The organism is Acinetobacter sp. ANC 4204 (assembly GCF_002135205.1).
Lineage (GTDB): Bacteria > Pseudomonadota > Gammaproteobacteria > Pseudomonadales > Moraxellaceae > Acinetobacter.
The window spans coordinates 1-57,671 of record NZ_NEFZ01000005.1; the positions used below are offsets into that span (position 1 = coordinate 1).

The following is a 57,671-nucleotide window of genomic DNA, read 5'->3' on the forward strand; positions in this document are numbered from 1 at the left end:
TAGACTGGTATTTTGCTGATCCTTATAGCGCTTGGCAACGAGGCACGAATGAAAATACAAATGGTTTAATCAGACAATACATTAAAAAAGGCAGTAATTTAAATGCCTATACGGATGAATATATCTCAGAAATCACTCAACGTTTGAATCATCGCCCAAGAAAAAGACTCAGCTTTAAAAGTCCGAGTCAGGTATTATGGCAACAACATGGTGTTGCACTTCAAATGCTAATCTAAGTATAAAAAAACCGCTCTTTTGAGCGGTCTTTTGTTCCTGTGAAACCTACTTCACATCAAAACGGTCTGCATTCATTACTTTCACCCAAGCGGCAACAAAGTCTTTTACAAACTTCTCTTTGTTATCATCTTGCGCATAAACTTCCGCATATGAACGTAAAATCGAGTTCGAACCAAAGACTAAGTCTACACGTGTTGCCGTCCATTTGGTTGCCCCTGTCGCACGCTCCACGATTTCATAACGGTTTTTACCCACAGGTTTCCAGTTGTATTTCATGTCGGTTAAGTTCACAAAGAAATCATTACTCAGTACCCCTACGCGATCTGTCAACACACCTTCTGGTGTACCTGCATAGTTCGTACCAAGTACACGCATACCACCAACCAATACCGCCATTTCAGGTGCAGTCAAACCGAGTAATTGTGCACGGTCTAACAGCATTTCTTCAGGTTGTACGCTGTAATCTTCTTTGACCCAGTTACGGAAACCATCATGCTTAGGCAATAAGTCTTCAAAAGAATACACATCAGTTTGCTCTTGAGTCGCATCGCCCCGTCCGGCAAGGAACGGAACTGTGATATTCACACCCGCAGCGTGTGCCGCTTTTTCAACGGCTGCTGTGCCACCCAGTACAATTAAATCCGCAATACTGACTTTTTTCGCAAGACCTGCCTGAATTTCTTTAAGTTTCGCCAAAACTTTGGCTAAACGCTCAGGCTCATTGCCCACCCAGTCTTTTTGTGGTGCAAGACGGATACGGGCGCCATTGGCACCACCACGGTAGTCTGAACCACGGAAAGTACGCGCACTGTCCCAAGCAGTATTGATCAATTCAACCGAAGTTAAACCACTATTCAGCAGTTTCGCTTTTAACTCTTCTATTTCAGCTTCAGACAAAACATAATCGACCGATGGAATTGGGTCTTGCCAAATCAGGTCTTCGCTCGGAACATCTGCACCTAAGTAGCGGGATTTTGGTCCCATATCACGGTGCGTCAGCTTATACCAAGCACGCGCAAACACTTCTGCCAAATAAGCTGGGTCTTTATAGAACCGCTCTGAGATTTTGCGGTATTCAGGGTCTATTTTTAATGCCATATCAGCATCAGTCATCATTGGGTTACGGCGTACATTTGGGTTATGCGCATCAACAGGTTTGTCTTCCTCTTTGATGTTAATCGGCTCCCATTGTTTCGCACCCGCAGGACTGGTGGTTTTTTCCCATTCATAAGTGAACAGCAGATAGAAAAACTCGTTATCCCATTTGGTCGGGTGTGTGGTCCAAGCCCCTTCTAAACCACTGACCATGGTGTTCGCACCATTGCCTGTGCCTTCGGAGTTATGCCAACCAAGACCTTGAAACTCCACGTCAGCGCTTTCGACATCTGCCCCTAAGTTTTCAGCTTTACCATTCCCGTGGGCTTTCCCTACGGTATGACCACCCGCAGTCAATGCCACGGTTTCTTCATCATCCATTCCCATACGGTCAAAAGTGACACGCATGTCTTGTGCAGTACGGAGGGGATCTTGAACGCCATCAACCCCTTCTGGATTGACGTAGATCAAACCCATTTGTACCGCAGCCAATGGATTTTCAAGCGATTTACGGTCTTGGTCATTGGCATAACGGTTTGCTGTTGGTGCCAGCCATTGGCGCTCTTCGCCCCAGTAAATATCTTTTTCAGGTGCCCAAATATCTAGACGACCACCACCGAAACCAAAGGTTTTCAGACCTGCTTCTTCATAAGCTACGGTCCCTGCGAGAACGATTAAATCGCCCCATGAAATTTTATTGCCATATTTACGTTTGACTGGCCAGAGTAAGCGACGGCCTTTATCGGTGTTGACGTTATCAGGCCAACTGTTGAGGGGGGCAAAACGTTGGTTACCAGTGTTGGCACCGCCACGTCCATCTTGTTTACGGTAAGAACCCGCCAAGTGCCATGCGGTACGGACAAACATCCCAATGTAGCTACCATAGTCAGATGGCCACCATTCTTGGCTGCTGTTGATGAGTTCACGTAGGTCTTGTTTCACCGCTTCTAGATCTAATGATTTGAATGCAGTTGCATAGTCAAAATCAGGATCCATCGGGTTGGTTTTTTTATCGTGTTGCGACAGGATGTCTAGATTGAGCGCATTGGGCCACCAATCAGAATTATTGGTGCTGGCTAAACTCGTTTGTCCACCGTCTTTCTGGTGAAATGGACAACCTGATGCTTGCATATTCTGTGTCATGTCGAGCTCCAAATTTGATCATCAAATTATGATTATCATGAACCGTTTAAAGTATTTATTACTGTTCTAACATAGCCCTTTTTTATGACAATCTAAAGCGAGTTTTACGAATAAAAACAATCGGATTATTCCATGTAAATATTTAAGAAAGAAAGATTTTTAACTTTTCAACAAGATAGAAGTCGACGAAAAAACAACAGCAAGAAAAGCTCTTAATGCGTGGTTAATGGACATTTTCAATTGAGTTTATCGTTTAAAACTTAGACGATTCCTACCAGCAATCAGTGCGGCTCAGGCTGAGTAAAAATCAAACAATAAAAAAGGCATACTTTCGGTTTTTAGATTTTTTTTGAAAGATATTTTAGTGATGTCGTTATGGTCTCGGTGATGACTGTTTTTGCCCCAGCCACCACCTGATCTTACACATAAAGCGCCCATTACACGCTTAAACGTCGACCTTCTCTTAAGCAGACAAACGGATTCATCAACTTCGAACTATTTTTCATCGCCACTTTCAAATCCATCTCAGGTTGCTCACGGCTTTCATCAGTCAGCTGAAAGGTGCGATAGTGAATGGCCATTGAGCATTTGGCATGCAGGTCTTTATGTGCTTGAAAGGCATCTTGTGGATTCATATGCATATAGCGCATGAGCTCACGCGGTTCATACGCCCCGATAGGCAGTAACGCAATTCGTGGTGCACCAAAACGTTGATGCAACTCTTTAAAGTGCGGTGAATAACCCGTATCCCCAGCAAAATAAGCATAGTCAGCACCACAGTGAATACTAAACCCGCCCCATAGCGCACGGTTTTGATCACGCAGTCCACGTCCAGAACCATGCTGTGCTGGGGTATAGACCAGTTTCAAATCATGCAAGCGTGCTGACTGCCACCAATCCATTTCCAACACTTGTAAATGCTTGGGTAAATACCATCCATTGCCCAAACCCGTATAAATGGGCATGGCGAAACGTTCATACAACCAGTTCAGACTGGCAACATCCATATGGTCATAGTGGTTGTGGCTCAAAAGTACCGCATGGATGGTCGGTAAATCTTCCAAGGCAATGCCAGCAGGCATAACACGGCGTGGACCTCGCCCTTGCTTCGGACTGACATGTTCCGCCCACACAGGATCGGTCAATAAATTATAGGGTCCTATCTGGAGCAATACCGTGGCATGCCCCACAAACCAAACCTGCCAATCATTTAAATCGGCATGAGGCCGATCTTGCGGCAGGCTTTTTTTATCGGCATGAAAATGTGCATATTCTTGTGCCAAATCCACATTCCATGTCGAGGATTTACGCTTAATCAACCATTTCAGCAAGTCGCCTCGGCTACGGCCCTCAGGTCGACGAACCGAATTGACAAAGCGAGTCCCGTTATAATGGTCGGAGTGTAGAAACTGAAATTCGGGCTGCCGCCATGTATGAGACATGGTATTTTCAGTCGGAATTTGATAATGGAGTTCAGTTGATTTTGGCTTCATTTAACGTCGTTATCTTTATTGCAATACACCAGTAACAGGACCAGTTTTGAAAACTGACCTCTACCTTAACCTATTCCAAGCGTCCTTGCATTCGCTCTAACCACACTTTTTTTGATTGTGGCTTAACAAAGAGTGCCACAATTTCAGGATGATTTTGTTTAATTTTTGCTTCAATTCGATTGACACAGGCTTCTATCTCATCGGTAGTCAGGTGATCTTCAAACTCCACACTCAATGAGGCCAAAACCTGTTTGGCACCCATTTGCTCGGTCAACAAGCCGTTGGCTGACAGCACACCTTCATCATCTTGGGCAATTTTTAAGATGTTTTGCCGTACATGCAGGTCAGCGGTCTCACCGAGCAGCAAACCTTTAGTTTCTCGTGCCAGTAGAAAAGCAGATACCGCCAGAACCAGCCCAATCAGAATGGACGCCACGCCATCCAGTTCAGGCAGATCTAAACGATGTGCCAAATAAATACCAAAAAAGGCAATCAACAGTCCAATCAATGCAGCAGAGTCTTCAAACAAAACGGTAAACGTGGTGGGATCTTTACTGCGTCGAAAAGCCTCAAAATAACCTTGCTGACCTTTCGCTTTACGAAACACTTTCAGGGCAACACACCATGACGCCCCCTCACTTACAAATGCAAAACCAAGTACAACATAATTGATGATCGGATTTAAAATCGGTTCAGGGTGTAAAATGTGCATGATCCCATTATACATAGAGACCAATGCCCCTAAGGCAAACACCATAAGAGATACAATGAAGGCCCAAAAATACAGCTCTCGCCCATAGCCAAAAGGATGATTAAAATTGGCAGGTTTATTCGACTTTTTTAGCCCATATAACAATAAAATTTCGTTTAAGGTATCTACAACAGAGTGAATCGCTTCACTCAACATGGCAGAACTATTGGTCAGATAAGCTGCTATAAACTTCACCAAGGCAATCGCTAAATTACCTATGAGTGCGGCATAAACCACCAGTTTATTTGAATCTGCCATATCGACTTTTAGCCCAAGCTGTATTCTATTTATGTTTTTATCATATCGAAATTTAGTGGCGCATAGCGCAGGTTTTTGTAGTTCATAAATAATAAACAGACCTAAGCAAACCTTGGTCTGTTTAAATACACCCATTTAAGTGCAAAGCTTTAACGCTCAGGCAATTTTACGTAAATCCTGCAACACGTCTAAATGTTTTTCTGCATCAAAGATGACTTGTTTGCCAATCATTTTTTTCAAATGTCGCATGTCTTTGGCTGCATTCACTGTAATTCCCCCCACGATAACACCATCGGTCACTCCAAACAGAACAAACGAAGAGGCTGCACGGAGTTCAGGTCGAATTTCGCCACGAACAATCCACTCTGCTGCGGCCATATCACCAACAAACTGATAGTTAATATCGAGCTGATCCGTCCAAAACCATGCAGGATTTGCTTTTGGATGCTCTACACTCATCACGTGACGGGCAAAAATTCCAGCCTGTAAATTGGCATTTTCCCATGTTTCCACACGACGGTACTGACCATCAGCACGAAGTTGGGTCGCGACATCACCCGCAGCATAAATATCTGGATGTGAAGTTTGGCAGTGTTCATTCACTTGAATGGCACTATCAACCGCTAAACCAGCATCGACTGCCAGTTGTGCATTCGGGACAATCCCAATACCATAAATCACGGCATCTGCACGTAACTGTTCCCCTGTTGCAAGAGTGATTACCACGGTTTCACCATCTAAATGATAGTGATTAATGGTGCTATTCAAGCGCACATCGACACCCGCAAGACGTTGTTGCGCCAATAAAAACTCACTCAAAATCTGCGGGGATGAACGCCCCATCACCATCGGCCCCATTTCAATCACCGTCACTTGACAGTCTTTAAAGCGCGCAGAGGAAGCCAGTTCTAATCCAATGACCCCTCCACCAATCAAGACAATTCGCTGTCCAGCTTGTAGCACAGGCACCAGTGCTTGAGAGTCTTCCAAATTACGTAAGGTATAAATGCGTTGACCTAAAGCATCGAAATTCGGCAAGCGACGTGCTGCACCGCCAGTCGCAAGCAACAGTTTGTCATAAGCAATCACATCACCCTTTTGCAATTCAACAGTTTTTTCCTCAGGGTTGATTTTCACCACGCCATTGCCACAGATATGCGTGACACCTAAAGTCGCCAATTTCTCTTCTGATAAAATCTCAACCTTGGTTTCTTCGGGCTTTAAAATCACATCTTTGGATAAAGGTGGACGTTCATAAGGCAAATGAACTTCATCCCCAATCAGGATAATATTGCCCTCATACTTGTTACCGCGGAGTTCTAAAATCGCACTCGCACCCGCCTGTCCCGCACCAACGATGACAATGGTTTCAATATTGCTCATTTGATTCACCCTTTTAACTCTGCCGAGACAATACCAAAGCCCGCAATCCACTCGCTGATGTCTTCATAACAATGCGTCGTCATCTCGTATTCACCGAGTTCATGTAAGGCTGCAAATGCCGCCATCCAAGAACGGACTTCCTGACCACCCCGCCCACCATCACGGCGAATGTCTGCTTCAGTCATGGCTTCAATTGTAGCGAAGTCTGCTTTGCCCAATATTTCAAGCAATGCACGATCCCATTCTGGATTGAGTGGCACGGCAACAGATTGATCACCTGCTGCCAGTTTCTGCCCCACGGCAATAATTTTGGCTTGACGATGATTCCGTGATTCTTCACTTGGATTACGTCCACAAATCAAAAACTCTTCCACTTCTGGCGGTACAGCACCCATTTGTGGTGTCGGAGGATCATGTGAAAGTCCACCTGTTCCTAAAATTAAAACCCTTTCATTTTCAAGATTTAAAGACTGAATAAATTGTCCAACAGCACGCCCCAAAGCAATGGTTCGCTTGGTGGTTGGCATCGGTGCCGCTGCACCATTGACAAAAATAGGAATGGTTGGATAACGGTCTAGCTGTCCACCACACAGAAAATGTAAAGGCTGCGTCACGCCGTGATCGGCTTGCATTCGGTAGGAATAGGCAACATCCACACCTTCATCGAGTACACGACGCACCAAAGCAATCGCAGTATCTTCAGGCACATTGATTTTGTCGTTATCTTTACCGTAGTCCCAATCACCTGCCGCAGTTGCACGAATACCCACACAAAAACTTGGCATCAAATCATAGAAAAAACCATTAAAATGGTCTGGGCCAAAAGTAATGATGAGGGTTGGATCATACCCTTTGACTTCTGCCGCAAGCTGGGCAAAAGTCTCACGTACGATCTGTTCTTTACGCTGTTCTTGCGGTGAAGCAAATTCCATTAAGGGACTGTGCGATGCACAAATGAGTTTAACGGCCATGTGTGACTCCAAAATAGAAACCGTCGCTTAATGACTGTGTTTCCTTAATATATGCAAAGATCTCAATATAAAGACTGGGTCAAAATTAAGCGTTGAAATGATGAAGCGGAGTCTTTCCAATAAAGCATCAACTTCCGGACTAACCTTCGGTTCGACCTACTTTTCTTTTGGGAAAAGTAGGTCGAACCATTGTCATTCGCAAAACTCGGCAACAACCATCACGACATTGACAGGTCGCAGAAACATTTCGTTTTAGCTTTAGTCCTGCCTCAAACAATTGCGAATGACTTTTCCGCGTACCCAAAATTTTTGAAATACTCATCAACCCTAATTGAGTTTAGATTCGAGATTTCTTTACGTTTAAAAGCTCCAAAGATCTCTAGATGATGAGCAGTTCAGTGAATCAATCACTCATCAAAGAACCCTGCACGGGGTTGGCGTAAACCACGGATGCCTAAACCGCATTCAGCATTGATCAAAACACCCGTCAGTGGACGGTTGTTCTGACGCGATGCCAATAGAACGTATGAACCTGTCATCTCTTCAGGTTCAGGCAAGAAATTTAGTGGCATACCACGAGCAATCTTTTCAGGGTCACGTGCATCGAGTAGCCCCAAATTTTCTTGACCCAAAGATGCCGCCCCTTTGATATTGACATTCATACCTGACGGCGCCACCGCATTCACTCGTACTTTAGGCGCAAGTTCATAGGCCAATTCTTTCATCACCCCCACACCTGCATGCTTAGAAGCTGTATATACAGGGCCTCCGCCTGCCGAGTACAAGGCTGAATTAGACAAAGTAAATATGATCGACCCTTCAGAAGCTATCAATGCCTCCAGTGCGGCCTTTGCCCCCAAGATGAGCGATTTGGTATTAATGCCCATAATTTCATCAAAGGCTCTATCTAACTGTTCACCTGACGTATTGACGATATCGGCATAATGATCCCAAATCCCAGCATTACCGACAAAACAATCCAATTTGCCAAAACGCTCAAGCGTGGCATTCACGGCACGGACATTGTCTTCATAGCAAGCCACATCACCCGCAATCGCAAGAATGCGATCACCGAAATGTGCCTGTAATGCCTCCACTTTGGCTTGTGAACGCTGTAACACAGCCACCTGTGCGCCTTCTGCTAAAAAGCGCTCGACCAATGCCCAGCCCAGACCAGAACCGCCCCCCGTAATCAGGGCAACTTCACCTTGTAACCAGCCCATGCTTATGCTCCCGCCATCTCGACAAACAATTGTCCATCTTCCACAATCACAGGAAAGGTTTGAATAGGATCGGTTGCAGGCAGGCATAAAGCCTGACCTGTTTTTAGGCAGAAACGAGCAGAATGTAATGGACATTCCACTGTGCCGTCCTCTTCCAAATAACCTTCGGACATGGAAGCATTGCCATGTGAACAGCGGTCATTCATAGCAAAGAACTCTCCACCATTGTTGAAGACTGCCAGTGCTTCAATCCCATTCACACCGCAGTCCACTTTCAATGCCTCGCCTTCGTCTAACTCATCGACTTGGCACACAAAAATCTTATTCATTAGAAGAACACACTCAGGTTATGGGAGTTGTAAGTCACTTGGTCTAGGGTGATTTTACGATTGAAAATCTGGAAACCTTGCTTGGTATCCACTTTACGAAGTTTGTCATGACGCTTCCCGCAGTAGAGGGTGACATCTTTTTCTTTCTGGGTACGGTAGAGTAAATACGTCACGTAAACATCATACTCACCGTCGACTTCAGTCGCTTCAACGATCACATTGGACACCATGTGTGTGGTACGAGACGGTGGCTCTTCAGCCCATGCCATCCCTGTTTCCAAACGCGCGACACGACGTTCTAACAAATCTTTAGAGTCGTTAAACACCCACGTGGTTGGCGGCTCAACCGAACGACGACGGTCACGGGTTTGCGCATTCGGTGTCGTGCGTAAGGTATAGGCAATATCATCTGCCAAGACATCCAACCACTCACGGAATTTCCAGTCGTCGAGCAATTTTGCTTCACGGTAAAGGAACTGACTGATCTGATGTTGAAGTTCTAAATTGATCTGACTCATTTCATCAACTCCTTCTCATAGTCTTCCGCGGCTTTTTCGACTTCTTCCCATGTTTCATGAATCAGTAAATCTGCCCAACGGCGGTATAAGCCACGTGCTGCGGTTTCGGAGAAAATATAGTTGGTAATGCCTGGAATGCCATCTTCACGAACTTTCTCATTGCCCAAGCCCATTTCCATAATCAACGGGTTGTTACGTGCTTTATAGCCACGAAGTACTTTTTGGATTTCAATCCAGTTTTCCGAGTCATCTTGCTCAAGGAAACCCGCAGGGCCAAAAGCACGCGTTGCAGAACGCTCAAAAGCTTCTTTCACTCCTTGCGATGCTTCAGCATCGGCAATGCAGAATGCCCAGACTTCAGTTTTGTTTGGACCGCGCGGATGCCAGACTCGAAGCGTTGCCGTTCCATTTAACCACGACATGGTCGGGAACATGGTGTTATGCCCCGCAAGACGTAATGCACGTACTTCACCCAAACGCTCTTTCACTTCCTCAAAGGTTTCACGGAAGTAGTTCGCTACTTCACCATCCACCCAGACGTTGGCATCGGGCTTTTCGGTAAAGAAGAAGCCTGAGCCATGACCACGTGAACCATACTGAATGGCATCTTTGGCAGTTTCCCAGACTGGACGCGCGGTTTGTGCCACACCGAGTTTTTTAGAAGAGTCGTCATCGGGTTTAGCGCCCAAAACTTGAATCGCAGAGGCATGGGAGAACAAGGCATGGTACTGATCTGAGGCAAACTGTTCTGCCGCAAATTTCCAGTTACACTCGATTTCCCACTTGTGTACCCCACCAATGATTTCAGTCCCACCTGAACGACGATCGACCACGCCATCTAAATACCAAGCGATATCCCCCATATATTCAATCAGGTCTGGAGTCGATTCATCCCAGCAGCCAAAAATAAGCCCCTTATAAGACTCTACGCGGTTGACTTGAACCAAGCCCCACTGTTCTTTGCAGGCACCTTGTGGGAAAGCACGATCTTCAAGTGGAATATCTTTCAGTGAGCCATCTACCCCATAAGACCAGCCATGATATGGACAGGTAAAAGCGCGAGTATTGCCACAGTCTGCAAAGCTGACCCGCATAGAACGATGTCGACATTGGTTTAGAAATGCTTTAATTGAGCCATCTTTTTGACGTGCCACAATAATTGGGTCTTCACCCATGTAAGTATTGAAAAAATCACCTGATTTTGGAATTTGGCTTTCATGACATAGAAATAGCCATGTACGCCCAAACACGCGTTCCAGTTCTAATTCGTATAAATCTGGGTCTGTATAGATGGATGGCGAGATACGTCCATTTTGTGCATCGACCAAAGCGTCGATTTCACGCACATCAATTTTTCCACTCATGAAAAGCTCTCCTGCGACCAATACACGGCACAACGTAAATAGACTCAACTTTTGAGGCATCATGATTTTTTAGACAGCTTTAGTGAAATATTTTTTTTGTTTTAATTAATACGTTTTAGCAATTATTAGAAAAGTTATTTCTTATATTAAAATCTCCGCATTCATCTCAAGACCATTTATTTTATAAATACTTGAATCATCTTCACGGCATAGTTGTTTATAGATTATACTTTGTTGTAGTCGTGGTAAGACATTTTTTGGATTACTCAGTGGGTTATTTATATGGAACTTAGACACCTTCGCTATTTCATCACCGTTGCTGAAGAACTGAACTTCAGTAAGGCGGCATTGAAACTTTATACCGCTCAACCTTCACTCAGTCAGCAAATCAAAGACCTCGAAGAAGATGTCGGCGTACAGTTGCTGTATCGAACCAAGCGAAAAGTTGAACTCACGGAAGAAGGTGCTGTTTTTCTAGAACAGGCACGCCTGACTCTAGCTCAAGCGGACAAAGCGGTCGCTATGGCACGTCAAGTGTCACAAGCCAAACAGCAAATGCTGCGCATAGGTTTCGTGCCAGTTGCGGAAATGAAAATATTCCCTTATGTGTTGCCAAATCTGCGTGTACAAAACCCCGACTTAAAAATTGAGTTACTCAGTATGAACAATACTGAGCAGATGCGTTTGTTGAAAAAAGGTGAGCTGGACATTACCTTTACCCGACATAACTTTCATAATGATGAACTTGAGAGCCAATTTGTTCTACGTGAGCCACTCATCTTCCTGCTTCCCAAAGATCACCCTTTAGCAAAATATGAACGCATTCCTGTTAAGGCTTTAAATGGTATTGATTTTATCATTCCCGCAGCCGAACAGTCACAAACCCTGCACCAGACTATTTTAGAATTTGCCAAAAATAATAGTATTGAATTCAATATTGTTCAAAAGGCCGATAATATTCTATTTAATATCAACTCAATTGGGATGGGTCTCGGTTGCACTATTTTACCTGGCTATGTTGCACCCTTAACCATGAGCAATACCGTGATTCGTCCGCTTGAGGTTGAACTCCCTTACTTAGATTTATATGTAAGCTATCGTAAAAACACCACATCACTGGCTGTAAATAAATTTCTAGAATTACTGACTCGGGTGTTTTATTTGAACATTAACCGTGAATAAATCCCCAATGAGTTCAAATTAATCCTCAAATACGAGACACCACTATTTTCTGAATAAATGGCGGTGTACCTTTTTCATGAAAAAGTACCCTGAACTACAAGCGTATCTAGAGTATTTCAGTTTTAAACCAGACTTATCAGCTCTCGACTTTTGTTGTCTCTACTTTTTAAAGGAAGATTAACGAATAAAAATCAGAATTTTTGTAAGGTTTTACCTACAACTTAAGTCTAAACATAAGCATATACTGAGCTAGCTATTGCGATTTTTGCTGCACTAAAAAATAAAATAGAAAAGGAGAAAATCATGCCGATGCCTACTTTACAGCGTTTAAAAACGGCCATGCAGTTTCGCCCCTTCTTTTTCATTAGTTTTTTGGTTACGGCTATTTTTTATGCTCTGCTCAATACCCTGACTGACTGGTCTTGGTCTACCAATTTATTGATCAGTTGGAACATTGCCGTCTCAAGTTATTTGCTCAAAACCATGACAACGCTTTGGTCTGTTGACCATCGACACATTCTTCAACATGCACAGCAACAAGATGCCAGTAAATGGATTATTCTACTGTTGGTGATCATGACATTAGTTATGTGTTTGATTGCAATTGTGTTGGAGTTAACTCATCTTCCCAATGACCCAGCTATCAAATATGGTCACTTGGCTCTGTCCTTACTGACCATTATAAGTGCATGGCTCTTTATACATACTGTGTTTGCCATTCATTATGCGCATGACTATTATCTCGCTATTGCGGATCAACAAGATGCTGGCTTGGACTTTCCAAAAACGGCACAGCCGACTTATCCTGACTTCTTATACTTTAGTTATGTGATTGGCACTTCAGCGCAAACTGCGGACGTTTCGATTACTTCCCGTTCCATGCGTATTCTCAATATTCTGCACATTATTTTGGCCTATGGTTTTAACACCTCGATTTTGGCCATTAGCATCAATGTAGCGGCAGGCTTTATTACACTCTAAGTTTAATGCTTCTTCTTTGAAATTTCGGACATAAAAAAAGGATGGTTCAACCATCCTTTTTCAATTCAATCGCTTATTTCACACCACGTGCACTTAAATAATCTTTAATCACCGTATTAAATTCTTCAGCTTTTTCCACCTGTGACCAATGTCCACACTGACTGAAAATGTGGGCATCCGCAAATGGAACCGTATTTAAAATATCCCATGTACGAGATACAGGAATCACCACATCCTGAACACCATGAATCAGCAATACAGGCACTTGGATATCCTTCATTTTTTCAAAATCGAGTGGGAACTCAAAACGATCACGGTCACGTGCGCCTACCACATCCATTAAACGGTCTGAGGCATAGTCATTCTTGGCTGCTTCATAACGAACTTTGACCAACTCATCGGTAATTAAGCGCTTATCCACCACAAACATCGACAAAGTATTTTTGATGCCTTCTTCGGTCAAAACAGGATTAGCATGGGCTTTCAGCGCAGCAGTTTGTTTGGCTCCGCCTGTCCCCATCGACACAATACCCAAGACACGTTCTGGATAATCGAGCACCATTTGAAAAGCTAACCACCCACCCAGTGAATTGCCCACCAACCAAGTTTTTTCAATGCCTAAAGCATCCAGTGTACGCACTGCATGATCGACCCATGCGCGAATGCCATAAGCCGTACCATCAGCCACCACTGTTTGACCATAGCCAATTGAGTCAATAGCAATACAACGGGCTTGCTCCGCAATCTGTGGTAAATTTAACCACCAGTTCGCTGCTGCCGAAACACCTGTTCCAGAGCCGTGTAAAAATAAAATTGGTGTACCCTCACCCACTTCATGATAATGGGTTAACTCACTTTCCGCTGTTTCAATCCATTTATCTTCCAAGCCAAAGAATGGGTCGGTGGTGTAATTGGGGATTTGGACCGTGCTCATACTTACTCCTCGTACAGCCTAAGACCCGTCTGATGTTCTGTGTTCAGGACAGGTCAATTCATTCATTTCGACAGTTTTACTGTTCCATCTTACCTGTTCAAAACGACTCTACTGATACTTGTTTTCGATCAGACACTACAAAAAAACGATTATTTAAATAAATGTTTTACAACAATATTTTTATTAAATCAGAAAATTTTTTTATTATTTGAAGGTGATTCAACAAAGAGCGACTTGTGCCCAAATCGCCCGCTTTCAGTTCAATACTTAAAATTTATAGCTATAAGTCGTAGCAACACGATATTCTTTTAAATCGCTTTTCCAATCATAGTCTGTGTCAATATACATGGCTTGAATCCCTAGACCTTTGAATTTGCCTTCAGGTACGGTGTAATTCACAATCAGATTCAATTCTTGTTCGTCCTGATCGGTTTTACCGCCTGCTGTCGCATCAAAACCAGCAAAATAAATTGCATTGGCATTCAAACCTTTTAACCCCAATTCAGCAAAGTCATAGCCATAAGAGATATTCCATGATTTCTCTTTGGCATTGGTAAAGGTTGCCACGGACCAATTCACCAGGTATGGCTGTGGTACCCATCCTGCCAAGGTTGGGAAGCTGTTATCGCCAAACATTTGTTGATAGCCCAAACCTACACTGTGTGACCCATGACTGAATTTAGCGCCCATCGACAAGGCTTGGTTGTCAATTTCGCCATACAACTTATCGCCTGACTCAGAATTATCAAAATAACGAACATGGCTGGTCAGCTTCGTATTCGTCCCCAGCGTGGTGTTATAATTGATTCCTGCATAATGCTGTTGATAAATGTCTTTGACATCGGCATACCAATAGCTTGCTCCAAACTCTGGATTAAACTGATGATCAATCCCCGCGATGTACATACCATCCGCTGTTTTAGCAGTATTTGGATTATTGTTCGGAAATAAACTTAAGTCCTGAAACTGATTGTCATAACGTGCATTAATCCCATCAATATACGCCAAACTTAGTTTGGTATCTTTCAGCTCTTTAGACTCCAACCATGCCCCGCGATAGGTGGTCAGCAGCTGACGTGATGGATCAAATACTAAAACTGGGGAAACAGGTAGCAGCTCACCGACTTTTAGTTCCGTTTGCGATACTTTGGCTTTTAAAGTGGCACCGACTTTGCCAAAATCACGGGCTTGTTCCTGTCCATTATGTGGAAGTACCCAATCGGCATTTTTATCACGCCCATTTAAACGAAAAGCATGTTGTACCAAAACATCCGCACCGACTTGCAATGCACCAATTTGAGCATAACCAGATTTGGCATCTAAGCTGATGGCCTGCGACCAACTGCCCCAATTATTTTGTGGCAGGGTTTCATACTGGCGGTCTAAATAAAAATTTCTGAATTTTAACTGGACTTGACTATCGTCGATAAAGTCTGCATTCGTTGCAGTTGTACCTAATGCCGCAGCTGCGACACAGATGGCTGTCCATAAAGTTTGACGACGCATGAGATATATTCCAATAATCACATTAAGCTATAACGTCATCATGCGGAACTCATTGAACAGAAAAAATCCGACCACAGTCTTAAGAAAATGCCACATCACCGACTATAAATACCAAGCTGGACACCGCTCTTTTTTCATTTAGATAAAATTACAATAACTCACTTTTAACCTAATTTCGCAAGTTATGATGAAAGATGGAGCCTTTCCAACCTTTCTCGTTTTAAACCACTTTCTTTTCTAAATAGTTTGAATAATTTAAGTGTTTTTTTGTTTAAGTTTTTCGAGTCAGTTTTTTTATTTCAGCGTAACGTTATAAGAAAAAGCGCTCATATCACAGAAATTTTCTATATGTGCATGATGAAGTTGAATAACGTTAAAATTTTATGCATGTGTATTCAAGATTGATCATCCGCAAAACCTGTTCACTGGGTGCACTTAAATACTACGATTGCAAAAATAGCCTATTTCAAATATCACGCAGGTTGCTGATGAGGTTTCGTGGCTCGAATAATTTCTAAATTTAAAAAACAAAAAAGCGCTCCGAAGGACTAATACTAATCAGTTAAGGAGTTTCATCGTAAACTCCTTAATCTTTTGGGCTATTCACAGCGGAGTCTTACCGTTTTTAAATCGAATTTTTGGAGCTCGTTTTGTTCTTTTGTTTCGCCAAAAGAACCAAAAACATTTGTCATCCGCAAAACCTGTTCACTTTCTACATTTAAATAATTTTGTTGCAAAAACAGTCTACTTCAAAGGCCAGATAGGTTGCGGATGACGCTTCCACGTATCCAATAATATCGCAAGTTTTAAAAAGAAAATGCCCGTCAATTTCTTAATTGACGGGCATTCCTATTTAGATGTTTTTACTCATTCAAGATCAGATTAAACCAAAGCAGCCTTCGCTTTCGACATGGTCAAAGCCAAATCTTCAATCATGTCTTCCTGACCACCGACCGTACCACGACGGCCTAATTCCAATAAAATCTCACGCGCTGACACACCATATTTGGCTTCTGCACGCTTTGCAAAGAGTAAGAACGATGAATACACCCCTGCATAACCCAAAGTCGCCGCATCACGGTCCGCTCGAATTGGGTTCAACATCATTGGAATCACCAAATCCTCTGCCACATCCTGTACTTTAAACAGATCCACGCCTGTTTCTAAGCCCATACGGTTAGCGACCGCAATAAACAATTCCAATGGTGTATTGCCCGCGCCAGCACCTAAACCCGCAGACGCCAAGTCGACACGAATTGCACCTGCATCAACCGCAGCAACCGTATTTGCCACCCCCATACCCAAGTTATGATGCCCATGGAAACCCAGTTCAATACTGCTGTCCAATTCTTGACGCAGTAAACCGACACGGTCTGTGACATCTTGTGGCAGCATATAACCTGCTGAATCAGTCACATAAATACAGTTCGCGCCATAAGACACCATCTTTTTCGCTTCTTCAAGCAGTTGAGCAGGCGATGCCATGTGTGCCAACATCAAGAAACCCACAGTATCCATACCCAGCTGACGTGCCGCAGTAATATGCTGCTCTGAACAATCGGCTTCGGTACAGTGGGTTGCTACACGAATGGTAGAAACACCAATTTCATGCGCCATTTTTAAATGATCGACTGTACCAATGCCGGGTAACAGCAAGGCTGACACTTTGGCATTTTTCATACGCGGAACAACAGCAGATAAGTATTCTTCATCCGTTGCCGCAGCGAAACCGTAGTTCACTGATGAACCGCCTAAGCCATCGCCATGCGTCACTTCAATCAGCGGTACACCTGCATCATCCAATGCAGTGGAAATTGCAATCATTTGCTCAACAGTGGTTTGATGGCGCTGTGGATGCATACCATCACGCAAAGTCATATCATGCACAATAATCTTAGACATGGGTTGCTCCTTATACTTCAGCCATAGCCAATAAACGTTCCGCAAACATTTCCGCAGTGCGCGCAGCTGCCGCAGTCATAATGTCCAAATTCCCTGCGTACTTTGGCAAGAAATCACCCAAGCCTTCTACTTCAAGGAATATCGAAACGCGGTTGCCATCAAATACTGGACCATTCACCAGTTTATAACCGGGTACATATTTCTGAACTTCAGTAATCATGGCCTGAACAGATGCCGTAATGGCCACTTGATCAGGTTCACCTTCAACTAAACAATGCACCGTATCGCGCATCATGAGTGGTGGCTCGGCTGGGTTGATAATGATGATGGCTTTACCTTGTTTTGCACCGCCGACTTTCTCAATCGCGCCAGCCGTGGTACGGGTAAATTCATCAATGTTTTTACGTGTACCCGGGCCAACCGACTTGGTCGAAACGGTCGCAATAATTTCCCCATAACTCACCGCTTGTACGCGAGAAATGGCAGCCACCATAGGAATGGTCGCTTGTCCACCACAGGTCACCATGTTCACATTCGGCAACTCACCTGCATCCAAGAGTTCTTGAAGGTTGACAGGTGGCACACAAAACGGACCAATCGCAGCAGGTGTCAGGTCAATCATCTGCACACCTAATTCGTTCAACTTACGGCTATTTTCCGCATGCACATAAGCCGAGGTCGCATCAAAGGCAATTTGAATTTCATCCGCAACTACATGTGGCAGTAATCCGTCTACACCTTCTGCTGTGGTTTTTAGACCCATATTCGCTGCGCGGGTTAAACCTTCTGAACTTGGGTCAATCCCGACCATCCATACTGGCTCAAGGAATTCGCTACGCTGCAACTTATACAATAAATCTGTTCCGATATTTCCCGGACCGATTAATGCACATTTAATCTTTTTCATGCATCTACTCTCTCAAAAATCCAATTTATTCCGCAGCAAACGCAGCGACTACTGAACCAAAGCCTTCAATTTCAACTTTAAATTCATCCCCTGCTTGGGCAATCACCATTGGCCCCAAAGCACCCGTTAAAATAATGTCACCAGCCAGCAATGGACGACCACGACGTACCATCTCATCGGCAAGCCAAACCGCAGCATTTAAAGGATTGGCTAAACAGGCTTTACCAATGCCTTGCGAAACTACCTCATCGCCACGGGTCATGGTCATTTTGCAGTTGACTAAGTCAAGCTGATCCAATTTCACGGGGCGTGAACCCAAAACAAATGCCGCAGAAGACGCATTGTCTGCCACGGTATCAATCAATGAAATTTTCCAGTTCTCAATGCGACTATCCACCACTTCAATTGCAGGCAAGGCATAGGCTGTGGCACTAATAATGTCTGCATAGCTATGTTTTTCTTGAGTTAAGTCTTTGTTAATCACTAACGCGATTTCTGCTTCTACTTTAGGCTGAATCAATAAACCTGCAGGAATGGCTTCACCATCGCCATAAGCCATATCGGCAAACAGCATGCCGAAATCGGGCTGATCAACCCCTAGTTGCGCCTGCACGACTTTAGAGGTCAAACCAATTTTACGTCCTACCAAGCGACGCCCTTCTTGTAAGGCACGTTGGGTATTCACTTCCTGAACCGCATACGCAATATCGACATCTGCCTGTTCCGCACCTAATTGCGGACGTATAGGTGCAATCGCAGTTTTTGATAATTCGGCATTGCGTAAAGCCTGCGCAACAGATTCAACAACAGCAGAATTCGACATCTAGCTTTCCTTAAACTGCAAAATAGAGACAAAATACTGTTTTATCGAGCAAGGGAAAGACAGAGATGTTCAAAATGAAGCGAGCATATACTTGAAGAAGAACCTGATGGCTTATCCCTAAGACCACTCAAAACGAGTATGTTTTAGACCACTCAAGCATCGGAAAATTGCGGGTTTTACGCCAATACTTATTTTATTTTTTACAATAGTTAGAACCTATAAATCTTTTCTATTTTAGCCATCAAAATAAACAGCATAGAAAAATCAAAACGGAAAACGACAAAATCACCCATAATTTCACTATGTATATTTCAATCAAATTTTTTCATCTACGACTAAAAAACGATACGTGAGAAACCTATTTGAAGAAATCTATAATTAGAAAAACCTCTTATCAAAGAGGTTTTTCTAGTTAAATGATTTTATGCTGCAAATAAAGCAGGATTGTTCTTGAAACTTTCACGTTGTTGAATAGCCAATACATAGCGCTCAATTGCTGGATGTGGCTTTAATAAATTCATTTTTAATTGCCACATGATCATTGCTCCTAAACTGATATCGGCTGCCGTAAACTGCGAACCGCATAGATACGGGCTGGCTTGCTCCAAGCCTTGAATCAACGCTTGATACGTATCCTGATAATCGCCATACCCCATAAACATCTTCTGTTCTGGCGAAACTAGTACTTTTAAATGTTGATTGTCGGAGGCTGCTGCAAACGGGCCTGCACCAAAAAACAACCAACGATAATATAAACCTCTTTTCGGATCATCCAGTGCGGGAGCCAAACCTTTTTCAGAAAATTGATCTGCTAGATATGCACAAATGGCATCCAACTCGTAAATCACCACATCACCATCTACCAAAACAGGCACTTTACCAAAAGGGTTGAGTTTTAAAAATTCGGCTGATTTCATTTCTGCGCCATAGGCAACTTCTATACGCTCGAGCTCAATCCCCAAATCAAGAATAAGCCAGTCCACCACAACGCCACGAGATTGCGTATTGGTATATAAAGTTAAAGCCATTGTTCTATCCTCTGTGTTTATTGTTTTTTTAGAATAGAACTGAGTTGTGTCAGTTTTTGTCAGCAGTGTTTGCCGATTGTCCTGAATTTGAAAATTCTTTTTGACACCATTGTTCAAATAAATGGCGTTTAAATTGGGGATAAATTTGCTCTGTGAATATGAGTGTTTGAATCCGATCTAAACGAAAGTTTCTAAAGTCTTCTCGCAATTCACACCATGCAGCCAACAACATTTTGTCGTTAAAATACCCCAATGCAAAAGGCCATAATTGCCTATGCGAAATCTGTTTATGCTCATCAACATAATCAATCTGAATTTTAGTCTGTAAGCGAATTGCAACACGAACTTGTTCCACAATGGTTTGATCAACCTCAATCCATGAATGAATTGATTTTAGATAAGTATCATTTAAAAATTCTTGTTTTCTTTGTGGCAATACTGCTTTTAATTTACTTAATACTGAATGTGAAGCCTGCTGTAATGCATGATCAGGGATGGATTTAGCCCATTGTAATGCCAGATACATCGCTTCAATTTCTGACTCATCTAAACTCATTGGCGGCAGGAGAAAGTTTTCTTTCAATTGAAATCCTAAACCTGCACTTCCCTCAATATTGACCCCTTGATCACGTAAACTTTCGATATCCCGATACACACTTCGCACACTGATTTGCAAGTGCTCAGCCAAACATTGGGCTGTAACAGGATAACGCTGTTCCCGCAGATGCTGTAACAAATGAAGTAATCGAATAGAACGACTCATAGCGTATTTCTTGTTCTTCAAAATTAAGTTTAGGCATATATCCTTATACGCCTTGAAAAATGGTCAACTTTGCTTACGCCACATCGAAAGCCTTCAACTGCTGTCTTAAAAAATGATCCAAACTGGCTACATCATCTACAATCGTCAAAGGCTGATATTGTCTTAAGGTTTCAGGTGTATGCACACCATAGCTCACCCCAATTCTCGGCATAGCAATATTACGTGCCATCTCCAAGTCATAACTGGTATCACCGACCATAATCGCGCGTTCAGCGGACACACCCGTTTCAGTTAAGATTTCTTCTAACATCAAAGGATGTGGTTTGGACTTGGTTTCACTGGCAGCACGGGTTGCCACAAATAACGATTGACTCTGAGTCTGTGCCAACACTCGGTCTAAGCCTTTACGGCTTTTACCCGTTGCCACCGCCAACAATAACCCCGCTTCACGTAAGCCATTCAGCATGTCTGCAACACCATCAAACCAGACATCAGTTTTTGAGTTCGCTACATAATGTTCTGCATAGCATTGCAAAATTTCAGTATGTAACTCAGGCACTTGAGGGAATAAACGCTGTGCAACCTCTGGCAAGCCTAAACCGATAATGCTTTTGGCATCTTCACGGGTGAGCGGTTGTGAAAATTGCTGTGCTGCAAATTGTAAACTCGCCACAATCTGCCCCACTGAATCAAATAATGTGCCATCCCAATCAAAGATAATCAGTTCTACAGGTTTATTCATGCTGGGGTTCCAATATTTACTTTTATGAAAACAATTTACACAATGCATTTGCTAACGATGGCAACAGAAGTGTCGCCGTTGAGCTGATTTGCACTTCGCTTTACCACAGTATTTAAAGCGTGTTCAGGATGTTCTATCAGCTCAACAAAAGACTGTTGCTACTTTTCATCTTTGAAAATTAAAGATGACCAATACAACATCATTTTAAATTAATCACAACCAACAAAAGCCATGTCTTTACCAATGCTCCTACAATGAAGTGGAAAAGGCTTAATCCTTCTTCTGTGCTCTTAACTGCGCCACAATACTCTGCATATCTTCAGGCAACGGCGCTTCAATCGTCTCATAACCAGGGATGTCTAAACGCATCGCATGTAAACATAAACGACGTGGTTTCGGTCCCTTGTATTCTGTTTCATGACCATATTTATCATCCCCAACCAATGGATGACCGATACTTAAACCATGCACACGAATTTGATGGGTACGCCCTGAAAGTGGCGAGGCATAGACTAAGGTTGCATGCATAAAGCGCTCAGCCACATTCCACTGCGTCTTAGACTCTTTACCTTCACTCGATACACGTACACGACGCTCGCCATTAGACAACTCATAGCGGTGCAAAGGCGCATCAATTAACTGCTTGTCTAAACTCACCACACCTTTGACGACAGCGGCGTAAGTTTTCTTAATTTTGTGTTCACGTAGCATGTCCTGTAAGCTTTTTAATACACTACGCTTTTTAGAAATCATCACCAAACCTGAGGTATCACGGTCAATACGATGAATCAGTTCTAAATATTTTTTACCTGTTGCCGCACGTAAGCCTTCAATCAGACCATAGGCCACACCACTGCCGCCATGTACAGCAATTCCGGATGGCTTATTGACGACCATCAAGCCTTCATCTTCATACACCACACGGCTCAGCAAACTCTGTGCGACTTTGTCAGAAACAGGCGCCGCATTTTCATCTTTTTGTTCATAGCGAATCGGGGCCACACGAATTTGGTCCCCAATCGACAGTTTAGTTTCTGCTTTTATACGCTTTTTATTGACCCGAACCTGACCTTCACGAATCAGACGATAAATACGACTTTTAGGCACACCTTTTAAACGGCTAAATAAAAAATTATCAATCCGTTGCCCTGCTTGATGCTCGTCCACTTCAAACCACGTCACGTTTTGCCATTGTTGGGTAGAATTCATACAGTTACTGCGACCTAAAAAATACGGAATTTGGATAAAAAATGACCACTTAGGCTATGCTTTACACAAGAAAGACTAGCTTAGCCCATAGGCAGATGGTACAAGGTTTGATATAGTCAGCGCACGGATACCACCATAAGTGAGTTAAAAGCTTAATCATTTCAATTTTAAATTGGATAATTAAGAAAAACTCAACTCAGCTTGGAACGGTCCCAAAAGAATTATGCCGACGCCGAAGGCTTATTATATCGGCAAAACTGCAAACTGTTAGGTTTAATTGTGCATCTGCACATAAATCAGTTTGCCCCAAAAAAATATGTGACCAACCTCAAGTTGGTTTTTAAACGTAAACTGATACACATCAGATTAGTCGCTCCCTGATCTCGTATTCAGGCCACAGCGTTGATGCATATGGATCTGTACAGTTGTAAAGATACGATGATAATTCCGTATCAAGACACCCTATCCAAAAAGAAGGGTTGCTCTTCGAGCAAATGTGACAGTGAAAGTTACTTACATCCAATGCACCGCTTGTCCGCCAGTGAAACGCGCAGGAGACTTTAATCGTTTAAAGATTGAAGCCGTATTGCCATCATCAATATGTGAATCAAAACCGAAGCCGATCAAAAAGGCAGGTAATAAAACTCAGACCACAATCGGTTTATTTGAGATCTGAGCAAAATTGGTCCGTGATGTTTGATGTTCGCTACGTGTTTTAGCGATAATTTGTTGTGTATCACTATTAGGTGTTACACCCATGAAACGTATGTTGATTAATGCAACACATGCCGAAGAAATTCGCGTTGCACTTGTCACTGGGCAGCGTCTTTACGATTTTGACTTAGAGAATCGTACCCGTGAACAAAAAAAATCTAATATCTATAAAGGTCACGTGACTCGCGTTGAACCTTCTTTAGAAGCTGTGTTTGTCGAATATGGTGCAGGACGTCAAGGCTTCTTGTCTATGCGCGAAATCGCAAACTCATATTATCAAGCAGACCCACGCCAAACTTCAAACATTCGCGAATTGATTACTGAAGGCACAGAGCTTTTGGTTCAAGTTGAGAAAGAAGAACGTGGCAACAAAGGGGCTGCCCTTTCTACCTTCATCTCTTTAGCGGGTCGCTATTTGGTACTCATGCCAAACAATCCAAAAGGTGGTGGTATTAGTCGTCAAATTTCAGGTTCTGTGCGTGACGAACTGAAAGAAATGTTGGCTTCACTCAATGTTCCACGTGGTATGAGCGTAATTGTTCGTACCGCAGGGATTGGGCGTTCTCAAGAAGAACTACAGCTTGACCTACAACACTTACTCGATCTTTGGGCACAAATCCAAAACACAGCAAGTTCTGGTCCATCACCAATGTTGGTTCATCAGGAAGCGGGCGTGGTGACACGTGCGATTCGTGATTATTTACGTGATGATGTTGCTGAAATCTTAATTGACTCAGAACAAGCCTATAACGAAGCGTATAACTTCGTGAAAGCAGTGATGCCTCGTCAAATCGACAAGTTAAAAACCTATACCTTGAATGAACCGTTATTTGCTCATTTTGGTATCGAAAGCCAAATTCAAACAGCTTATGAACGTGAAGTGAAGTTGCCTTCTGGTGGTTCAATCGTGATTGACCAAACAGAAGCTTTGGTTTCTATTGATATTAACTCTGCAAAATCAACCCGTGGTAGTGACGTTGAAGATACAGCGCTCAATACCAATCTTGAAGCAGCAGAAGAAATTGCACGTCAACTGCGTTTACGCGACATTGGTGGTTTAGTTGTCATCGACTTTATCGACATGACCAAAGACCGCAACCAACGTATGGTTGAGGCGAAACTTCGCGAAGCAACACAAAGCGACCGTGCCCGTATCCAATTCGGTCAATTGTCTCGTTTTGGCTTGATGGAAATGAGCCGTCAACGTCTACGCCCTTCGCTTGAAGAAGCAACAGGTTATGTCTGCCCGCGCTGTCATGGCACAGGTATGGTTCGTGATCTACGTTCACTTTCACTTTCGATCATGCGTAAAGTCGAAGAAATTGCACTACGTGAACGTCATGGCGAAGTTCAAGTTGAAGTGCCTGTTGAAATTGCAGCCTTCTTATTGAATGAAAAGCGTCACACTCTAGTTTACCTAGAGCAAACCTCTGGTGTTCGTGTGACCGTGCTTCCACACCCACACTTAGAAACACCACATTACGAAATTTCGTATAACCCTGAAGGCTTTGCACCAACCAGTTATGAACGTACAGAAGCAACGCGTTCAAGCGAAAAAGAGTTGGGCTACGAGTCATCAGAATGGCATTTGGATGGTGCAGATCACGCACATCAACACGCCGCTCCAGCAGTGCCTGCACAACAAGAAAAAGGCAATAAAAAGCAACGTAATAATAACCCGCAACAAACAGCTCAACCTGCTCCAGCACCGTCTGTAGCATCAAGCAGCCCATGTGCTTGGTTAGAAAACTTGTTTGTACAAAAACAAGCTGCAACTGTTGATCAATCACGCTCTGCAAACAATGCTGCTGCGGCCATTGAACAAATGGTCAATGGTGGTGCGGTCAGTCGCGGCCAATTTGGTCAAGTTGCCGTCCCAACAGTAACAACACCAAGCAATAACGCGTACATGACTTCTGCTCCTGTACATGCAAAATCTGAACACCGTGAAGAGAAGCATGTCGAGAAAGAGGAACGCGGTACACGCCACAATAAAAAGCGTTCTAAACATAAAGAGCCACGCGAGCAAAATGCACAACATGAAAACCAAGTTCATGAAGAAATTGTGCAAGTGCCACGTCAAGAGCAACAACGTCAAGATCGTTATGAACAACGTTCTGAGCGTAACGAGCAACAACGCCAAGACCGTGACCGTCCTGAGCGTAGTGAACAGCAACGCCAAGAACCGCGTGAAAACAAGCGTTCATCACGTCGCCAACACGGTGAACAACAGCAAAGTAATGATGTTCAAAATGAACAACAAAATACAATGCCACGTCGTGACCGTCGCAACCAACCACGTCCAGAGCGTCCAAATCGCCACCGCGACCCAAGCGTCCTGAACGAGCAAGCGGTTGAAACAGCGCCAGTGGTCGCTCAAGAACCTCAACTCAAAGTTGAGCTGATTGAAGCACCTCGTCAAGAGATGATCACAACAGCACATGTGGTCAATGTCGATCAAGCGCAAAGTGAAATCGTGGCGTTAACACCAGCTCAAACGACAACTGAAACCAAGCCTCAGCAAACTGCTGTTGTGAAAGCAGAGGTTGATCTAAAAGCAGAGACGGTTGAACCAGCAAAAGCACCTGAGGTTGTAGAAGCTCCAGCTGAACACCACGCAGAGCAGAAACCACGTGAAAGCGTAAAACGTGCCAGCAATGATCCACGTCAACGCCGTCGCCAACAACGCGCTGCCCAGGCACAGCAAGCTGAAGCACCGAAACTCACACCTTCACAGGTACCAACGTTAGGACAGTACACCATCAGCAGCTTGATTCGTCATGTCTATGGTGAAGACTGTTCAGTGTTGATTGAGCAATTTGGCTTAATTCCAACCTTCAACCGTGCCCTTCAGAAATTTACTGAAGAGTATGCTGCAACGTTAAGCAAAACAGCTTCAACGCCTGCTGTAGAAGCTGAGAAAAAACCTGTCACACGTGATGTTGAAGTTGCCAAAGCACAACCTGAAGCAGAACCTGTTGCAGTCTTGGACTTAACACCACCAAAGCCTGAGTCAGAAAAGCGTGTTGCAAATGACCCTCGCGAGCGTCGTCGTTTAGCAAAACTTGCTGCTGAACAAGCCTTGGATCAAGTGAAACAAGCACGTGAAACTGCACCTGTTGCTGATGTGACCGCTCCTGAAGAAACTGTTGCAGTTGCGCAAGTGGAGGCACCTGAAGCTCAAGTCGAAGAAACTCCCGTAGTTGAAACGACTCAGGAAAGCCCTGTTGAAGCTGAGGCTCAATCTGAAAACACAGTTGTGACAGCAGTCGCTGAAACAGCTGAGGCCGAACCTAAAGCGCCAGTAGTTGAAGAAGCACCAGTTGTAGCACCAACTAAAGCGCCAAAAGCTGCGAAAATAACTGAAGATACAGCAGAGAAAGCTGAAACTTCAGCAGAAGCTGACGAATCAGATAAGTCTGATAAAGACAAGCCAGTTCGTCCGCGTCGTCCACGTGGGCGTCCACCGAAAAAGGCCAGTCCAACTGAGTCGTAATTCGCCTTAGAGCTGTAAATTTTAAAAACCTAGTCATGCCAGTGGCTAGGTTTTTTTGTTATTTTTGTCGGATTAGGTTGATTGCACTAGACTGAAAAGATTAAAAGAACAAGTGTATAAACTGAGCACTACTCAAACGCATTGGATTGCATAAAATAATTAGGATTCATATGAGCCAACACCCATCTCATGACCTCATTGGTATCACCGACGTTGCAGCAAAACTTCCCCAATTCATCAGTAAAGTCCCCAACTTACTCAGTGGATTAAAGCAAGCATATTTACGTACGCCGAACACCCCGACAGGACTGGGCATTGCTTTTGAAAAAGCAGTGAAACGTAATCCATTAGGTCTAGCTTTAGTTTTTGAAGATCAAAAATTTAGTTACCAAGCGCTGAATGAATGGGCAAATCAGATTGGACACTACTATTTATCTATTGGGGCAAAAAAAGGCGATGTCATCACTGTGATGATTGAAAACCGCCCTGAACTAGTGGCAACCGTAATTGCCCTAGCAAAAATTGGAGTGACCACTGCTCTTGTAAATACCTCGCAAGTCGGCAAAGTTTTGGCCCATAGCATTAATCTGGTGAACCCAATTGCCGTCATCGTAGGTGAGGAATGCCGTGCGGTGGTTGATGAAATCCGCCAAGATTTAAATGTTCCGACCGATCGCTTCTACTGGTTTGCCGACCAAGAAACACAAAAAGAAGCAGCTCATGCCCCAAAAGGTTTTAGTAACCTTGCTGAAAAAATTGATACCTTCGCCAAATTTAATACACCAACCACGAACAGTGTCATAGGTAAAGACGGCTTATTTTATATTTATACTTCGGGCACAACTGGCCTACCTAAAGCGGTTATTTTCACACATAGTCGCTGGACATTGGCTTATGGTACTTATGGTCACGTGCTTAACCTTGGCCCAGATGATGTCATGTATGTCACCTTGCCGCTGTATCATGCGACAGGCATTGTGGTGTGTTGGTGCGGTGTAATTGCAGGGGCTGGAACCTTGGCTTTGCGTCGTAAATATTCCACCTCTGCATTTTGGAAAGACGTACAAAAGTTTGATGCTTCAGCAATTGGCTATGTCGGTGAGCTGTGTCGCTACCTCATGGATGCACCGCCATCTGAGCTAGAAAAAGGCCATCGTGTTACTAAAATGATCGGTAATGGTATGCGCCCCAATATTTGGGATAAATTCAAGCAACGCTTTGGTATTGAAGAAATTTTAGAACTTTATGCCTCAAGCGAAGGTAATGTCGGCTTTAGCAATGTTTTTAACTTTGACAATACTGTCGGTTTCTCACCAACTCCTTATGCCATTATTCAGTTTGATAAAGAGAAAAATGCACCGATACATGATGATGAAGGCCACTGCATCAAAGTCAAAAAAGGGGAAGTAGGCTTACTGATTGGAAAAATTACCCGTCGCTCCCCTTTCGATGGCTATACTGACCCTGAAAAAAATAAATCGGTAATTTTAAAAGGCGTTTTCAAGTCTGGAGATGCCTATTTCAACACTGGTGACTTGGTCCGTGATATTGGCTTCCGCCATGCTCAATTTGTAGATCGCTTAGGTGATACTTTCCGCTGGAAAGGTGAAAATGTGTCTACAACTGAAGTAGAAAACATGGTTTGCGAATATGACAAAATTACAGAAGCAGTCGTCTACGGTGTTGAAATACCGAACACCAACGGTCGTGCGGGGATGGCTGCAATTACGCTAACAGACGGGGCTGAACTCAATACGCAAGACTTAGCGCAAATGTTTGCCACATTTAAAAAATGTCTTCCAGCTTATGCTGTACCCGTCTTTTTACGCATACAAAAACAGGTCGAAACGACAGGTACATTTAAATACCAAAAAAGTAAACTCAAAGAGCAGGCTTTTGACCCAGCCAAAACCAGCGAACGCTTATTGGTTTTACTTCCAAACAGCAGTGCATATACAGATATCACACAGGAAGTCTTTGATAATATTCAAGCCTACCAGTATCGGTTCTAAGTTCAAATTGTTTGTTTTTTAACTTGATAATCGCAAATTTGTTGTATTTATAATCAAACATCAACAAGTTTGCGATTTTTTACTTGCGCTAGATGCATATCTTGCTACAATACGCTCCATCAAATGATATGGGTCGTTAGCTCAGCTGGTAGAGCAGCGGACTTTTAATCCGTTGGTCCCGCGTTCGAATCGCGGACGACCCACCACTTCTTTGATACCCTTGATGGGTCGTTAGCTCAGCTGGTAGAGCAGCGGACTTTTAATCCGTTGGTCCCGCGTTCGAATCGCGGACGACCCACCATCTTTTTGTAAAATCTGGTTTTACAAACCTGCTCAGGTTCGAATGCTTTAAAATCCTTTTTTAAACTTTCAGCGAATATTTCTTCGTACACCTTGCTCAGGGTCGTTAGCTCAGCTGGTAGAGCAGCGGACTTTTAATCCGTTGGTCCCGCGTTCGAATCGCGGACGACCCACCATTTATCTAAATCCTTTCTTATAATTCTTCAATAGTGCTTCATATATTCAGCATTATCTTCAAAGAACAATCTCTCCTTTTACGATATATCTCAGTATCAACAAAGACTCTGCTTTAGCAAATAAATGACCATAGAATACAATATCTTAGTTATTTGGCTCACGTTTTAAAGTATATGCCCGCTCTAACTTTGGAAAACCACGTGCATACAACTTTTGGTTATTTTCATCTAAATTATTACTTTTATTCAAATCCATCTGTAGAGTCTGTGCATCAATCACTCGATAATAGAAATTCAGGCCTTCCTTACGATGCACAATCAGCTCGGTCCGTTCTTTGTCCATGGTCCACGTATCACGGCGATAATTTAAGTGTGTAAAACCTGGCCGTTGTTTTTCAGAAAAAACCTTCCCTAAACGAACAATACTGCGGTGTACAGTACCATCGGGCAAAAAATTCAGAATAAAATCAGCTTTCCCTGTTTCACATGGGAAAAAATAGCCATCACATTGAATTTGTGTACGATAACGGCCGATAAACTGCTGCTCACGAATGTCAAGCTTACGCGGTGCATAATCTGAGTCATCCTGCATGGTGGCGCGTCCAGCGACTTCCGTCAGCTTTTTACCGGAATGTTCATTCTTAGCAGGTGTATCTTTCATGCTGGTAGGCTCATGTTGCTGTGATGCCTCGGAATGCCCATTATCACAACCAAATAGCGATACACCAATAAGCCCCACCACGATTCCTCGTCGTAATATAGCCATTACCCCTTGATGTTCTGGTTTTAAGTTCATTCCACACTCACCACATCAACGTGATTTATTTCCATACAAATCATGAGTTTCTATTCCAACCATTCACTATACTTAACACTTAATTCGTTTTCATGGCTAAAGCTGAATACATAAGCGCGGGACATTTTAATCCGTATAAAACCCAAGCTTTTCGTAAGTTACATAACTTTACTTTTTAATTGCCTCCAGCACCTTTAAAAACGTATTTGTGTCACCATTTTTAAAGTATGAGTTCATCAAGTAACTCACATTTTATATTTTAAGGAGACCTAGATGGCCAATGTTGGTTTATATCGCTCTAACCGCTCAAACATGATTGCTGGTGTGATGGGTGGTATTGCTGAACGTTTTGGTTGGAACGCAAATTTACTTCGTATTGTTTTCATCACCATTTCACTATTGAGTGCCGCATTCCCTGGAATTTTGGTTTATCTCATCCTTTGGTTAGTGATGCCGAAACAAAAAGACTATATTGAGCACTCTCCACAGGCTCAAGCTGGTTATCACAATACAATGCGTACCGTTAACCCAGATCATCGCAACCCATAAACGCTGTCTTTCGTCTCAAAAAAGTTTCTTTTTATGCTACGACATCTTCCCCCAAAGTGTCGTAGCTTTTTTTTGCCTACAACATTCACACGACTTAGCGATGCTGCAATTGGCGGTATAAGGCTGCAATCATATCTGCTCGGCTAATAATACCAACCAAGACTTTGTTTTCAACCACAGGGATATAGTTAAAAGAACGCTCAACAAAGTAAGGAATTAAATCTTGCAGTGCTTGATCTGGCTGTACGGTCACCACTTGACGACTCATAATATGCTTCACCTGATCTTGCCAAGATGTACGTAAGTCTGTCGCCTTCTGGAACCACTCCACGACCTCATATAAAGCCAAGGTACCGCATAAATGTCCTGCACGATTCAACACTGGCAAACTCATTAAATTAATCTGTTTAAATTTATCTAGAGCAACCTGAATATCTTCATCATCGTATAAGCACAGTACATCCTTACTCATAATGTCCTGACAACGTAAGTCTATCTGAAAACGCGTATCCGCTTGAGCTTGGGCCTTTAAAATCAATTTTTGTAAATCATATTCACTAATGTCGAGTAACTGTGTTTCTTTCGCTAAAACGCGATGAATATCCTCGGGTTGGATCGTCACTTTCTGAGTTGGTGTTGGATCTTTGGAGCGCCGATTAAGCTGGGTCGCAACTTGCGGATATTGACGCCCAATTAAACGATTAAAGACAACTGCAATGCACAGCAATACCCCAGAATTAAGCAATACAGGATAAGCAATAAAATAATATCCTAACTGATGTACTACATCTCCCCCCAAAACAGCAGTGATTGCTACAGCACCACTTGGCGGATGTAATGAGTCTGTCGTCATCATTAAAAAAATAGATAATGCAACAGCAATACTAAATGCTTCCGTTAAATTGGGAATATAGAGTGCGCAACTGACCCCAATAATACCCGCAATAATATTGCCAACAACCATATTCCAAGGCTGAGCCAAAGGACTGGCAGGCACAGCAAAAAGCAGTACAGAAGATGCTCCCATCGGTGCGATATACCATGCATTAATTCCCCCCAACACCCACCAACTGATAAGCGAAGACAAGGCTAAACCCAATAATGCACCCAGACCACAGAGCATTCTTTCCTTTAGCGGTAACACTTTAAAATTCGGTTTTAAGGTATTTAACCATTCAAGTTGCATATGAAACACAGCCACCCTTCTATTTTTTCGCACTCAACTGGTGCAAAATTATACGTGGTCTCACCAATAAGATGCATCTATTTTACATCTTATTTTTATGAGTAATTCTGCTGAATTCTTTAGTGAACGTATTGCTGTAACTGCACAACCCGGTCAGCATCACTTCATTATAACAACACCGATAAATACCATTAGATTGAAATAATGAAAGTCAGCTTTGTCCTCAATATCATGTGTATTCTCATTGTTTCTCTTTTTGTATATTGATGCCTTATTTAGACTACTTTCAAGCATTGCAATAACACACCCTCATGTGCTATTTCATAACGTAATAGTTTGCTACTTTAAGTGCCAATCTAACTATAAAATCATAATCAGGCCAACATGAAATCCATTACTAAAAAGCTCTTTCAACCACTACAACAAACGAAAAAGGGAATAACAGCAAATTTATTCCTCGCCCCCATTGGTGGACTACCAGCTACTTGTATGGCTACATTGATTATTGCAATCATGAGTGGTCAGGTGACCAACGCCAAAATTTTGCTGTATCTATTTATGATGATTCTTCCTGCTTTTTTATTCTATTTATGTTTTTTCTATACCCCCTATCTTCTGCTCTTTTTAGTATTACAGCATTTTCATAAATTCAATCTCTTCAATATAGGGTTGGCAACGCTATTCGGCTTCCTCAGCTTTTATTACATTTCTTATCCCCATCGTTTTTTAGATGTATTTACCCTAACAGTGTTAGTCTTATTTTTCATTTTACCCACAGCTGTTTTTTTTGTTTTCCTCAGCTTAAAAAGCCATAAACAAATCATGGAGGAAAAAAGTAACCTTCGCCAAAAACCTAAAGATAATCACTAAAATTACTATTCTGTATTTTGCACAGAAACTTTGCCACTCCCACCTAAAATCCTTATACTTAGAACCAATTTTTTCTTATATTTATAATGGATGCTGCATGAGTCGCGCCATATCGCATATTGATACATTCCAAGGCTTAATTCTTGCCTTACAAAACTACTGGGCTGAACAAGGTTGTGTGATTTTACAACCTTACGATATGGAAATGGGTGCAGGGACATTCCACACTGCAACATTCTTACGCGCACTTGGGCCTGAAACTTGGAACGCAGCATACGTTCAACCCTCACGTCGCCCTAAAGATGGTCGTTATGGCGAAAACCCAAACCGTTTACAACACTATTACCAGTTCCAAGTAGTACTGAAACCCAACCCAGACAATATCCAGCAACTGTATCTAGACTCATTAAAAGCCATTGGTATTGATACCCTGACCCACGACATCCGTTTTGTCGAAGACAACTGGGAATCTCCAACGCTCGGTGCATGGGGCTTAGGTTGGGAAGTTTGGCTCAACGGTATGGAAGTGACTCAGTTTACCTACTTCCAACAAGTCGGTGGTGTTGAATGCTACCCAGTGACGGGTGAAATCACTTACGGTCTTGAACGTTTAGCAATGTACCTACAAGGTGTCGATTCCGTTTACGATCTGGTTTGGACCAAAGGTCAATTCGGTACTGTGACTTATGGCGATGTATTCCATCAAAATGAAGTTGAGCAATCGACCTATAACTTTGAATATGCCAACGTTGAAAAAATGTTTGAATTATTCGATTTCTATGAAGCAGAGGCAACTCGCTTAATGGAAGCTGAACTTCCACTTCCTGCCTATGAACAAGTGATTAAAGCGTCACACAGCTTTAACTTACTCGATGCACGCGGTGCGATTTCTGTAACTGAGCGTCAACGTTATATTTTACGTGTACGTACTTTGGCGCGCTCTATTGCGCAAAGTTATGTGGCGGCTCGTGCCAAACTTGGTTTCCCAATGGCAGAACCACATTTACGTGATGAAGTTTTAGCTCAATTGAAAGCTCAGGTTGAAGCGGAAGCGGCTCAAGCAGAAAAATCAGCGGAGAACAAATAATGTCTAAACATACCGTTTTATTTGAACTTGGCTGTGAAGAACTTCCCCCAAAAAGCTTAAAAACTTTACGTGATGCATTGCAAGCTGAAACCATCAAAGGCTTAAAAGATGCAGGCTTGGCTTTTGATTCTATCGAAGCCTATGCAGCACCGCGCCGTTTGGCATTGAAAATTATCAATGTCGATGCTGCGCAAGCAGATACGCAAAAACGCTTTGATGGTCCTGCTGTACAAGCAGCTTATGATGCCGAAGGTAAGCCAACCAAAGCACTTGAAGGCTTTATGCGTGGTCAAGGCATTACTGCGGATCAAGTTTCAACTTTCCAAGCAGGTAAAGTTGAAAAAGTTTGCTACTTAAAAGATGTCAAAGGCCAAAGTCTTGACGTTTTACTGCCACAAATTTTACAAACTGCACTGGATAATCTTCCAATTGCAAAACGTATGCGTTCTGCGGCAAGCCGTACTGAATTCGTTCGTCCTGTAAAATGGGTGGTATTACTAAAAGATAACGATGTGGTTGATGCAACAATTCAAGATCACAAAGCAGCGAATGTGACTTATGGTCATCGTTTCCATGCGCCTGAAGCGATTACTTTAGCCAATGCTGATGCTTACTTAGATGCACTTCGTGCGGCAAAAGTTGTGGCGAATTTTGAAGAGCGTCAAGCGATCATAGATCAACAAGTTAAAGCGCTTGCGGATGAAGTCAATGCGATTGCGATTGTGCCTGCGGACCTTCGTGACGAAGTAACGGCATTGGTTGAATGGCCTGTTGCGCTTCGTGCAAGCTTTGAAGAGCGTTTCCTTGCTGTGCCTCAAGAAGCGCTGATTACCACCATGCAAGACAATCAGAAGTATTTCTGTTTGGTGAATAGCGATAACAAATTACAGCCTTATTTCATCACCGTTTCAAATATTGAGTCTAAAGATCCGACTCAAATTATTGAAGGAAATGAGAAAGTTGTACGCCCTCGTTTGTCTGATGCTGAATTCTTCTTCTTACAAGACCAAAAGCAACCGCTTGCATCTCGTAAAGAAAAACTCGCCAATATGGTTTTCCAAGCACAGTTAGGTACGTTATGGAATAAATCTGAACGTATTGCTAAATTGGCTGTGGCTTTATCTGCAATCACAGGGGCAAATCCTGCCGATGCTGAAAAAGCAGCACTTCTTGCAAAGTGTGATTTAACTTCTGAATTGGTGGGAGAATTCCCAGAGCTTCAAGGGATTGCGGGCACTTATTATGCGCGTATTGAAGGCGAGAATGATGAAGTTGCTGAAGCTTTAGGTGAGCAATATTTACCTAAATTTGCTGGTGATGTTTTACCACAAACTAAAACAGGTACTACGATTGCCCTTGCGGATCGTTTAGATACGCTGACAGGTATTTTCGGTATTGGTCAAGCACCTACAGGTTCGAAAGACCCGTTTGCACTGCGTCGTTCTGCGATTGGTATTTTGCGTTTAGTGACTGAAAACAATCTTGATGTTTCAATTGAAGAACTCATCAAGTTGGCTTTGGCAGCTTATGGCAATGTATTGAAAGACCATGACAAGACTTTAGCGGATGCGGTTGCATTCCTTGAAGGTCGTTACCGTGCAAAATATGAAGACCAAGGCGTTGCTGTTGATGTGATCCAAGCAGTTCAAGCACTTTCTCCAAAATCACCTCTTGATTTTGATAAGCGTGTGACTGCGGTGAACCATTTCCGTAGTTTGCCTGAAGCAGCTGCTTTGGCTGCTGCGAATAAGCGTGTTGCCAATATTTTAGCGAAAGAAGCCACACCGACTGGTGAAATTGTTGAATCTAAATTGATTGAAGATGCTGAAAAAGCACTTTGTGCAGAGATTCAAGCAATTCTGCCTGTGGTTCAACCGCTTTTGGCTGCGAAAGACTACACAGAAGCACTTTCTAAATTAGCTGCACTTCGTGCGCCAATTGATGCTTTCTTTGATGGCGTTATGGTGATGGCAGATGATAGCGACTTGAAAGCAAACCGTTTACGTTTACTGGCTCAGTTACGTAACTTGTTTACCAGTGTTGCAGATATTTCGGTGTTGCAGCACTAAGCTGAATGATTGAAATAAAATTTAAACCCTGCTAGAAATAGCGGGGTTTTACTTATTTAGATCAAACATGAAAATAGAAAAACGAAAACTTACATATTTTATTAATGGTACAAAATTTATTGATTTGGATTGTCTAGGCTATGCAGTACAGCAAAAACTTTTTAACAGCTCATCCTATCAATATTTATTAAAATCACATAAAAAGAAAGGAGATAAAGCTAATCTTATTTCTCTAAAGGTTTTTCAAGAGATTTTAAGAAAACACTCTAAGAAACAACCATGCTGGTGTTTATCAGGTTTAAATTTTATTGATTGTCATTTCAATAAAGAAAAAAAAGTAAAAATGACACATAATGAAATTTATAACTTAATGAAGAGTAATTTTTCATATCGCGGATGCCTCCATAAAAATGTTTCCAATTGCTCAGATTTAATTATCAAGGCTCATTCCATTTCCAAAAAAGGCTCGTTAGAATACATTAGCGTCGATCAACATGTGTATGGTATGAAATTTGACTTTAATGGATTTAATTTTTCAAAAATAGGTATAAGAAACGCTTCAACATTTACTGGTTTTTGCAAAAAACATGATGAAATTCTATTCTCTTCATTTGAAAAAAATGATTTTCAAAAAACTTCTAAACAGCTATTTGATCTTTCTTACCGCGCTATTTGCATTGAATATCATTCAATGCAATCCATAGTAAATCTACTAACTTTATTAAAAAAGAATATTGATAATTCACTAGATACTCAAACACAAATAAGTCGTCAAATTGGCATTAACAGCCAAATATTTTTTTATGAACTCGGAATAAAATATAGCAACTACTATAAAGAAAAAATGGAAATACTTTATAAAAATGCATCACATGAAGACCTACTAGAACATTATATTTTTGAACTATCTGATGGTTATCCTAAATTTCAGAGTAGCAGTTGTTTTAATCCAAATTTTGATTTAGACGGCAATATACTTCAAAATTTAGATGACCCACATACCCGATCAAAAAATCTATTTGTAAATTGCCTAACTTTTAACAACCGTGGTTATCTGATTTTAAGTTGGTTTTATGAAAATCATGACTTTGGGGAGAAAATAATTAACTCAATAATTAATGATCCAGAGAAAATTGAAGATAAACTTTTTACACTCATATTCTTATATGTACATAACACTTTTGCTTCCCCTAAATGGTATGAAGAATTAACTGATGACCAAGTAGAAAAAATAAAATTATTGCAAGATTTCTGGATTGAAACTGATAATTTTAATTCAAATATGATTTGCTCCAACTTTGATTCGATAAAAGTAGAACAACATTATTTATTCAGAAAAAATCCAACTGACTAGTGATATAAGTCACTCTAGCCAACCCCTCCCCAATTCCCTATACTCAACTTAACAACTCGCAACAAGAACGAACCTTATGAAATTAAAAACTGTACTTTTCGCTACTTTTGCTACCCTTTCTATTACAGCATGTACATCTCAACCAACGATTCCACAGTTGACAGCGGGTGTATTACAAGAAGTCCAAGACATTGAAGTCTATCCAGACACAACCAATAACAAAGCAAAACTGACCAAATTTGAAGACAAATGTGTCATCGAATTTACGGGCAACCTCAAAGCAGGCAAAGTCGTAGAACAGTGGGCGTTCCGTGACTACACCCTCATCACAGGTGGTTCAGCAACCTTTGCACTCGATGGTACAAGCACAGCAACCAAATTTGAATTACACGATGCAGAAGTACAGAAAAACTTCCTCGCACTACGTAATCACTTTGCAAAAGAAGCCCTAGCGCAATGTAACTAAGCAAATCGTCATCACTGGTACAACATCAGTGATGACTACTCTCAAAAATCTATTGCATCGTGTCTTTTTACTTCAATATCAGTCTCTATATTCTTTACATTTAAAACAACGACTACGCATAAATTTACATAATTTTAATCAATTAACCGAACAACACAATTTTCAGCCCAGTGTTCATGCGCTGTTGCCGCATTGTGCGACTTTCATATCAAACGCTATTTTTGAGCTCATTTCTGTCTATGATGACTGCTGTTCTGAACTCCTCATCGGGTTCTGTCATAAGAGGTAGAAAATCAAAGATGAAAGTTTTAACAAAAACACTCACCGCTTCGGCTTTAACCACTGCACTTTTAGCCTCCACTTCCCTATTTGCAAATACCACAGCCAATACATCGGCCAATGTTCAAGTTCAAACCTCGCAGCCAAGCGTATTGCAAAACTTAAAACATGATGTCAAACATGCCGCGCATGCAACAGGTGAAACGGTTGAACAAGGTGTCGACAAAACCAAAGCATTCAGCAAAGAAAAATGGCAAGACACCAAAGAATTTTCAGCCGAAAAATCTGCTGTCGTAAAAGATAAGGCTGGTGACGTTAAACAGTCTGTTGAGCACAACACCAAAAAAAGTGGTCACTATATAGCGGATAAAGCGAAACAAGGCCAACAAGCGACCAAACAAAAATGGCAGGAAACTAAGCAGGCTGTCAGTGGTCAACCCAAACGTGCTGACTTAAATGGGCAAGCTCAGCTCCAAGTAGACACGCCTGTCGCTAAAGCCAAAGTCGGTTCATCTGCGGATGCTGCCGTTGGCGCGCAGTAAAAGTTAAACTCCTCCAGAGTTGAGAGAGCCCACATGCTGGGCTCTTTTTTCGCTATAGACATTTGCACACTACGCTTATTTACAACCAAGCACATGAAATTCACACAAAGAGGCTTTATGCTAAAACGCTGATTTATGCACGATAGCCCAAGAGGTACACTGCTCTATGAACATGATGAAAACAACACTCTTCTGCACTCTTTTAATGACAACAGCAGGTGTATGGGCACAAACAGAAACCACTACTCAGCAAGCACAAAAGCCTATTACACCTTATGGTAAAAACCCCAACATCTTTCACGTTTGGGCTTATAAAACTCAAGAAGGTGTGATTAACACGGCGGAAAAAGTCGGTACTGCAACAGAAAAAGGCATCCAAAAAATTCGCCCTTCTGCACACAAAGCCTTGGACAGCGCAAAAACCATCACCAACAACACCGCAGAACAAGCCAAAGAAACAGGACAACAAGTTACCCAAAATGTGAATAAAAAGTTGCATGAAACCAAGCAAGTGATCACTGGTCAAACGGATCAACCCGCTCCCATTTACCAAGGCAGCTTGAGTCAACCTTCATCTGCACCCGTAGATGCTCCTGCGGTTCAAGCGCCTTCAGTCTCATCTCCACAACCTGTCACACCTCAAACAGTAAATGAACCTACGATTATCCAAGCACCATCTTCCTTTACACCTGCTCAAGCAGAAGAAGAAATTAAAGTGACTAAGCTTTAATGAAAAAAAAGCCCATCAGTTGATGGGCTTTTGACTAAAAAACAAAAAAACTTTTGAAGTTATTGAGCTTAGGCTCTAGCATCGACCTATAAAAGCCACATAATCATAAAAATTTTCATGAAAATAATCATTGGCATCATTATTGGAATATTTTTAGTACTTATAGCGTTATTTACTTATTCTAAAATTCCTACGCCACAACACGCTGCAACGTTGAATCTTTTACAACAGTATCTAATATTGCCACAGTACAGTCATGAGGCTGAGGGACGTAAGCTTCAATCTATTGAAATGATTGAGGATGAAGAATATAAATCAACTGAAGGGAATGAAGCCTCACTGTATCAACTTAAAGATCAGTGTAAGCTGACACTCGAAATTTATGGTGAATCATTCCAAAGCCAACGCAGTTTTTACTTTCATCAAAATAAAATTCTACGAGCATTTGAAACACATTGGACCTATCCCAATGGGGGATTTTATGCTGAAGAGGGAAAGGCTCAAGCGTTTGCACGCCAACAAAGTTATTTTATGCTCATGAATCCTGAAAATAGCGATACAAAGCGTACTTTGACTCACCTGCAACAATATTTCGATCCTAAATTTATTAAAAATTGTTAAATTTCTAATATTTAAAAAATAGGATTAAAGCTAAACTTAAAAAGAACTACAACGAAGAAGCCGTCACCTGACGGGCTTTTTCGTTGTCATCATTTGATTTAATTCACCCGACGGATTGGCTGTCCGGCTTGAAAAGCTTGAGCATTTTCCACCAACTGCTGCACCATGCGCTGGCGCGCATCAACACTGCCCCACGCACTGTGTGGCGTGATGATTAAATTCGACAGACCAGCATCTAATAAAACATTGCCCTCTTTCGGTGGCTCAACGGTTAGTACATCAGTAGCAGCGCCCGTAATTTCACCCTGTTTTAATGCGTCTGCCAAAGCTGCTTCATTGACAATTCCACCCCGTGCACAATTAATTAAAAAGGCACTTTTTTTCATTTTTTTGAAAGCTTGAGCATCAATAAGGTTAAGCGTGTCATCGGTTAATGGACAATGCAGACTGATAAAATCTGATTGCGCTAGCAAATCATCAAAGCTCACTCGTGTTGAGTCAGCATGTGGACGGTTCGGCAAATTGCCCACCAGAACCCGCATGCCGAAGGCTTCAGCGAGTTTAGCCACCGCCTGCCCCAATTCCCCATACCCTAAAATACCCAAGGTCTTACTGGAAAGTTCAATAATTGGATAATCCAGTAGGCAAAACTGCGAAGCTTTATTCCATTCGCCCTGTTGCACTGCACGGTCGTATTGCAAGCATGAGGTTGCAAGATTGAGCATCAACATTAAAGTGTGCTGTGCCACTGCTGCCGTACCATAACCCTGACAATTACACACCACAACACCTTGTGCTTTGGCTTGCTGCAAATCAATGTTATTGCTGCCTGTGGCAGAGATTAAAATCAACTTTAACTGAGGGCATTGTTTTAAGGTATCGGCATCCACCATCACTTTGTTGCTAATAATCACATCTACGTCTTGCACACGCGCAACAAGCGTCTCAGCATCGGTACTTGGGTAGAGGATCAGTTCATCAAAAACAGCATGCAGTGCTTGAAAGTCCAAATCATTTTTATCTAAGGATGCATAATCTAAAAATACGGCTTTCATTACTCACGTCCTGTTGTTCTGCATAATGATAGAGCACTTATTTAAACCAACTCAACCCCATTTTTCAATGTAAACACTGCCCTAACCACCTAAAAAAAGCCACCACACACAGAAAAAAGCCCGCTATTTAACGGGCTTATTACGATGAATACGAATAGAAATACTGATCTGTTTAATCACATAAAACGTCAGGATCAGCAGAAGAACCAAGCCACCACCGAATGTCAGATAGGCGGGGTCTAAACTTTGTGCCAGTACGCTTTGGGATGTTGAAATAAACAATAATGTTATAAATACAGCCGACCAATGTCTTTGCATTGCTTCCACCCTATTTGATCTTTATCCGTATTGTTTAAAATATAAACAATAGTTTCATATTAAACCAAATAGGACGGAAAACAAGAGCTTGGCTTTAGACCAAAGCCCTATATGAATAAATCACATGAGCACATCATAGAAACACATCTGATTCAGTATCGCTTGAGACTAAAAACTGCGCTGTTTCTGGAATATCCTCGACCAAATCAAAGCCACCATATTCATCACAGCTAAAGTTAAACTGCTTATAGCTAATCAGATAATAATCACTGTATTTTTTCATTAACAATGGATGCATTCCAGCGCTTAATTCGGCTTGTTCATGTACCAATTTCATGATCTGTCTGTCATTCATGACGATGGTATAACGCATGTCGTTATAGTAAATATGTACTAACCCATTGCCCTTGGCAAAAATCGGCAGCAGAAACTTATGATTCAGTGCAATGGCATCTGGTGCATAGCTTTCAATTTTCTGACTGATCATATTGAACACTAAACCATGTCCAAAATTATCCATCAACTGACAGCTACTTTCTTGTGGCAAATTGACTTGAATGCCCAGTTTCAGTAGATCGGTCTGGCTCACTTGTCGATTACTGAGTAACTCACGGATAATACTTTGCTTGAGTTTGCTATCAAAAAACTGACCATCTAACTCAAGGTCATTATTTTTCAGAATGCGTCCCAAAGAAAAGCGGTGACGTGGCAACAAGTTTTCGATCACTTTCCGGTAATAAAACTTGCTGTTCTTTTTCACTTCACGAATTTTTTTATAAAAATACGGCGCATCAAACTCATGACGTAGAAAGTCATGTAGCAAATCTGAACTGGCTAAAACGGCAATCGCATCATGCCCTGTAAAAGGTAAGTTCAGGGTTTTCAGGTTCGGCACGACCGTTTGTAATTTTTCATAGTGCGCACGGTCTTCAGGGCAGTAAGGGTCATAAATAACGATGTATTCACACTCTGCCGAGACATCCTTCGGCTGTACCTGCATGTCATGGTTCAGCTCAGGCTGATAGAACATGTTATAGCGGTTATCTGTCACCTGTTCAGGGTCGATCGAATACTGCGGCACCAAGGCCACCACGCGCTTAAATCCAAGCAGCTTTGAGTATTTAATCGCGGCATAGCCCCCCATTGACCCTGCATAGGCAATACGGGTTTGAAAGGGCGCAATCCAAGCGCGAATCGCGTCCAACATGGCCACCATCGAAGACTCTGGAAACCATGACTTTTGTTTTGGCATAATGCCAACCACATTGAAGCCAAACTTCGCCAGCGACTTTTCTGCATTGATCGACGTTCCCTTGGCACGGGTAATCAGGTCGCCAAAAGAGAAAATAAGTTCGTCCGATGAACCCTGTAAAAAAATGACACGAATCTGTTCATCTTCAAAAATAATTTGTTTCGCCATGTCCATGCTGAGAGATTTCATTCCTATAAAGTGAGGTCATGTTCGTTCCATACAGCATAAGCGATTTCATCGAACCAAATGTGTTATTTTATAGATGCAGAGCAGATAAAAAAGCGCAAAATATGACACAATTACTCCATCCTGCGGCACAACACGGGTTTAGCGCAGCTGCTGAACTTTATCAACAAGTGCGTCCAAGTTATCCACAAGAGATCCATGCGTGGCTCACCGAGCAACTGCATTTAAACACAGATTCACATGTGATTGATCTTGCCTCGGGTACAGGTAAGTTTCTGCCTTATCTGATTCCACATAGTGGACAGCTCACTGCCATCGAACCTGTCGCCGAAATGTTGGCTCAGCTCAAACTGGCTTATCCACAGGTGGAAACTTTACAAGCCTTTAGTGACCATATTCCCCTGCCTTCGCAAAGCATTGATGCCGTTTTATCTGCGCAGGCCTTCCACTGGTTTGCCAACATGGACAGTTTAAAGGAAATCCATCGTGTCCTAAAACCGCAAGGGCATTTGGGCTTGGTCTGGAATCAACGCGATACTCAAGTCAACTGGGTCAATGCTCTGGCAGAACGACTTGCTCCTTTAGAAGGAGATACCCCACGTTATCATAGCGGGCTATGGCAAAAAGTTTTTGAACATCAAACCTTATTTCAGCTTAAAAGCTTGCATCAGTTTGCACAGCAGCAAACAGGTACAGTGGAGCAAGTTGTGTCAAAACGTCTCCTTTCGACCAGTTTTATTGCCGCAATGCCTACGGAGCAACAACAGGATTTAAAACATCAGTTTGAACAAATTGTGCTGCAGTACACGGGCAAACAGCCACAGGACGAAATCAGTTTTCCTTACATCACCTATGCCTATCACTTTCAAAAAATAGCAGAATAATAGGACACCGACATGAACCCAAATACCCTTTCATTGAAACAGGTTCTACTGCCGCTTGTTTTAGGTGGCAGTTTAATCCTGACAGGTTGTAACAAGGCCGATGAACGTGCTGAGCAAGACACGCTTTCGAGCGATGATAAAGTTCTGCAAGAACTCAGCTCCGAACCCGTTAAAAACTTTGCTCAAACAGCTGATGATCCACACGATATTACGCTCTTGGTCGACTATGACCAACGCTTTAGCAGCATGAGTGACGAAATGGAAGATGAGCTCATCAAAATGCGCGAAGCAGGTACACTGACAAATGAGTTTGCAAAAACGCGTAAACAAGACAACATTCAGTCTGCGCTGAATATGCTGAAAGAGCTGGATTTGAAAACAGAGCAAGGACGCTACATTCAAACTTTGATGTACCAATATTGGGACAACCAAGCCAAAATTATCCAGAATAAAAATGCTACGCCAGAGCAGAACGTGAAAGGTCTTGGTGAACTTATTCATGCTCAAGAACAGCTTGAGCACTGGCAGTCGCAATACTCTAAGCAAAAAGATACAACAGCTACAGGCTACTAAGTGACAAAAAAAAGGGATCACTCGATCCCCTGAATTCAAGTAATGAACTACGGGCGCTCTGCATATTGTGGCAATGCATCACAAATGTTGTCCCACTCAGCTTGAGATGCCACAAAAATATGTTGCGTCGGCTTTTGCGCTAAAGGGGTATCTAAAGTGCCAATACGCAAACGGTAAAAGTCAGGAGTGTCGGCCTTAATGCTGATAATCGGTGAACCACAGTTGCCACAGAAACAGCGCTCTGTGCCTGCACTCGATGCATATTTTTTCACAACATCCTGACCAGACGTCAGTTTGAAATCCGCCTTAGCAATCGGTGCATTGGTTGCATAGGCGGTTCCATTGGCCTTGCGACATTTTTGACAATGGCATTGGACAATATCGCCAATCGGCCCATCAATTTGATAAGTTACTGCACCGCATAGGCAACTGCCCACATACTGCTGAAGATCTGACATCATGATGCTCCTTGAATTTTTTATTCAAATTAGCACAGCTGATTTTCAGTTGCATTGCTTATGGCGATTTTTTTGCCACATTCAAATACTGCAAAACCCCATTACCCGCGGCACGTCCCGTTGCAAAACATGCAGTGAGTAAGTAGCCCCCTGTCGGTGCATCCCAGTCCAACATTTCCCCACATAAAAAAACGGCGGGATTAGATTTTAATTGCAACTGCGAACTCAGCACTTCACGGCGCACACCACCTGCACAACTAATTGCTTCTTCAATCGGACGAAAACCAGTTAAAGGAATCTGGAGTTGCTTAATCTGCTGAGCCAGTTGTTCAGGGTGATTCCAGTGTTCTTTTGCAACCAACTCACGTACTAAATTTGCCTTGGCTGCATCTAAACCAGCTTTACGCCAAACATTACTTAACGACTGTTTTTTCGTGGCTTTCAACCGTACAGCCAATTCGTGAACCGTGACATCAGGCAGTAAATCAAGCGTTAACACTAAAGACTGTTGTTGCTTCTGCTGTGCGCGAAGCGCTCGTCCTTGCTTATAGACCAAACCACTTTCTAGACCGTAATGGGTGATCACGATATCGCCCATACTTTTTTCTGTATCACCCACCCATGCTGCGATACGTTTCAGGGGTTGACCGAAAACGGGTTGCATGTAGCTTGACCATTCATGTTCTACCCCAGCATTACTGGCTTGAAAAGGTTCAATTTCATCGCCATCCAACCAATCTTGCCATGCACCATCACTACCGAGCTGAGACCATGACACTGCTCCACAGGCCAAGACAATGGCATCATAGCTCTGGCTGTGTACTTGATCACTGACCAAAGACTTGATTTCAAGCGTATGCTCTTTGAGGCTGAGGCATTGATGACGATAATGAAACTTGATGCCTAATCCAACCAAGCGTTTCAACCATGCACGTAATAAAGGCGCGGTTTTCATTTCAATCGGGAAAATACGCCCAGACGTTCCAACATAGGACTCAATGCCTAAACCTTTCATCCATGCTTGAATCCATGCGGCATCCCACTCACGAATCCAAGGCGCCAACCATTCGGCTTGATCATAACGACCGATAAACTGCTCCACAGGTTCTGCATGAGAGATATTCAGTCCTGTTTTACCCGCCATCAGGAACTTACGTGCAGCTGATGGTTTTTGTTCAAATACATCGACCTGAACATCATATTGGCTCAACACCTCTGCCGCCATCAAACCTGCTGGGCCCGCCCCAATAATTGCAATACGCTTTGGCATGGTTTATTCAGCTTGATCTGAAGATTGCGCCTGTGGGTTCAGACCTTGCAAAGCCTGAAACACGTCAAAACGTGTGCAATACCCTTCAGGTTTGGTGATGATCAACTGTTGGCAGAGCTCGCCTCGTTCTAAATATTTAATTTCAAAATGCGTACGTGCAGAATGACCCGCAATGCGTTCTTTCACAAACGGTAATTTCCATACCTCAATCAACTGTTGCTGTGCTTCTTCGATATATTCTGGAATATTGCTGGCTAGAGTGATTTGTCCACCCACTTGTAAACGTGAAATCAGAAATTCAAAAAATGGCATATTCAACCAGCGCTGCGCAGGATTATGCGGTTCAGGATTCGGATAAAGAATAAAGAACTGCTCAACTTGCTGTGGCTGCAAAGCATGCACCACCCACGGCAGAGCATCGGCATGTACCAGTTGTAAATTCTGCTGACCTTCCAAGCCATGTTGTTTCTGCATCGCCACAAACTTTTCACGGGTTCGCTCAACCGCAATCAGCTTTTTCTCAGGGTGATTGGCCGTAAACAATAAGGCATGTTTACCCTTACCTGCCCCAATTTCCACACAAATAGGATCACGGCTGATCATTTTGAAATCACGAGGAGCTTGCATACGCTGGGCTTGAAATTGACGAATTGGCATAATCAGATCAAACTAAGAAAAAACCGCATCAGTCTAACAACTGCCAACGTTTTTGCCTATTTCAATCCGAAAATTTTATCTGGAGCACATCATGCCACATACGTTTCCATGCCCGCGCTGTGGTGAAATGAGCCAATGGGAAGATAACGCCTTTCGTCCTTTTTGTTCAGAGCGTTGTAAGCTAATTGACTTAGGCGCATGGGCAAACGATGAATATCGCCTCCCAACACAAGATGCTCCACAGGCCGATAATTCTGAAGAATAGTCTGCCTTATTTCATGATATTTTTCATATTTTGATGAGAATTGTTCACCATTTAATTGATCAATATTTATTCAAAAATAATATTCTTCATCTATAATCCTCCTTAGGTTTTTTACTCACTCACATTTGAATAAATCATAAAAATAAACCTTATAGGAGGAGGAAAAGATGAATCTACTCAGTAAAATTATTGTGATTATTGCGTCTTTACTTTCGGTCAGTAGCTTGATGTTTGGCATCTATATACAAGATCTGTTGATCCTTTCGGTTGGACTCTTATTCGCCTTATTCTCCATCGTGTTTTCTCTCGAAACTCAACACATTTTGAATAATCCATTTCGAAAATAAAAAAGTCAGCACCAGCTGACTTTTTTATTTTCAACTAGACAGCGAAACACTTAGCCTGCTTTTCCTGCCACAAAAGGGTTATGTTGTTTTTCAAAGCCGATGGTACTGATTGGGCCATGTCCTGAAATAAACTGTGTCTCATCAGGTAAGCTAAAGCATTCGCGCTGAATAGAGTCAATCAACTGCTGATGATTACCACGCGGAAAGTCGGTACGACCTATTGAGCCTTTAAACAACACATCGCCTGTCCACAGTAATCCATAGTTCTTATTATAAAACATCACATGACCAGGAGTATGCCCAGGGGCAAAACGCACTTCAAACTCTTCATTTCCCAGTTTAAGAACTTCCCCGCCTTCAAGCCATGTCGTGACATCTACCTTTTCTGGAATAGGAAAACCATAACGCTGCGAAACTTCTTGGATCATATCCAACCAAAAAGCATCTTCTTTATGCGGGCCAATCACAGGGACATCCCACAGTTTTTTTAATGCACCCACAGCACCCGCATGATCTAAATGTCCATGCGTCAACCACAGCGCTTTTACTGTCAGACCCAACGCTTCGATTTCAGCTTTAAGTTTCTCAGGCTCTCCACCTGCATCAATTAAAATTGCTTCTTTACTGTCACTGTCCCAAACAATCGAACAGTTCTGCTGAAATGCCGTTACAGGCACAATTTTAACTTGCAACATAGCGTGTCAACCTCAATTCGTTTTGCTGGCTAATGTCTGTTTTAAGGCATCAAGATTAGCCTGAACCAAAGTATTGAGCAATTGCAAATGATCTCCGCGGCTGTTCAAGGCTGGAATATATTGATACCGCTCTCCACCGTGAGACAAAAACAATTCAGCATTCTGAATCGCCAATTCCTCTAAAGTTTCTAAGCAATCCGCTGAAAACGCAGGGCTCATAATTTGTACCGACTTCACTCCTTGCTCTGCCCATTCGGTCAGTAAGGCATCGGTATATGGTTTTACCCATTCTTGCTTGCCAAAGCGGGATTGGAAACTGATGGCCCATTCGTCCTCAGCCAGTCCCAACTCTTCTGCCACCAACTGCCCTGTGATGCGGCAACGGTCGGCATAGGGATCGCCTTTATCGGCATAAGGCTGTGGAATACCATGAAAAGACATTAACAGCTTTTCAGCCCCCCCATGTTCAGCACGGAAATCGCGCACACTTTGCGCCAAAGCCTGAATGTATAAAGGGTGCTGATAATAATCGCGAATAATACTCAACCCCGGCAAATTGCGTTGTTTGGGAATCCACTTCGCGAAAGCATCATATAAAGGCGCGCTAGATGTTGCAGAGTACTGCGGAAACAAAGGAAAAAGCACAATATGATCTTGAGGCTTTTGACTCAACTCAGCAAGCAAAGGCTGAATACCAGGATTGCCATAGGTCATTGCAGGGACGATATTCAATTCAAATTCGGGATTATCCACAAGAAGTTGCTGTTCTAATGCAGTAACTTGGGTTAGCAAAATCTCTCGCATTGGCGAGTCATTACCCCACACCATTTCATAAGCATGGGCAACACGCTTCGGACGAAACGGCAAAATAAATAAACGAAGAATAATCTGCCAAAGCGGTTTGGGAATTTCAATCACACGCGAATCAGATAAGAACTGATCTAAAAAGCGACGCACTGCGGAAGCCGTCGGTGCATCTGGCGTCCCCAAATTTGCCAAAATAACAGTCACTTTTGCTTTTGCTGCAGTAGACATTCAGCCCTCGTTGCTCGTTTTTGAATGTCCCTACTGTAACAGTTTTCCTTTCATTTTCTAAATGGATAACTACGAAGACTGAAATTGGAAAGCCCGATCATTTTCCAATAAATTACTCTCCAAAAGCTTACTGGCTTTTGGGGTCAACTGCCAAAGCATACGTTGGCGATCGTCGCGACCCGACTGAATGATCCAATCATTTTGACGCATTTGCATTTTAATACTATGTAAGGCACGAATATTAATTTGTGAACGAGCAACCGCATGCGCACGTGGCATTTCTTGCCGTGCATCATTTAAACCCGTTTCATTTAAATATTCATTCATGCGTTTTGAAAAATACTCTTCAGGCGTTGGATGAATAAATGTCGAACCCAGAACCGAGAGTAACTGTGCCCAGGTCATCTGCTTTTGAATTTTCAGTTCCTTAAAGTTTCCATCCTGATAAGCATGCATCCGATAATCAAATACAAAAAACTCATGCATAGCTACTTTCGGCAATGTCAGGAATGGATCGACTTCGCGTTTACCTGCTTCGGTTTCTAACTGCATCACCTTCGCTTTGAGCTTATCTATCTCGTCATGCAATACTTGGGTATTCTGCGGACGAACCCAGCCCGATACAGGATAACGCTCCAACATCTGGGTCATATTCAAACGAACAGCCATCTCCAAATCACGCATCGTTCTATACGTAAAAACCTGATCAACTTCCTGTTGCAGTAGTTTTCTAAAATCTTTGAATTTTTCACGTAACTCAGGCTTGTCATCATGCAAATTAGGATCACGTGCATCTGGATCATCATGCATAAAGACAATAATCGGCTTTTGTTTGGTCACTGCATAAATGTATTCGAGATGCATATAGCCCACACCCGATACAGACTGCTCACCGTACTTGCTTCCAAGCAACAAAATGACATAGTCACAGTCATCAATCTGACGGCGTGCAAAAGCCGTTGAAAGTGGTGTCCGTTGTTCTAATCCCCAAGAAAAAAAACCCATGCCTACTAAAGTCTGGGCCAAAATCATCCGTTCTGGTTGCATTTCACTTCCAGAGGTCGTAATAAAAACTTGATAACGCTTATCGAGCATCGGTTATCCTCATTATTTTTCGCAGTATCCCATCCCCCAATTTTAACTAGATGGATACAGCGACTAACTCAAGCATGTTAGGTTTCAATTTTTTGACTATATATCAAAATACTAGACTCATTTTTATAAAAATCAATCCGATATATTCGAAATTGTCCAATTTAATTCTGGTTCAAGCAGAAGTTCTAAGATGGGTCTTAAACTTTCTGCGTTATTTCCACTGACAAAACATTCGATTCGAACATCATCACCATGATTTTGTTCAAATAATAACTCATTTTTGATTAAAATACGGGCTGTTTGTCGTGCAACTGCCTGCCCAGAGTCAATTAATGTCAGTTTCTGACCAAAAATAGATTGTATCGCTATTTTCAAAAAAGGGTAATGGGTACAGCCTAAAACTAAGTAATCTGCGCCTTGATCGACAACAGGTTGTAAAATATCTTTTAAAATGGCTAAACATGCCACACTCATCTGTGCGCCACTCTCAACAAAAGGCACTAAATCTAAACAAGTCACAGGAATTACGCTAACGCCCGAAGGTTGCGCAAATTTTTCGACGACGTCTTTGATGAGCTGTCCACGAAAAGTCGCAGGAGTGGCCAGTACAGCCACGGTTTTAGATTTACTTTGTAGTACCGCAGGCTTCAAGGCAGGAACAAGGCCAATAATCGGAAAGCTATCGCCATAATGTTCACGTAAATAATCCAAACTAAAGGCTGAAGCGGTATTACATGCTACAACGGCAACTTTACAGCCTTGGCGGTACAACCATTCAATAGCATGTGCAGACAGCTCTCGAATATTTTGGTCATCACGTGGACCATAAGGCACGTGTGCAGTATCGGCAAAATAAATAAAGCGTTCATTCGGCAAATGCTTGGCAATTTCTTGAGCGATGGATAAGCCACCTATTCCCGAATCAAATATCCCGATTGGCGCATCGGCTGTCGCTTTTGGCATGGGGTTGATCAGGGGAAATAAGGGCTGAATGGCACTCATGAGGACTCGTTGCAGTATAAAGTTAAAAGATCAATCAAGCTTAAACCTCAGGTGCCTAATTGCAATAGCAAATCACCACTTTGTAAGCACAGTTTAGCCTGTCCATCTGCATCGTCGCTTAGCTCACCCGTTTCCACCAAATGAAAAAAAGCAGCACGCTGAATCAATGCATTAATCCCAAAGCGAACATGCACATAAGGACGTAGCTCCCCTTGGAAGGCACGCATAAAAAGGGGATGGGCTTCATCAACAATCACTACATCATGTGTGGTCGTGGTCAGTTGTAGGTAGATTTTTCCTGCAATTTCGACTTGATCGACCTGATTGACAAATAAAGGCTCATCTTCAACCTCGATTTCAATCTGCTCGACAGGGGTTTTGAGATAAAACTTATCTTCTTCTTTCCAAAGTACCGTTGCAAATAGCTCAATCATGGCTGGGCGTTTGATCAATTGACCTTCGTGCCACCATTCTCCATTGGCCAAAACCTTCAAATCCATTGCGCCACAATGCTTTGGGTGCCATTGATCTAAAGGAGGGATTGACCTTTTGTGACCGGACTGTCCATCTTTTATGTATTGTGCAATATCAGTTAAGTTTTTATTATCAGCAATAGCTACTTTTTTCGTCGGATTTGCTGAGTTGTGCTGCTTATCCATAAAATTCATGCCTGTCTGACGGAAAAATAATATGATTCAGCCAATTGGCTAGAACTCGGTTTAAACCTATACTAGCTCACAATATAAAAGACACGATGATAAATTTTGTGTCTGGGAACTAAGAACACTCATGGCAGCACCGTTCTTTGAGTCAAAACGGTTGCCACCTTTAACCATATGAGGAGTCCTACATGGAACACATCGAACGTGAATCGATGGAGTTTGACGTAGTCATCGTAGGCGCAGGCCCTGCTGGCCTTTCTGCTGCGATTAAAATTCGTCAACTTGCAATTGAAAACAACCTTAATGATCTGTCCGTTTGTGTCGTAGAAAAAGGCTCTGAAGTTGGTGCGCATATCCTTTCAGGTGCTGTGCTCGAACCGCGTGCGATCAATGAGTTGTTCCCAAACTGGAAAGAAGAAGGCGCGCCTTTAAATGTTCCAGTAACTGAAGATAAAACCTATTTCTTAATGTCTGCTGAAAAGTCACAAGAAGCGCCGCACTGGATGGTTCCTAAAACCATGCACAATGATGGCAACTATGTGATTTCACTTGGTAACGTGGTGCGTTGGTTAGGCCAAAAAGCTGAGGAATTAGAAGTTTCTATTTTCCCAGGTTTTGCTGCATCTGAAATTCTTTATCATGCTGATGGTACGGTTAAAGGCATCCAAACCGGTGATATGGGGATTGGTAAAGATGGTGAACCAACGCATAACTTTACCCCGGGCTATGAACTACATGCCAAATACACGATTTTTGCGGAAGGCTGTCGTGGTCATTTAGGTAAGCGTCTGATTGCCAAGTTTGATCTCGATAAAGATGCAGACCCTCAACACTATGGTATCGGCATCAAAGAGCTGTGGGAAATTGACCCTGCGAAACACAAGCCAGGTTTGGTGATGCACGGGGCAGGTTGGCCTCTAGCTGAAACAGGTTCTTCTGGTGGTTGGTGGTTATATCACGCTGAAAACAACCAAGTTACTTTGGGTATGATCGTGGACTTATCTTACGAAAACCCACACATGTATCCATTTGCAGAAATGCAACGCTGGAAAACGCATCCACTGATTAAGCAGTATCTTGAAGGTGGTAAGCGTATTTCTTATGGCGCACGTGCTGTAGTGAAAGGCGGTTTCAACTCACTGCCGAAGTTTAGCTTCCCTGGTGGTTCTTTAATTGGTGATGATGCAGGCTTCCTAAACTTCGCTAAAATTAAAGGCTCTCACACTGCCATGAAATCGGGCATGTTGTGCGGCGAAGCAGTATTCGAAGCAATTCAAGCAGGCGTTGAAAAAGGTGGTGATCTTGCCATTGCACGTGTGCTTGAAGGTGAAGACTTCTTTGCAAAAGAGTTAACCGCTTATACAGACAAGTTCAACAACAGCTGGTTAAAAGAAGAGTTATATCGTTCTCGTAACTTTGGCCCAGCAATGCACAAATTTGGCACGTTCGGTGGTGGTGCATTTAACTTCATCGACCAAAATGTGTTTAAGGTCCCGTTTACACTGCATGACTTAGTGCCTGACTTCAGTACACTGAAAACTGTAGATGCAGCAACCGTGAAACCGAACTATCCAAAACCAGATGGTAAGCTGACTTTTGACCGTTTATCTTCAGTATTTGTATCGAATACGGTGCATGAAGAAAATCAGCCAGCACACTTGAAACTGACTGATGCTTCTATTCCTGTAAATATAAACTTACCAAAATGGGACGAGCCAGCTCAGCGCTACTGCCCTGCTGGTGTTTATGAAATTATGGAAGAGAATGATGGTTCGAAGCGTTTCCAAATTAACGCGGCTAACTGTGTGCACTGTAAAACATGTGATATTAAAGATCCGTCTCAGAACATTACTTGGGTAACTCCTGAGGGTGGCGGTGGTCCGAATTACCCGAATATGTAATTCCTTGCGACACGGCAAAGCGGTTACTTTGCTAACCGTGTCTCATACCCGAACATGTAATGTTAGAAAAGGCTTACGCTGAGGCATATTTCCGCACAGATGATCTCTTTTAGATTAAAAAAATCCCTTCAGCACTGAAGGGATTTTTTTAATTAATAGGCATCTGACTTTCTGCTAAAAACCATCACCGTTAGCCCTATCGCAGTATGCCCAACTCCATGATCTTGATAAATTTCAATCCGATAATTATCACACTGATAGACATATTTATTTTCAACTTGTTTCCAGCCGTTTTGCGCCACCTGAAATCTTTTTAAGACTCGACTTTTAAAAACATCTAAATCGGTTTCATACGTCGCAAGTGGCCCATCTAAAAAACTTAAACTGTATGAAACAATCATTTTAGAATGTGGATCATAACGAATATGCTGAACCCAGCTCACACCTGCTTTTTTAATTGGTGTATCCACACCTTGTGCAAATTCAAACTGATAATTATCGCCCCCTAAAATAACCGTTTTTGCGGTGGGATGGTTCTGTTGAAATTCACGAATATGCTGTCCAATTTTTAAACCTGCAACATTCATCGTTCTTACAGGAACTTCACAAGATTTTGCCCAAGAAACTGAACAAAATAATGCAAAAAGATGAGCCCATAAGAATACAGTTATTTTTTTCATTCTGATTTGCTTGGATGAACGTTATTTCTTTTTCTCTACTCAAGCTCATTTTAAAAGACCAAGACAAATCTCCTAACCTTTTTTAACCAAATAATGAAATTCTTTATTGCCATTTTCATCTAAACGTTCTTCTTGTAATAACAATTCATGCCCAAGATGCATACAAAATTTGGGAATATCCCAAGAAGTTGAATTGTCCGTTGCAAACACCTCCACTACATCCCCCGATTTAGACTTACGAATGGCCTGATGCAGCATCATCACAGGTTCAGGACAACGTAAACCACGGGTGTTTAATTGAATGCTTGGGCTTCGTTCCAAATCAGACATATTCAAACTCAAAAATTTAAAAACCTGCCAATTTTAACACAACTCACCTTTCTACATTTCAATTCAATCAACCTTCGACGGCTCAAGTCTGCTATTTCAAAACATTTGATCTGATCATTCACTCAATCCTTGCTTAATTACAATAGACAACTGTGTTTTCTACGGTATGATAAAATTAAGTTTTTTAGATATTAAGCGTCTTTAGGAAAGATCATGCACGAGGAATCAGGCCCGTCGTGGGGAATGCGTGGCTTACGCAAATGGTTAGGTACCGCGCCAGAAACTCGCGATGAACTGTTAAAGTTAGTTCAAGATTCACGTCGTTTTTTAGAACCCGACACTGTTGCGATGTTAGAAGGCGTATTAGACCTTCCAGCAACCAAAGTCCGCGAGGTCATGACACCGCGTACATCCATGATCAGCCTACAAGAAGATGATGAGTTACTCGACATTTTACATACTTTGGTTGAGTCAGCACATTCACGTTTCCCTGTCTTTTCATCAGATCAACCTGACAATGTCGTTGGCATTTTGTTAGCGAAAGACTTATTGCCTTTCTTGACTGAACCAAACAATAAAGTGGATATACGTGCGCTAATGCGCCAGCCTTTATTTGTGCCTGAAAGCGCACGTTCAGACCAAGTGCTTCGCATGTTGAAAAATACCCAAACACACATTGCAGTGGTGATTGACGAATACGGTACAACCTCAGGTTTGGTAACGCTAGAAGACATTTTGGAAGAAATTGTCGGTGAAATTGAAGATGAGCACGACAAAATTGATGAAGAAGCGGAATATATTATTCCTGACAATGACCCAACCACGGCAAATACCTGGCTGGTTCAGGCACTTACACCAATCGAACACTTTAACAATCTTTTAGATGCAGACTTTTCTGATGATGAGGTTGAAACTGTGGGCGGTTTATTGCTTCAAGAAATTGGTTTAGTGAGTGATTTACAAGGTCAGGTGATTGATCTTGGAAATTGGGAATTTACCATTGTAGAAGCAGATGCACGTTCTATTCATCTGATTCGAGCCGTTCGTAAATGAGAGCTTACTTTGACAAACTGTTAACCCCTACTTCACAACAAAAACAGTTACCTTTAATTTATCCGCTTTTAATTGCCTTATTTTCTGGTGCTATTTTTAGTTTTGCACTGGCTCCGTATTACTATTGGTGGTTGGCAATTCTATCCCCAGCACTGCTCTATGCGACTTTACGCAAACGCAGTGCAAAGCAGGCCTTTGGCATTGGTTGGGCCTATGGTTTTGGCCTATGGTTCGTGGGGGCTTTTTGGCTCTATACTTCCATTCATGTCTATGGCGATACCAATAGTGCCTTAAGTGTCGGCATGATCGGGATTATGGCCTTGGTCATGGGCTTATTCACGGCTGTCCAAAGCTTTATTTACCGCCGTTTTTTCCCTGAAACGCCACTGACCTTCGCCCCGCTTTGGGTGCTTTTTGAATGGGCAAAAACGTGGGTCTTCACAGGCTTCCCTTGGCTGTTTGCAGGCTATGCCTTTACCGAACGTTTACTGGATGGTTATGCGCCATTATTTGGTATCTTCGGGGTGTCGTTTGTGGTCTTGGTTTTGGCCTGTGCACTGGTCGAAGTTTTAAACCGCCGCATCTTCTGGGTCATTCCTTCTGCCTTATTGGTACTTGGTGCATGGGGTGCATCAAAAATTGAATTCGTCTCCGCAAAAAATACGCCACCACTATCGGTTTCTTTAATTCAGGGCAATATCCCACAAGACTTAAAATGGCTCACTGAATATCAATTGAAAACACTCGGAATCTATGCCGATTTGACCAAAACAGAATGGGGACGTGACCTCATTGTTTGGCCTGAATCCTCTATTCCAATGTTCCAAAGTGATATCGAACCCTTTTTAGCTGCGATGACTGCGCAAGCCAAGAAAAGCAACACCGCGTGGGTCACGGGTATTCCGTATTGGGATATTTCAGGCTCTGAGGCGGCAGGTCGCCCCCTATACTACAACAGCATTATGGCCAATGGTGCTGAAGCTGAAGGCCTCTATAAAAAGCAACGTTTGGTGCCTTTTGGTGAATATATTCCGCTATCTGGTTTACTGAAATGGGTCTTGCCAGCTATGCAAAATGATCCGTCGATGAGTGGTTTCTCACGTGGCGAGCAACAGCAAAAACCGCTGTCTATTCATCAGCAGCATTTAGGTGCTGCGATTTGTTATGAAGTGGCTTATCCGAACTTGACGCGTCGCAATGCCAGCCAAAGTGATTTCTTGGTGACGGTTTCCAATGATGCATGGTTTACAGGAACCGCAGGCCCTTTACAACATTTACAGATGGTGCAGATGCGCGCCAAAGAAAATGGACGCTGGTTTATCCGTGCCACCAATACAGGTGTGACGGCATTTATTGACTATCAGGGACATATCGTAAAGCGTGCGCCGCAAGATGTGGCAACCGTGCTTCGCGGCGAACTACCTGCTATGCAAGGTCAAACCCTATATACCCGTTTAAGTGACTGGCCAATTTTAGGTTTTTCAGTCTTTTTACTGATCTTGGGTTGGATCTATCGTCCACGTAAAGTCGATGTATCGTTTAAGTCTCGTCGATAATTCCTATTGTTAGATCAGACTTTTCCAAGGAAAACTCAAGCTGCGCTTGGGTTTTCCTTTTTCAGCTACAGTAACTTGGTACCTAATGGAACATCTGTATCAGGCACACACAGCACCACACCTGCATCTGAATCATGAAAGCCTGTCACTAAGCACTCAGATTGGATAGGACCAATTTGTTTCTTCGGAAAGTTAACCACTGCCACCACCAATTTACCCAATAACAGTTCAGGTTGATAACGCTCAGTAATCTGTGCACTCGATTTCTTAATGCCAATCTCATGACCAAAGTCGACATGTAAAATATAAGCAGGCTGACGTGCTTGCTCAAAGCCTTCGGCCTGAATAATACGTCCGACTCGGAGCTCGACTTTTAAAAAATCTGCCCAATCAATCTGTTCCATATTT

Annotated in this window: 55 protein-coding genes and 3 tRNA genes; 24 read left to right on the plus strand and 34 right to left on the minus strand. The window is 42.5% G+C overall.

Annotated elements, in window-relative coordinates; translation table 11 throughout:
• A partial coding sequence (locus B9T36_RS11395) for an IS30 family transposase (protein WP_139841363.1) occupies nucleotides 1-236 on the plus strand: 236 nt, incomplete at its 5' end.
• A 46-nt stretch (nucleotides 237-282) separates the two neighbouring features.
• On the opposite strand, the gene katG is transcribed toward B9T36_RS11395, so the two are convergent.
• From katG to hcaE, 9 genes are all read right to left on the minus strand, one after another.
• Nucleotides 283-2,475, minus strand: a complete 2,193-nt coding sequence (gene katG / locus B9T36_RS11400; protein ID WP_086209610.1) for a catalase/peroxidase HPI — start codon at nucleotides 2,473-2,475, stop codon at nucleotides 283-285.
• 437 nt (nucleotides 2,476-2,912) lie between these two features.
• Nucleotides 2,913-3,968, minus strand: a complete 1,056-nt coding sequence (locus tag B9T36_RS11405; protein ID WP_086209611.1) for an MBL fold metallo-hydrolase — start codon at nucleotides 3,966-3,968, stop codon at nucleotides 2,913-2,915.
• A gap of 70 nt (nucleotides 3,969-4,038) precedes the next feature.
• Complete coding sequence (locus tag B9T36_RS11410) at nucleotides 4,039-4,977, minus strand: cation diffusion facilitator family transporter (protein WP_086209807.1); 939 nt, start codon at nucleotides 4,975-4,977, stop codon at nucleotides 4,039-4,041.
• Nucleotides 4,978-5,133: 156 nt separating this feature from the next.
• Nucleotides 5,134-6,360 (minus strand): 3-phenylpropionate/cinnamic acid dioxygenase ferredoxin--NAD(+) reductase subunit, encoded by a 1,227-nt coding sequence (hcaD, locus tag B9T36_RS11415; RefSeq protein ID WP_086209612.1) that lies wholly within the window; start codon nucleotides 6,358-6,360, stop codon nucleotides 5,134-5,136.
• 5 nt (nucleotides 6,361-6,365) lie between these two features.
• On the minus strand, nucleotides 6,366-7,331 hold the full coding sequence (locus B9T36_RS11420; protein WP_086209613.1) for a 3-carboxyethylcatechol 2,3-dioxygenase: 966 nt from the start codon (nucleotides 7,329-7,331) through the stop codon (nucleotides 6,366-6,368).
• A gap of 407 nt (nucleotides 7,332-7,738) precedes the next feature.
• The gene (hcaB, locus tag B9T36_RS11425) at nucleotides 7,739-8,554 is read right to left on the minus strand and encodes a 3-phenylpropionate-dihydrodiol/cinnamic acid-dihydrodiol dehydrogenase (protein ID WP_086209614.1); all 816 of its coding nucleotides are present in this window, start codon (nucleotides 8,552-8,554) and stop codon (nucleotides 7,739-7,741) included.
• 2 nt (nucleotides 8,555-8,556) lie between these two features.
• Nucleotides 8,557-8,883: a 3-phenylpropionate/cinnamic acid dioxygenase ferredoxin subunit gene (gene hcaC / locus B9T36_RS11430; RefSeq protein WP_086209615.1), complete on the minus strand. Its 327-nt coding sequence runs from the start codon at nucleotides 8,881-8,883 to the stop codon at nucleotides 8,557-8,559.
• Nucleotides 8,883-9,401: a 3-phenylpropionate/cinnamic acid dioxygenase subunit beta gene (gene hcaF, locus B9T36_RS11435; RefSeq protein ID WP_086209616.1), complete on the minus strand. Its 519-nt coding sequence runs from the start codon at nucleotides 9,399-9,401 to the stop codon at nucleotides 8,883-8,885. Before hcaF ends, hcaC begins: the two co-directional genes overlap by 1 nt.
• The gene (gene hcaE, locus B9T36_RS11440; protein WP_086209617.1) at nucleotides 9,398-10,765 is read right to left on the minus strand and encodes a 3-phenylpropionate/cinnamic acid dioxygenase subunit alpha; all 1,368 of its coding nucleotides are present in this window, start codon (nucleotides 10,763-10,765) and stop codon (nucleotides 9,398-9,400) included. Before hcaE ends, hcaF begins: the two co-directional genes overlap by 4 nt.
• A gap of 282 nt (nucleotides 10,766-11,047) precedes the next feature.
• Between hcaE and hcaR the strand changes: the two genes are divergently transcribed.
• Nucleotides 11,048-11,947: a DNA-binding transcriptional regulator HcaR gene (gene hcaR / locus B9T36_RS11445; protein WP_086209618.1), complete on the plus strand. Its 900-nt coding sequence runs from the start codon at nucleotides 11,048-11,050 to the stop codon at nucleotides 11,945-11,947.
• Nucleotides 11,948-12,250: 303 nt separating this feature from the next.
• Complete coding sequence (locus B9T36_RS11450) at nucleotides 12,251-12,928, plus strand: DUF1345 domain-containing protein (RefSeq protein WP_086209619.1); 678 nt, start codon at nucleotides 12,251-12,253, stop codon at nucleotides 12,926-12,928.
• 73 nt (nucleotides 12,929-13,001) lie between these two features.
• Here the strand turns inward: B9T36_RS11450 and B9T36_RS11455 are convergent, their stop codons facing one another.
• The 9 genes from B9T36_RS11455 to B9T36_RS11495 all read right to left on the minus strand — a co-directional run bounded on the left by B9T36_RS11455 (nucleotide 13,002) and on the right by B9T36_RS11495 (nucleotide 22,742).
• Complete coding sequence (locus B9T36_RS11455; RefSeq protein ID WP_086209620.1) at nucleotides 13,002-13,862, minus strand: alpha/beta fold hydrolase; 861 nt, start codon at nucleotides 13,860-13,862, stop codon at nucleotides 13,002-13,004.
• A 267-nt stretch (nucleotides 13,863-14,129) separates the two neighbouring features.
• A complete protein-coding gene (locus tag B9T36_RS11460; protein WP_086209621.1) occupies nucleotides 14,130-15,368 on the minus strand; it encodes an OprD family outer membrane porin in 1,239 nt (412 codons plus the stop codon).
• 882 nt (nucleotides 15,369-16,250) lie between these two features.
• Nucleotides 16,251-17,270: a 4-hydroxy-2-oxovalerate aldolase gene (gene dmpG / locus B9T36_RS11465; protein WP_068909697.1), complete on the minus strand. Its 1,020-nt coding sequence runs from the start codon at nucleotides 17,268-17,270 to the stop codon at nucleotides 16,251-16,253.
• Nucleotides 17,271-17,280: 10 nt separating this feature from the next.
• Nucleotides 17,281-18,177 (minus strand): acetaldehyde dehydrogenase (acetylating), encoded by an 897-nt coding sequence (locus tag B9T36_RS11470; RefSeq protein ID WP_086209622.1) that lies wholly within the window; start codon nucleotides 18,175-18,177, stop codon nucleotides 17,281-17,283.
• Nucleotides 18,178-18,202: 25 nt separating this feature from the next.
• Nucleotides 18,203-19,000: a 2-keto-4-pentenoate hydratase gene (locus B9T36_RS11475; RefSeq protein ID WP_086209623.1), complete on the minus strand. Its 798-nt coding sequence runs from the start codon at nucleotides 18,998-19,000 to the stop codon at nucleotides 18,203-18,205.
• 422 nt (nucleotides 19,001-19,422) lie between these two features.
• Nucleotides 19,423-20,028: a glutathione S-transferase family protein gene (locus tag B9T36_RS11480; protein ID WP_086209624.1), complete on the minus strand. Its 606-nt coding sequence runs from the start codon at nucleotides 20,026-20,028 to the stop codon at nucleotides 19,423-19,425.
• A gap of 49 nt (nucleotides 20,029-20,077) precedes the next feature.
• Nucleotides 20,078-20,791, minus strand: a complete 714-nt coding sequence (locus B9T36_RS11485; RefSeq protein ID WP_086209625.1) for a helix-turn-helix transcriptional regulator — start codon at nucleotides 20,789-20,791, stop codon at nucleotides 20,078-20,080.
• A 73-nt stretch (nucleotides 20,792-20,864) separates the two neighbouring features.
• Nucleotides 20,865-21,533: an HAD-IA family hydrolase gene (locus B9T36_RS11490; RefSeq protein WP_086209626.1), complete on the minus strand. Its 669-nt coding sequence runs from the start codon at nucleotides 21,531-21,533 to the stop codon at nucleotides 20,865-20,867.
• Nucleotides 21,534-21,803: 270 nt separating this feature from the next.
• Nucleotides 21,804-22,742: an RluA family pseudouridine synthase gene (locus B9T36_RS11495; protein WP_086209627.1), complete on the minus strand. Its 939-nt coding sequence runs from the start codon at nucleotides 22,740-22,742 to the stop codon at nucleotides 21,804-21,806.
• Nucleotides 22,743-23,499: 757 nt separating this feature from the next.
• On the opposite strand from B9T36_RS11495, the gene B9T36_RS11500 reads away from it, so the two are divergent.
• From B9T36_RS11500 to B9T36_RS11520, 5 genes are all read left to right on the plus strand, one after another.
• Nucleotides 23,500-26,952, plus strand: a complete 3,453-nt coding sequence (locus tag B9T36_RS11500) for an Rne/Rng family ribonuclease (RefSeq protein WP_086209628.1) — start codon at nucleotides 23,500-23,502, stop codon at nucleotides 26,950-26,952.
• Nucleotides 26,953-27,122: 170 nt separating this feature from the next.
• Nucleotides 27,123-28,964 carry a long-chain-acyl-CoA synthetase gene (locus B9T36_RS11505; RefSeq protein ID WP_086209629.1) on the plus strand — a complete coding sequence of 614 codons (1,842 nt, stop codon included), beginning with the start codon at nucleotides 27,123-27,125 and terminating at the stop codon, nucleotides 28,962-28,964.
• Nucleotides 28,965-29,094: 130 nt separating this feature from the next.
• A tRNA-Lys gene (locus tag B9T36_RS11510) sits at nucleotides 29,095-29,170 on the plus strand.
• A gap of 19 nt (nucleotides 29,171-29,189) precedes the next feature.
• Nucleotides 29,190-29,265 (plus strand) — tRNA-Lys (locus B9T36_RS11515).
• A 99-nt stretch (nucleotides 29,266-29,364) separates the two neighbouring features.
• Nucleotides 29,365-29,440: transfer RNA gene (locus B9T36_RS11520), tRNA-Lys, on the plus strand.
• A 145-nt stretch (nucleotides 29,441-29,585) separates the two neighbouring features.
• On the opposite strand, the gene B9T36_RS11525 is transcribed toward B9T36_RS11520, so the two are convergent.
• Nucleotides 29,586-30,236 carry a hypothetical protein gene (locus B9T36_RS11525; RefSeq protein ID WP_086209630.1) on the minus strand — a complete coding sequence of 217 codons (651 nt, stop codon included), beginning with the start codon at nucleotides 30,234-30,236 and terminating at the stop codon, nucleotides 29,586-29,588.
• Between the two features lie 273 nt (nucleotides 30,237-30,509).
• On the opposite strand from B9T36_RS11525, the gene B9T36_RS11530 reads away from it, so the two are divergent.
• A complete protein-coding gene (locus tag B9T36_RS11530) occupies nucleotides 30,510-30,785 on the plus strand; it encodes a PspC domain-containing protein (RefSeq protein WP_086209631.1) in 276 nt (91 codons plus the stop codon).
• A 94-nt stretch (nucleotides 30,786-30,879) separates the two neighbouring features.
• Here B9T36_RS11530 and B9T36_RS11535 read toward each other — a convergent pair whose 3' ends face one another.
• A complete protein-coding gene (locus B9T36_RS11535; RefSeq protein WP_086209808.1) occupies nucleotides 30,880-31,980 on the minus strand; it encodes an HPP family protein in 1,101 nt (366 codons plus the stop codon).
• Nucleotides 31,981-32,355: 375 nt separating this feature from the next.
• Here B9T36_RS11535 and B9T36_RS11540 point away from each other — a divergent pair, with 375 nt between their 5' ends.
• From B9T36_RS11540 to B9T36_RS11575, 8 genes are all read left to right on the plus strand, one after another.
• The gene (locus B9T36_RS11540; protein ID WP_086209632.1) at nucleotides 32,356-32,841 is read left to right on the plus strand and encodes a hypothetical protein; all 486 of its coding nucleotides are present in this window, start codon (nucleotides 32,356-32,358) and stop codon (nucleotides 32,839-32,841) included.
• 97 nt (nucleotides 32,842-32,938) lie between these two features.
• Nucleotides 32,939-33,928, plus strand: coding sequence for a glycine--tRNA ligase subunit alpha (gene glyQ, locus B9T36_RS11545; RefSeq protein ID WP_086209633.1), 990 nt, complete (start codon nucleotides 32,939-32,941; stop codon nucleotides 33,926-33,928).
• Entirely contained in the window at nucleotides 33,928-35,997 is a 2,070-nt protein-coding gene (gene glyS, locus B9T36_RS11550) for a glycine--tRNA ligase subunit beta (protein WP_086209634.1), read from the plus strand. Before glyQ ends, glyS begins: the two co-directional genes overlap by 1 nt.
• Before the next feature lie 67 nt (nucleotides 35,998-36,064).
• Entirely contained in the window at nucleotides 36,065-37,351 is a 1,287-nt protein-coding gene (locus tag B9T36_RS11555; RefSeq protein WP_086209635.1) for a hypothetical protein, read from the plus strand.
• A gap of 76 nt (nucleotides 37,352-37,427) precedes the next feature.
• The gene (locus tag B9T36_RS11560; protein ID WP_086209636.1) at nucleotides 37,428-37,817 is read left to right on the plus strand and encodes a hypothetical protein; all 390 of its coding nucleotides are present in this window, start codon (nucleotides 37,428-37,430) and stop codon (nucleotides 37,815-37,817) included.
• 299 nt (nucleotides 37,818-38,116) lie between these two features.
• Entirely contained in the window at nucleotides 38,117-38,638 is a 522-nt protein-coding gene (locus B9T36_RS11565) for a hypothetical protein (RefSeq protein WP_086209637.1), read from the plus strand.
• A 166-nt stretch (nucleotides 38,639-38,804) separates the two neighbouring features.
• Entirely contained in the window at nucleotides 38,805-39,368 is a 564-nt protein-coding gene (locus B9T36_RS11570; RefSeq protein WP_086209638.1) for a hypothetical protein, read from the plus strand.
• Nucleotides 39,369-39,485: 117 nt separating this feature from the next.
• Nucleotides 39,486-39,989: a hypothetical protein gene (locus tag B9T36_RS11575; protein ID WP_086209639.1), complete on the plus strand. Its 504-nt coding sequence runs from the start codon at nucleotides 39,486-39,488 to the stop codon at nucleotides 39,987-39,989.
• Between the two features lie 98 nt (nucleotides 39,990-40,087).
• Here B9T36_RS11575 and B9T36_RS11580 read toward each other — a convergent pair whose 3' ends face one another.
• The 3 genes from B9T36_RS11580 to B9T36_RS11590 all read right to left on the minus strand — a co-directional run bounded on the left by B9T36_RS11580 (nucleotide 40,088) and on the right by B9T36_RS11590 (nucleotide 42,782).
• Nucleotides 40,088-41,044, minus strand: a complete 957-nt coding sequence (locus B9T36_RS11580) for a 2-hydroxyacid dehydrogenase (protein ID WP_086209640.1) — start codon at nucleotides 41,042-41,044, stop codon at nucleotides 40,088-40,090.
• A 123-nt stretch (nucleotides 41,045-41,167) separates the two neighbouring features.
• Complete coding sequence (locus B9T36_RS11585; RefSeq protein WP_086209641.1) at nucleotides 41,168-41,362, minus strand: hypothetical protein; 195 nt, start codon at nucleotides 41,360-41,362, stop codon at nucleotides 41,168-41,170.
• Nucleotides 41,363-41,495: 133 nt separating this feature from the next.
• Complete coding sequence (locus tag B9T36_RS11590) at nucleotides 41,496-42,782, minus strand: hypothetical protein (RefSeq protein WP_171264461.1); 1,287 nt, start codon at nucleotides 42,780-42,782, stop codon at nucleotides 41,496-41,498.
• Between the two features lie 122 nt (nucleotides 42,783-42,904).
• Here B9T36_RS11590 and B9T36_RS11595 point away from each other — a divergent pair, with 122 nt between their 5' ends.
• Together B9T36_RS11595 and B9T36_RS11600 are read left to right on the plus strand one after the other, a co-directional pair.
• A complete protein-coding gene (locus B9T36_RS11595) occupies nucleotides 42,905-43,684 on the plus strand; it encodes a class I SAM-dependent methyltransferase (protein ID WP_086209643.1) in 780 nt (259 codons plus the stop codon).
• Nucleotides 43,685-43,696: 12 nt separating this feature from the next.
• Nucleotides 43,697-44,257 (plus strand): hypothetical protein, encoded by a 561-nt coding sequence (locus tag B9T36_RS11600; protein ID WP_086209644.1) that lies wholly within the window; start codon nucleotides 43,697-43,699, stop codon nucleotides 44,255-44,257.
• A 47-nt stretch (nucleotides 44,258-44,304) separates the two neighbouring features.
• Here B9T36_RS11600 and B9T36_RS11605 read toward each other — a convergent pair whose 3' ends face one another.
• Genes B9T36_RS11605 through B9T36_RS11615 form a run of 3 tightly spaced genes read right to left on the minus strand, consistent with a single transcriptional unit; the run spans nucleotide 44,305 to nucleotide 46,648 of the window.
• On the minus strand, nucleotides 44,305-44,715 hold the full coding sequence (locus B9T36_RS11605; RefSeq protein ID WP_086209645.1) for a GFA family protein: 411 nt from the start codon (nucleotides 44,713-44,715) through the stop codon (nucleotides 44,305-44,307).
• A gap of 58 nt (nucleotides 44,716-44,773) precedes the next feature.
• Nucleotides 44,774-45,985 carry a TIGR03862 family flavoprotein gene (locus B9T36_RS11610; protein WP_086209646.1) on the minus strand — a complete coding sequence of 404 codons (1,212 nt, stop codon included), beginning with the start codon at nucleotides 45,983-45,985 and terminating at the stop codon, nucleotides 44,774-44,776.
• A gap of 3 nt (nucleotides 45,986-45,988) precedes the next feature.
• Nucleotides 45,989-46,648 (minus strand): SAM-dependent methyltransferase, encoded by a 660-nt coding sequence (locus tag B9T36_RS11615; protein ID WP_171264463.1) that lies wholly within the window; start codon nucleotides 46,646-46,648, stop codon nucleotides 45,989-45,991.
• A gap of 85 nt (nucleotides 46,649-46,733) precedes the next feature.
• Between B9T36_RS11615 and B9T36_RS11620 the strand changes: the two genes are divergently transcribed.
• Entirely contained in the window at nucleotides 46,734-46,907 is a 174-nt protein-coding gene (locus B9T36_RS11620) for a DNA gyrase inhibitor YacG (RefSeq protein WP_086209648.1), read from the plus strand.
• 167 nt (nucleotides 46,908-47,074) lie between these two features.
• Entirely contained in the window at nucleotides 47,075-47,254 is a 180-nt protein-coding gene (locus tag B9T36_RS11625) for a hypothetical protein (protein ID WP_086209649.1), read from the plus strand.
• A 50-nt stretch (nucleotides 47,255-47,304) separates the two neighbouring features.
• On the opposite strand, the gene B9T36_RS11630 is transcribed toward B9T36_RS11625, so the two are convergent.
• The 5 genes from B9T36_RS11630 to B9T36_RS11650 all read right to left on the minus strand — a co-directional run bounded on the left by B9T36_RS11630 (nucleotide 47,305) and on the right by B9T36_RS11650 (nucleotide 51,740).
• The gene (locus tag B9T36_RS11630; protein WP_086209650.1) at nucleotides 47,305-47,949 is read right to left on the minus strand and encodes an MBL fold metallo-hydrolase; all 645 of its coding nucleotides are present in this window, start codon (nucleotides 47,947-47,949) and stop codon (nucleotides 47,305-47,307) included.
• 12 nt (nucleotides 47,950-47,961) lie between these two features.
• Complete coding sequence (hemH, locus tag B9T36_RS11635) at nucleotides 47,962-48,984, minus strand: ferrochelatase (RefSeq protein ID WP_086209651.1); 1,023 nt, start codon at nucleotides 48,982-48,984, stop codon at nucleotides 47,962-47,964.
• 69 nt (nucleotides 48,985-49,053) lie between these two features.
• Nucleotides 49,054-50,079: a DUF4062 domain-containing protein gene (locus tag B9T36_RS11640; RefSeq protein ID WP_086209652.1), complete on the minus strand. Its 1,026-nt coding sequence runs from the start codon at nucleotides 50,077-50,079 to the stop codon at nucleotides 49,054-49,056.
• A gap of 132 nt (nucleotides 50,080-50,211) precedes the next feature.
• A complete protein-coding gene (gene murI / locus B9T36_RS11645) occupies nucleotides 50,212-51,081 on the minus strand; it encodes a glutamate racemase (RefSeq protein ID WP_086209653.1) in 870 nt (289 codons plus the stop codon).
• A 47-nt stretch (nucleotides 51,082-51,128) separates the two neighbouring features.
• A complete protein-coding gene (locus B9T36_RS11650) occupies nucleotides 51,129-51,740 on the minus strand; it encodes a DUF1285 domain-containing protein (protein WP_086209654.1) in 612 nt (203 codons plus the stop codon).
• A 191-nt stretch (nucleotides 51,741-51,931) separates the two neighbouring features.
• On the opposite strand from B9T36_RS11650, the gene B9T36_RS11655 reads away from it, so the two are divergent.
• Nucleotides 51,932-53,644, plus strand: coding sequence for an electron transfer flavoprotein-ubiquinone oxidoreductase (locus tag B9T36_RS11655; protein WP_086209655.1), 1,713 nt, complete (start codon nucleotides 51,932-51,934; stop codon nucleotides 53,642-53,644).
• Between the two features lie 152 nt (nucleotides 53,645-53,796).
• On the opposite strand, the gene B9T36_RS11660 is transcribed toward B9T36_RS11655, so the two are convergent.
• Together B9T36_RS11660 and tusA are read right to left on the minus strand one after the other, a co-directional pair.
• A complete protein-coding gene (locus B9T36_RS11660; RefSeq protein WP_086209656.1) occupies nucleotides 53,797-54,324 on the minus strand; it encodes a hypothetical protein in 528 nt (175 codons plus the stop codon).
• A 72-nt stretch (nucleotides 54,325-54,396) separates the two neighbouring features.
• Nucleotides 54,397-54,654, minus strand: a complete 258-nt coding sequence (tusA, locus tag B9T36_RS11665; RefSeq protein WP_086209657.1) for a sulfurtransferase TusA — start codon at nucleotides 54,652-54,654, stop codon at nucleotides 54,397-54,399.
• Between the two features lie 213 nt (nucleotides 54,655-54,867).
• Here tusA and B9T36_RS11670 point away from each other — a divergent pair, with 213 nt between their 5' ends.
• Complete coding sequence (locus B9T36_RS11670; RefSeq protein WP_086209658.1) at nucleotides 54,868-55,707, plus strand: HlyC/CorC family transporter; 840 nt, start codon at nucleotides 54,868-54,870, stop codon at nucleotides 55,705-55,707.
• A complete protein-coding gene (gene lnt, locus B9T36_RS11675; RefSeq protein WP_086209659.1) occupies nucleotides 55,704-57,263 on the plus strand; it encodes an apolipoprotein N-acyltransferase in 1,560 nt (519 codons plus the stop codon). Before B9T36_RS11670 ends, lnt begins: the two co-directional genes overlap by 4 nt.
• 65 nt (nucleotides 57,264-57,328) lie before the next feature.
• Here lnt and B9T36_RS11680 read toward each other — a convergent pair whose 3' ends face one another.
• Entirely contained in the window at nucleotides 57,329-57,667 is a 339-nt protein-coding gene (locus tag B9T36_RS11680) for a tRNA-binding protein (RefSeq protein WP_086209660.1), read from the minus strand.
• Between the last annotated feature and the right edge of the window lie 4 nt (nucleotides 57,668-57,671).

Excerpts from the sequence above, each read along its gene's own strand:
- B9T36_RS11580 (WP_086209640.1), bottom strand. The coding sequence starts at position 41,044 with ATGAAAGCCGTATTTTTAGATTATGCATCCTTAGATAAAAATGATTTG.
- B9T36_RS11555 (WP_086209635.1), top strand. The coding sequence starts at position 36,065 with ATGAAAATAGAAAAACGAAAACTTACATATTTTATTAATGGTACAAAA.
- hemH (WP_086209651.1), bottom strand. The coding sequence starts at position 48,984 with ATGTCTACTGCAGCAAAAGCAAAAGTGACTGTTATTTTGGCAAATTTG.
- B9T36_RS11500 (WP_086209628.1), top strand. The coding sequence starts at position 23,500 with ATGAAACGTATGTTGATTAATGCAACACATGCCGAAGAAATTCGCGTT.
- B9T36_RS11585 (WP_086209641.1), bottom strand. The coding sequence starts at position 41,362 with ATGCAAAGACATTGGTCGGCTGTATTTATAACATTATTGTTTATTTCA.
- hcaC (WP_086209615.1), bottom strand. The coding sequence starts at position 8,883 with ATGAATAAGATTTTTGTGTGCCAAGTCGATGAGTTAGACGAAGGCGAG.
- B9T36_RS11575 (WP_086209639.1), top strand. The coding sequence starts at position 39,486 with ATGAAAATAATCATTGGCATCATTATTGGAATATTTTTAGTACTTATA.
- B9T36_RS11505 (WP_086209629.1), top strand. The coding sequence starts at position 27,123 with ATGAGCCAACACCCATCTCATGACCTCATTGGTATCACCGACGTTGCA.
- lnt (WP_086209659.1), top strand. The coding sequence starts at position 55,704 with ATGAGAGCTTACTTTGACAAACTGTTAACCCCTACTTCACAACAAAAA.
- B9T36_RS11625 (WP_086209649.1), top strand. The coding sequence starts at position 47,075 with ATGAATCTACTCAGTAAAATTATTGTGATTATTGCGTCTTTACTTTCG.
- dmpG (WP_068909697.1), bottom strand. The coding sequence starts at position 17,270 with ATGTCTAAGATTATTGTGCATGATATGACTTTGCGTGATGGTATGCAT.
- B9T36_RS11610 (WP_086209646.1), bottom strand. The coding sequence starts at position 45,985 with ATGCCAAAGCGTATTGCAATTATTGGGGCGGGCCCAGCAGGTTTGATG.
- B9T36_RS11655 (WP_086209655.1), top strand. The coding sequence starts at position 51,932 with ATGGAACACATCGAACGTGAATCGATGGAGTTTGACGTAGTCATCGTA.
- hcaB (WP_086209614.1), bottom strand. The coding sequence starts at position 8,554 with ATGGGCTGGTTACAAGGTGAAGTTGCCCTGATTACGGGGGGCGGTTCT.
- B9T36_RS11670 (WP_086209658.1), top strand. The coding sequence starts at position 54,868 with ATGCACGAGGAATCAGGCCCGTCGTGGGGAATGCGTGGCTTACGCAAA.
- B9T36_RS11650 (WP_086209654.1), bottom strand. The coding sequence starts at position 51,740 with ATGGATAAGCAGCACAACTCAGCAAATCCGACGAAAAAAGTAGCTATT.
- B9T36_RS11495 (WP_086209627.1), bottom strand. The coding sequence starts at position 22,742 with ATGAATTCTACCCAACAATGGCAAAACGTGACGTGGTTTGAAGTGGAC.
- B9T36_RS11480 (WP_086209624.1), bottom strand. The coding sequence starts at position 20,028 with ATGGCTTTAACTTTATATACCAATACGCAATCTCGTGGCGTTGTGGTG.
- glyQ (WP_086209633.1), top strand. The coding sequence starts at position 32,939 with ATGAGTCGCGCCATATCGCATATTGATACATTCCAAGGCTTAATTCTT.
- hcaR (WP_086209618.1), top strand. The coding sequence starts at position 11,048 with ATGGAACTTAGACACCTTCGCTATTTCATCACCGTTGCTGAAGAACTG.
- B9T36_RS11560 (WP_086209636.1), top strand. The coding sequence starts at position 37,428 with ATGAAATTAAAAACTGTACTTTTCGCTACTTTTGCTACCCTTTCTATT.
- murI (WP_086209653.1), bottom strand. The coding sequence starts at position 51,081 with ATGAGTGCCATTCAGCCCTTATTTCCCCTGATCAACCCCATGCCAAAA.
- B9T36_RS11530 (WP_086209631.1), top strand. The coding sequence starts at position 30,510 with ATGGCCAATGTTGGTTTATATCGCTCTAACCGCTCAAACATGATTGCT.
- B9T36_RS11605 (WP_086209645.1), bottom strand. The coding sequence starts at position 44,715 with ATGTCAGATCTTCAGCAGTATGTGGGCAGTTGCCTATGCGGTGCAGTA.
- glyS (WP_086209634.1), top strand. The coding sequence starts at position 33,928 with ATGTCTAAACATACCGTTTTATTTGAACTTGGCTGTGAAGAACTTCCC.
- katG (WP_086209610.1), bottom strand. The coding sequence starts at position 2,475 with ATGACACAGAATATGCAAGCATCAGGTTGTCCATTTCACCAGAAAGAC.
- B9T36_RS11590 (WP_171264461.1), bottom strand. The coding sequence starts at position 42,782 with ATGGCGAAACAAATTATTTTTGAAGATGAACAGATTCGTGTCATTTTT.
- B9T36_RS11405 (WP_086209611.1), bottom strand. The coding sequence starts at position 3,968 with ATGAAGCCAAAATCAACTGAACTCCATTATCAAATTCCGACTGAAAAT.
- B9T36_RS11660 (WP_086209656.1), bottom strand. The coding sequence starts at position 54,324 with ATGAAAAAAATAACTGTATTCTTATGGGCTCATCTTTTTGCATTATTT.
- B9T36_RS11630 (WP_086209650.1), bottom strand. The coding sequence starts at position 47,949 with ATGTTGCAAGTTAAAATTGTGCCTGTAACGGCATTTCAGCAGAACTGT.
- B9T36_RS11565 (WP_086209637.1), top strand. The coding sequence starts at position 38,117 with ATGAAAGTTTTAACAAAAACACTCACCGCTTCGGCTTTAACCACTGCA.
- B9T36_RS11620 (WP_086209648.1), top strand. The coding sequence starts at position 46,734 with ATGCCACATACGTTTCCATGCCCGCGCTGTGGTGAAATGAGCCAATGG.
- hcaE (WP_086209617.1), bottom strand. The coding sequence starts at position 10,765 with ATGAGTGGAAAAATTGATGTGCGTGAAATCGACGCTTTGGTCGATGCA.
- B9T36_RS11600 (WP_086209644.1), top strand. The coding sequence starts at position 43,697 with ATGAACCCAAATACCCTTTCATTGAAACAGGTTCTACTGCCGCTTGTT.
- B9T36_RS11525 (WP_086209630.1), bottom strand. The coding sequence starts at position 30,236 with ATGAACTTAAAACCAGAACATCAAGGGGTAATGGCTATATTACGACGA.
- B9T36_RS11570 (WP_086209638.1), top strand. The coding sequence starts at position 38,805 with ATGAACATGATGAAAACAACACTCTTCTGCACTCTTTTAATGACAACA.
- B9T36_RS11470 (WP_086209622.1), bottom strand. The coding sequence starts at position 18,177 with ATGAAAAAGATTAAATGTGCATTAATCGGTCCGGGAAATATCGGAACA.
- B9T36_RS11475 (WP_086209623.1), bottom strand. The coding sequence starts at position 19,000 with ATGTCGAATTCTGCTGTTGTTGAATCTGTTGCGCAGGCTTTACGCAAT.
- B9T36_RS11460 (WP_086209621.1), bottom strand. The coding sequence starts at position 15,368 with ATGCGTCGTCAAACTTTATGGACAGCCATCTGTGTCGCAGCTGCGGCA.
- B9T36_RS11450 (WP_086209619.1), top strand. The coding sequence starts at position 12,251 with ATGCCGATGCCTACTTTACAGCGTTTAAAAACGGCCATGCAGTTTCGC.
- B9T36_RS11410 (WP_086209807.1), bottom strand. The coding sequence starts at position 4,977 with ATGGCAGATTCAAATAAACTGGTGGTTTATGCCGCACTCATAGGTAAT.
- B9T36_RS11640 (WP_086209652.1), bottom strand. The coding sequence starts at position 50,079 with ATGCTCGATAAGCGTTATCAAGTTTTTATTACGACCTCTGGAAGTGAA.
- B9T36_RS11485 (WP_086209625.1), bottom strand. The coding sequence starts at position 20,791 with ATGAGTCGTTCTATTCGATTACTTCATTTGTTACAGCATCTGCGGGAA.
- B9T36_RS11540 (WP_086209632.1), top strand. The coding sequence starts at position 32,356 with ATGAAATCCATTACTAAAAAGCTCTTTCAACCACTACAACAAACGAAA.
- B9T36_RS11490 (WP_086209626.1), bottom strand. The coding sequence starts at position 21,533 with ATGAATAAACCTGTAGAACTGATTATCTTTGATTGGGATGGCACATTA.
- hcaD (WP_086209612.1), bottom strand. The coding sequence starts at position 6,360 with ATGAGCAATATTGAAACCATTGTCATCGTTGGTGCGGGACAGGCGGGT.
- B9T36_RS11595 (WP_086209643.1), top strand. The coding sequence starts at position 42,905 with ATGACACAATTACTCCATCCTGCGGCACAACACGGGTTTAGCGCAGCT.
- hcaF (WP_086209616.1), bottom strand. The coding sequence starts at position 9,401 with ATGAGTCAGATCAATTTAGAACTTCAACATCAGATCAGTCAGTTCCTT.
- B9T36_RS11680 (WP_086209660.1), bottom strand. The coding sequence starts at position 57,667 with ATGGAACAGATTGATTGGGCAGATTTTTTAAAAGTCGAGCTCCGAGTC.
- B9T36_RS11420 (WP_086209613.1), bottom strand. The coding sequence starts at position 7,331 with ATGGCCGTTAAACTCATTTGTGCATCGCACAGTCCCTTAATGGAATTT.
- B9T36_RS11455 (WP_086209620.1), bottom strand. The coding sequence starts at position 13,862 with ATGAGCACGGTCCAAATCCCCAATTACACCACCGACCCATTCTTTGGC.
- tusA (WP_086209657.1), bottom strand. The coding sequence starts at position 54,654 with ATGTCTGATTTGGAACGAAGCCCAAGCATTCAATTAAACACCCGTGGT.